Origin of the sequence: Pacificoceanicola niger (assembly GCF_048553275.1) — a bacterium.
Lineage (GTDB): Bacteria > Pseudomonadota > Alphaproteobacteria > Rhodobacterales > Rhodobacteraceae > Pacificoceanicola.
In genome coordinates this window covers 113,458-156,453 of record NZ_JBLZMW010000012.1, presented here as the reverse complement: position 1 = coordinate 156,453, position 42,996 = coordinate 113,458, and the positions used below count along the sequence as shown (strand labels likewise).

General features: G+C 61.4%; 43 protein-coding genes (1 of these 43 only partly in view). 25 read left to right on the top strand and 18 right to left on the bottom strand.

Going from position 1 to position 42,996, the window contains the following annotated elements; all coding sequences use genetic code 11:
* Positions 1-77: 77 nt before the first annotated feature.
* On the top strand, positions 78-203 hold the full coding sequence (locus tag ACN2XU_RS15800; RefSeq protein ID WP_419411412.1) for a hypothetical protein: 126 nt from the start codon (positions 78-80) through the stop codon (positions 201-203).
* Here the strand turns inward: ACN2XU_RS15800 and ACN2XU_RS15795 are convergent.
* Together ACN2XU_RS15795 and typA are read right to left on the bottom strand one after the other, a co-directional pair.
* Complete coding sequence (locus ACN2XU_RS15795) at positions 182-712, bottom strand: hypothetical protein (RefSeq protein WP_419411411.1); 531 nt, start codon at positions 710-712, stop codon at positions 182-184. The genes ACN2XU_RS15800 and ACN2XU_RS15795 overlap by 22 nt on opposite strands.
* 115 nt (positions 713-827) lie before the next feature.
* Complete coding sequence (gene typA / locus ACN2XU_RS15790; protein WP_419411410.1) at positions 828-2,648, bottom strand: translational GTPase TypA; 1,821 nt, start codon at positions 2,646-2,648, stop codon at positions 828-830.
* A gap of 310 nt (positions 2,649-2,958) precedes the next feature.
* Between typA and ACN2XU_RS15785 the strand changes: the two genes are divergently transcribed.
* On the top strand, positions 2,959-3,537 hold the full coding sequence (locus ACN2XU_RS15785; protein WP_419411409.1) for an outer membrane protein: 579 nt from the start codon (positions 2,959-2,961) through the stop codon (positions 3,535-3,537).
* Between the two features lie 75 nt (positions 3,538-3,612).
* Here ACN2XU_RS15785 and ACN2XU_RS15780 read toward each other — a convergent pair whose 3' ends face one another.
* Entirely contained in the window at positions 3,613-3,942 is a 330-nt protein-coding gene (locus ACN2XU_RS15780) for an SMR family transporter (RefSeq protein WP_419411408.1), read from the bottom strand.
* 145 nt (positions 3,943-4,087) lie between these two features.
* On the opposite strand from ACN2XU_RS15780, the gene ACN2XU_RS15775 reads away from it, so the two are divergent.
* Entirely contained in the window at positions 4,088-4,657 is a 570-nt protein-coding gene (locus ACN2XU_RS15775) for a hypothetical protein (RefSeq protein WP_419411407.1), read from the top strand.
* A gap of 43 nt (positions 4,658-4,700) precedes the next feature.
* Complete coding sequence (locus ACN2XU_RS15770) at positions 4,701-6,500, top strand: methyl-accepting chemotaxis protein (protein ID WP_419411406.1); 1,800 nt, start codon at positions 4,701-4,703, stop codon at positions 6,498-6,500.
* 48 nt (positions 6,501-6,548) lie between these two features.
* Here the strand turns inward: ACN2XU_RS15770 and gph are convergent, their stop codons facing one another.
* Entirely contained in the window at positions 6,549-7,205 is a 657-nt protein-coding gene (gph, locus tag ACN2XU_RS15765) for a phosphoglycolate phosphatase (RefSeq protein WP_419411418.1), read from the bottom strand.
* 386 nt (positions 7,206-7,591) lie between these two features.
* On the opposite strand from gph, the gene ACN2XU_RS15760 reads away from it, so the two are divergent.
* On the top strand, positions 7,592-8,551 hold the full coding sequence (locus tag ACN2XU_RS15760) for a sugar phosphate isomerase/epimerase family protein (protein ID WP_419411405.1): 960 nt from the start codon (positions 7,592-7,594) through the stop codon (positions 8,549-8,551).
* On the opposite strand, the gene ACN2XU_RS15755 is transcribed toward ACN2XU_RS15760, so the two are convergent.
* Both ACN2XU_RS15755 and ACN2XU_RS15750 read right to left on the bottom strand, forming a co-directional pair.
* Positions 8,552-9,373 carry a GNAT family N-acetyltransferase gene (locus ACN2XU_RS15755; protein WP_419411404.1) on the bottom strand — a complete coding sequence of 274 codons (822 nt, stop codon included), beginning with the start codon at positions 9,371-9,373 and terminating at the stop codon, positions 8,552-8,554. It abuts the gene before it with no gap.
* Complete coding sequence (locus ACN2XU_RS15750) at positions 9,370-10,044, bottom strand: GntR family transcriptional regulator (RefSeq protein ID WP_419411403.1); 675 nt, start codon at positions 10,042-10,044, stop codon at positions 9,370-9,372. Before ACN2XU_RS15750 ends, ACN2XU_RS15755 begins: the two co-directional genes overlap by 4 nt.
* 263 nt (positions 10,045-10,307) lie before the next feature.
* Here ACN2XU_RS15750 and ACN2XU_RS15745 point away from each other — a divergent pair, with 263 nt between their 5' ends.
* The 6 genes from ACN2XU_RS15745 (at position 10,308) to ACN2XU_RS15720 (ending at position 15,473) form a co-directional block, all read left to right on the top strand.
* A complete protein-coding gene (locus tag ACN2XU_RS15745) occupies positions 10,308-11,300 on the top strand; it encodes an ABC transporter ATP-binding protein (protein ID WP_419411402.1) in 993 nt (330 codons plus the stop codon).
* Positions 11,301-11,357: 57 nt separating this feature from the next.
* Positions 11,358-12,617 (top strand): ABC transporter substrate-binding protein, encoded by a 1,260-nt coding sequence (locus ACN2XU_RS15740; RefSeq protein ID WP_419411401.1) that lies wholly within the window; start codon positions 11,358-11,360, stop codon positions 12,615-12,617.
* A gap of 158 nt (positions 12,618-12,775) precedes the next feature.
* On the top strand, positions 12,776-13,597 hold the full coding sequence (locus tag ACN2XU_RS15735) for an ABC transporter permease (protein ID WP_419411417.1): 822 nt from the start codon (positions 12,776-12,778) through the stop codon (positions 13,595-13,597).
* 3 nt (positions 13,598-13,600) lie between these two features.
* The gene (locus ACN2XU_RS15730; RefSeq protein ID WP_419411400.1) at positions 13,601-14,440 is read left to right on the top strand and encodes an ABC transporter permease; all 840 of its coding nucleotides are present in this window, start codon (positions 13,601-13,603) and stop codon (positions 14,438-14,440) included.
* Positions 14,437-15,072 (top strand): aspartate/glutamate racemase family protein, encoded by a 636-nt coding sequence (locus tag ACN2XU_RS15725; RefSeq protein WP_419411399.1) that lies wholly within the window; start codon positions 14,437-14,439, stop codon positions 15,070-15,072. Before ACN2XU_RS15730 ends, ACN2XU_RS15725 begins: the two co-directional genes overlap by 4 nt.
* Before the next feature lie 41 nt (positions 15,073-15,113).
* Entirely contained in the window at positions 15,114-15,473 is a 360-nt protein-coding gene (locus tag ACN2XU_RS15720; protein WP_419411398.1) for a hypothetical protein, read from the top strand.
* Between the two features lie 61 nt (positions 15,474-15,534).
* Here ACN2XU_RS15720 and ACN2XU_RS15715 read toward each other — a convergent pair whose 3' ends face one another.
* Together ACN2XU_RS15715 and tkt are read right to left on the bottom strand one after the other, a co-directional pair.
* The gene (locus tag ACN2XU_RS15715; RefSeq protein ID WP_419411397.1) at positions 15,535-17,097 is read right to left on the bottom strand and encodes a Ppx/GppA family phosphatase; all 1,563 of its coding nucleotides are present in this window, start codon (positions 17,095-17,097) and stop codon (positions 15,535-15,537) included.
* 227 nt (positions 17,098-17,324) lie between these two features.
* A complete protein-coding gene (tkt, locus tag ACN2XU_RS15710; RefSeq protein ID WP_419411396.1) occupies positions 17,325-19,343 on the bottom strand; it encodes a transketolase in 2,019 nt (672 codons plus the stop codon).
* 249 nt (positions 19,344-19,592) lie between these two features.
* On the opposite strand from tkt, the gene ACN2XU_RS15705 reads away from it, so the two are divergent.
* Together ACN2XU_RS15705 and ACN2XU_RS15700 are read left to right on the top strand one after the other, a co-directional pair.
* Positions 19,593-20,246, top strand: coding sequence for a hypothetical protein (locus ACN2XU_RS15705; protein ID WP_419411395.1), 654 nt, complete (start codon positions 19,593-19,595; stop codon positions 20,244-20,246).
* Positions 20,246-20,653: a cell division protein ZapA gene (locus ACN2XU_RS15700; RefSeq protein ID WP_419411394.1), complete on the top strand. Its 408-nt coding sequence runs from the start codon at positions 20,246-20,248 to the stop codon at positions 20,651-20,653. The genes ACN2XU_RS15705 and ACN2XU_RS15700 overlap by 1 nt, the downstream gene beginning before the upstream one ends.
* A gap of 76 nt (positions 20,654-20,729) precedes the next feature.
* Here the strand turns inward: ACN2XU_RS15700 and grxD are convergent, their stop codons facing one another.
* The 4 genes from grxD to ACN2XU_RS15680 form a co-directional block, all read right to left on the bottom strand.
* Positions 20,730-21,092 (bottom strand): Grx4 family monothiol glutaredoxin, encoded by a 363-nt coding sequence (grxD, locus tag ACN2XU_RS15695; protein ID WP_419411393.1) that lies wholly within the window; start codon positions 21,090-21,092, stop codon positions 20,730-20,732.
* Positions 21,089-21,331, bottom strand: coding sequence for a hypothetical protein (locus tag ACN2XU_RS15690; RefSeq protein WP_419411392.1), 243 nt, complete (start codon positions 21,329-21,331; stop codon positions 21,089-21,091). Before ACN2XU_RS15690 ends, grxD begins: the two co-directional genes overlap by 4 nt.
* Before the next feature lies 1 nt (position 21,332).
* On the bottom strand, positions 21,333-21,569 hold the full coding sequence (locus ACN2XU_RS15685; protein ID WP_419411416.1) for a BolA/IbaG family iron-sulfur metabolism protein: 237 nt from the start codon (positions 21,567-21,569) through the stop codon (positions 21,333-21,335).
* Positions 21,570-21,698: 129 nt separating this feature from the next.
* A complete protein-coding gene (locus ACN2XU_RS15680; protein ID WP_419411391.1) occupies positions 21,699-22,202 on the bottom strand; it encodes a hypothetical protein in 504 nt (167 codons plus the stop codon).
* A 121-nt stretch (positions 22,203-22,323) separates the two neighbouring features.
* On the opposite strand from ACN2XU_RS15680, the gene ACN2XU_RS15675 reads away from it, so the two are divergent.
* On the top strand, positions 22,324-22,734 hold the full coding sequence (locus ACN2XU_RS15675) for a SufE family protein (protein ID WP_419411390.1): 411 nt from the start codon (positions 22,324-22,326) through the stop codon (positions 22,732-22,734).
* A gap of 125 nt (positions 22,735-22,859) precedes the next feature.
* Here the strand turns inward: ACN2XU_RS15675 and ACN2XU_RS15670 are convergent, their stop codons facing one another.
* A complete protein-coding gene (locus ACN2XU_RS15670) occupies positions 22,860-24,233 on the bottom strand; it encodes a M20/M25/M40 family metallo-hydrolase (RefSeq protein ID WP_419411389.1) in 1,374 nt (457 codons plus the stop codon).
* 73 nt (positions 24,234-24,306) lie between these two features.
* Positions 24,307-24,897, bottom strand: coding sequence for a DMT family transporter (locus tag ACN2XU_RS15665; RefSeq protein ID WP_419411388.1), 591 nt, complete (start codon positions 24,895-24,897; stop codon positions 24,307-24,309).
* Positions 24,898-25,084: 187 nt separating this feature from the next.
* On the opposite strand from ACN2XU_RS15665, the gene hemA reads away from it, so the two are divergent.
* The 4 genes from hemA (at position 25,085) to ACN2XU_RS15645 (ending at position 30,731) form a co-directional block, all read left to right on the top strand.
* On the top strand, positions 25,085-26,308 hold the full coding sequence (hemA, locus tag ACN2XU_RS15660) for a 5-aminolevulinate synthase (RefSeq protein WP_419411387.1): 1,224 nt from the start codon (positions 25,085-25,087) through the stop codon (positions 26,306-26,308).
* 156 nt (positions 26,309-26,464) lie between these two features.
* Entirely contained in the window at positions 26,465-28,087 is a 1,623-nt protein-coding gene (locus tag ACN2XU_RS15655; RefSeq protein WP_419411386.1) for a helix-turn-helix domain-containing protein, read from the top strand.
* Between the two features lie 120 nt (positions 28,088-28,207).
* A complete protein-coding gene (ispG, locus tag ACN2XU_RS15650; protein ID WP_419411385.1) occupies positions 28,208-29,341 on the top strand; it encodes a flavodoxin-dependent (E)-4-hydroxy-3-methylbut-2-enyl-diphosphate synthase in 1,134 nt (377 codons plus the stop codon).
* Between the two features lie 334 nt (positions 29,342-29,675).
* Positions 29,676-30,731 (top strand): sensor histidine kinase, encoded by a 1,056-nt coding sequence (locus tag ACN2XU_RS15645; protein ID WP_419411384.1) that lies wholly within the window; start codon positions 29,676-29,678, stop codon positions 30,729-30,731.
* A gap of 16 nt (positions 30,732-30,747) precedes the next feature.
* Here ACN2XU_RS15645 and ACN2XU_RS15640 read toward each other — a convergent pair whose 3' ends face one another.
* From ACN2XU_RS15640 to ACN2XU_RS15630, 3 genes are read right to left on the bottom strand one after another with little or no spacing between them, the layout of a single operon-like run.
* On the bottom strand, positions 30,748-31,230 hold the full coding sequence (locus ACN2XU_RS15640) for a hypothetical protein (protein WP_419411383.1): 483 nt from the start codon (positions 31,228-31,230) through the stop codon (positions 30,748-30,750).
* The gene (locus ACN2XU_RS15635) at positions 31,227-32,006 is read right to left on the bottom strand and encodes a DsbA family protein (protein ID WP_419411382.1); all 780 of its coding nucleotides are present in this window, start codon (positions 32,004-32,006) and stop codon (positions 31,227-31,229) included. Before ACN2XU_RS15635 ends, ACN2XU_RS15640 begins: the two co-directional genes overlap by 4 nt.
* Before the next feature lie 50 nt (positions 32,007-32,056).
* The gene (locus tag ACN2XU_RS15630) at positions 32,057-33,400 is read right to left on the bottom strand and encodes a M48 family metalloprotease (protein WP_419411381.1); all 1,344 of its coding nucleotides are present in this window, start codon (positions 33,398-33,400) and stop codon (positions 32,057-32,059) included.
* A gap of 57 nt (positions 33,401-33,457) precedes the next feature.
* Between ACN2XU_RS15630 and ACN2XU_RS15625 the strand changes: the two genes are divergently transcribed.
* The 5 genes from ACN2XU_RS15625 (at position 33,458) to prfB (ending at position 40,706) form a co-directional block, all read left to right on the top strand.
* Positions 33,458-34,612 carry a pyridoxal phosphate-dependent aminotransferase gene (locus ACN2XU_RS15625; protein WP_419411380.1) on the top strand — a complete coding sequence of 385 codons (1,155 nt, stop codon included), beginning with the start codon at positions 33,458-33,460 and terminating at the stop codon, positions 34,610-34,612.
* 138 nt (positions 34,613-34,750) lie between these two features.
* Positions 34,751-35,965: an N-acetylmuramoyl-L-alanine amidase gene (locus ACN2XU_RS15620; RefSeq protein WP_419411379.1), complete on the top strand. Its 1,215-nt coding sequence runs from the start codon at positions 34,751-34,753 to the stop codon at positions 35,963-35,965.
* Between the two features lie 105 nt (positions 35,966-36,070).
* Positions 36,071-38,608, top strand: a complete 2,538-nt coding sequence (locus tag ACN2XU_RS15615; RefSeq protein WP_419411378.1) for a penicillin-binding protein 1A — start codon at positions 36,071-36,073, stop codon at positions 38,606-38,608.
* A gap of 240 nt (positions 38,609-38,848) precedes the next feature.
* The gene (locus ACN2XU_RS15610) at positions 38,849-39,436 is read left to right on the top strand and encodes a VPLPA-CTERM sorting domain-containing protein (protein WP_419411377.1); all 588 of its coding nucleotides are present in this window, start codon (positions 38,849-38,851) and stop codon (positions 39,434-39,436) included.
* Between the two features lie 145 nt (positions 39,437-39,581).
* Complete coding sequence (gene prfB, locus ACN2XU_RS15605) at positions 39,582-40,706, top strand: peptide chain release factor 2 (protein WP_419411376.1); 1,125 nt, start codon at positions 39,582-39,584, stop codon at positions 40,704-40,706.
* A 145-nt stretch (positions 40,707-40,851) separates the two neighbouring features.
* Here prfB and ACN2XU_RS15600 read toward each other — a convergent pair whose 3' ends face one another.
* Entirely contained in the window at positions 40,852-41,166 is a 315-nt protein-coding gene (locus tag ACN2XU_RS15600; RefSeq protein WP_419411375.1) for a DUF1476 domain-containing protein, read from the bottom strand.
* 245 nt (positions 41,167-41,411) lie between these two features.
* Between ACN2XU_RS15600 and purC the strand changes: the two genes are divergently transcribed.
* Complete coding sequence (gene purC, locus ACN2XU_RS15595; RefSeq protein WP_419411374.1) at positions 41,412-42,173, top strand: phosphoribosylaminoimidazolesuccinocarboxamide synthase; 762 nt, start codon at positions 41,412-41,414, stop codon at positions 42,171-42,173.
* A 179-nt stretch (positions 42,174-42,352) separates the two neighbouring features.
* A protein-coding gene (locus ACN2XU_RS15590; RefSeq protein WP_419411373.1) for an XdhC family protein crosses the window boundary here: on the top strand, positions 42,353-42,996 show its 5' portion. 325 nt of this gene lie beyond the right edge of the window; only the first 644 of its 969 coding nucleotides appear in the window; the start codon lies at positions 42,353-42,355; its stop codon lies beyond the right edge, outside the window.

The following is a 42,996-nucleotide window of genomic DNA, read 5'->3' as shown; positions in this document are numbered from 1 at the left end:
CATCACACCCGCCATGAAACTGAAAATGGCCGCGTAAGTTCTACGGATGCACCCCGTTAAAAAGGGGGAGATTACCGATGGCCAAGATGGTCCAGATCTATCGTTTCTATCACAACTGGTGCGATCCAGGCGACGACAAGCAAACCCCTGCGATGCGCATCGGTCTGGCTCGTGGTCGGGTCTATGAGCGGGATTTCATGTAGTCTTGGTTTGCGGAAATGCTCAAAACCATGTGTCGCAGAACTTCATCTCCATAGTCGAGAAGAGCGTTGTTAACCCAAGTTAAAACAATACGAACATTGCCTCGTGTATAGCCTTTCTGGCTATCAATTCGATCTATCGAAATTCCATATGGGTTACATCTACCAGGGCTTCTTGATGACAGCTTGAAGGGAAGGTGTGAGATTGCGCATTTACCTGATTGTTGTCGCAGAAGGGATTTTAAGAAATCGAGATCAATATCTATCTCGCGATCCTTTTTCGCGGAACGCTCCCGAGCCTTCTTCAGTGCGCTCTTGAGCGCCTTGGTTTCATCTTCTGTAAACCGTAGGGCTTTGCCCTTTGATGCAGGGAACTTGTATTCTTCGAGAGCTTTTTCTGCTGCCTCTCGCGGGACCCGGCCCAATCGTCTTGACTTGGTGCCATCACGAATAACCCAACAACCATCATCTTTTCGGAAGTATAATCTTGGTCCAAGGCTTGGTCGCGCCATATTTCCCAGCTCCTCTTTCGGAGGAACTGGGAGTTTTCGAGGGAGGTCAAAAATCTAACATCACAATCAACATTTGCCGTAAGGGGCTGGCCACAGGGGCCGCCTTTTTATCGTGTCAGTTGCCGGAGCGCGACTGGCGCTTGCGCTCATGCGGGTCGAGGAAGCGTTTGCGCAGGCGGACGGCGTTCGGGGTCACTTCGACCAGCTCGTCATCGTTGATATAGGCAATCGCCTCTTCGAGGCTGAGCGACATCGGAGTGGTGAGGCGGACCGCTTCATCGGTGCCGGAGGCGCGGACGTTGGTCAACTTCTTGCCCTTCAGCGGGTTCACTTCGAGATCGTTGTCGCGGGAATGCTCGCCGATGATCATGCCGGTGTATACGGGTGTCTGGGCGCCGATCATCATCTTGCCGCGCTCTTCGAGGTTCCACAGCGCGTAGGCGACGGCCTCGCCGTTTTCCATGGAGATCAGAACGCCGACGCGGCGACCCGGGATCGGGCCCTTGTGTTCGGTCCAGCCGTGGAACACACGGTTGAGCACGCCTGTGCCACGGGTATCGGTGAGGAATTCGCCGTGATAGCCTATCAGGCCGCGCGACGGGACGTGCGCGATGATGCGGGTCTTGCCCGCACCGGCAGGTTTCATCTCGACCAGCTCGCCCTTGCGGGGACCGGTGAGCTTTTCGATCACGGCGCCGGTGTATTCGTCATCCACGTCGATCGTGGCTTCTTCGACGGGCTCCATCTTCTTGCCGTCCACATCCTTCATGATGACCTGCGGGCGGGAGATCGACAGTTCGAACCCTTCGCGGCGCATGTTCTCGATCAGGACGCCCATCTGCAGTTCGCCGCGACCGGAGACCTCGAAGGCCTCGCCACCGGGGGTGTCCGCGACCTTGATGGCGACGTTTGATTCCGCCTCCTTGTGCAGCCGCTCGCGGATGACGCGGGACTGCACCTTCTTGCCATCGCGGCCAGCCAGCGGGCTGTCGTTGATCCCGAACGTGACCGTGATGGTCGGCGGGTCGATCGGCTGAGCTTCGATCGGTTCATCCACGGCCAAGGCACAGATCGTATCGGCCACAGTGGCCTTCGACATACCCGCGAGCGAGACGATGTCCCCGGCAGCGGCCTCTTCGATGTCCTGCATGCCAAGGCCGCGGAAGGCCTGGATCTTGGTGACGCGGAACTGTTCGATCTTCTGGCCGATGCGGGAGAGGGCCTGGACGGTGGCGCCGACCTTGATCTTGCCGGATTCGACGCGGCCGGTGAGCAGACGACCGACAAACGCGTCGGCACCCAGCGTCGTGGCCAACATGCGGAAGTCTTCGTGCTGGTGCTTGATCTGCTTGGGGGCCGGGACATGGTTGACGATCAGCTTGAACAGCGCGTCGAGATCCTTGCGCGGACCATCGAGTTCGGCATCGGCCCAACCGTTGCGGCCCGACGCATACATGTGTGGGAAGTCAAGCTGATCTTCGTCCGCATCGAGGCTGGCGAAGAGGTCAAAGCATTCATCGAGCGCGCGGTCGGGCTCGGCGTCGGGCTTGTCGACCTTGTTGAGCACCACGATGGGGCGCAGGCCCAGGGCAAGCGCCTTGGAGGTCACGAATTTGGTCTGCGGCATCGGACCTTCGGCGGCATCGACCAGCAGCACGACGCCATCGACCATAGACAGGATCCGCTCGACTTCCCCGCCGAAATCGGCGTGGCCGGGGGTGTCGACGATGTTGATGCGCGTCGTCTTGTATTCGACCGAGGTCGGCTTGGCAAAAATCGTGATGCCGCGCTCGCGCTCCAGATCGTTGCTGTCCATGGCGCGTTCCGCCACGGCCTGGTTGGCGCGGAACGCGCCCGATTGTTTCAGAAGTTCGTCAACCAGGGTTGTTTTGCCGTGGTCAACGTGTGCGATGATCGCGATATTTCGCAGGTCCATGAATCAAGCCAGTCATATAAGGGTTGCGCGCGGCCTATAGCGCCTGAGCACAAAAGGCCAGAGGCGATGCGCCGCAGAGCAGAAAACGCCGCGTTGTGCCGCGCCGGTGTGTTCGGGGTGAAACATGGGGCGGCGGCGATTTGCTTATCGGTGGCAAGGGTTTGCCGATCACTGGCGGCTCTCGATGACTATCGCATCCGTGATTGGAACTTTTCACTCGCTTCGCTCATTTCCCCCTCAGACGGCGCGCAGTGTCAGCGAAAGCGGCCTGCGAGAATGCCGTAAACTGAAAGACCAGGAGCAGAAAATAATGAAACGCTTTATTGCACTCACCACCGGCGCGGCCCTTCTGAGCGGTGCGGCTTACGCCGGCACTCTGGAAGACCCGGTTGTCGAGAGCGCGCCGACACCCGTGACCGTGGCACCCGTCGTGCCCGTCAGCGACTGGACCGGGCCCTATGCCGGTCTGAGCTTTGGCAACCTGAGCATGGACAGCGGTGGCGTTGAAGAAGACGGCATGATCTATGGCCTGTTCGGTGGTTACGATTATGACTTCGGTCAGTTCGTCGCCGGTGCGGAACTGGAATACCAAGCTACGGACGATTTCTCGCTTGGCGGTGTGGACGTGGATGACGTCTGGCGCCTGAAAGCACGGGGCGGTTATGATGCCGGTCCGGCACTTCTCTATGCGACCGCCGGCTATGCCAAGGCAAACACGTCGATCGGCGATGCCGAAGGCGCGGTCTACGGTGTTGGCATGGATTACAAAGTGACCGAGCGATTCACCGTCGGTGCCGAGTACCTGCGCCACGATTTCAACGATATCGGCAGCACCAATATCGATGCCGAAGCCGATACGATCTCGCTGCGCGGCGCAATGCGCTTCTGATCGCCGCCGGTTTTCGGACCGGATTGTAAACGAAAGCCCGCCCGGAGCGATCCCGGCGGGCTTTTTCGTGGCGCCTCAATGTGTGGCGCTGGACGAAAACAGGTGGATCACGAGTATACCGCCGAGGATCATCGCCATGCCGAGGATCGCGGCAAGGTCGAGCTTCTGGCCGAAGACGACGAACCCGATTGCGGCGATCAAAACGATTCCAAGCCCGGACCAGATCGCATATGCGATGCCCACTGGCATGAACCGCAGGGCCTGTCCAAGCAGGTAAAACGCGGCGGCGTAGGCGATCACGACCAACAGCGAAGGCAACGGCCGGGTAAAGGCCTGGCTGGCCTGAAGGGCCGTGGTGCCGATGGTTTCCGCAAGGATTGCAAGGGCTAAGGTGAAATAGGGCATTGGGGCTCCATCGAGGTCCGGAAAGACTGGTTCAAATCTGCCCGATTTTTCTGGCGGCGACACTGACAAAAAAACATCCGCTTAACGTCCGCGCAGGAACTCCTTCCTAGAGTTGGGTGAAACTTCAACCCGTGAGGAGACAACCATGAAATCCGCTTATGCTCTAACCGCCATTCTGGCCCTGACTGCCGGAATGGCTCAAGCCGGCGAGCCGAACCCGGCGTTGCAGGGCTTCCTGAACAATGAGATCCGCGCATGGGCCGCTTCTCCGGTGCTGATTGACGCAGTCGTGGCGCAGAACAACGTTACCGCTGACTACGACGAGACGCATGTTCTCGAACTCGATCAGCAGTGGCGCGCGGAAGTCGGCGCGGCCGCTTCTCCGACGATCGATGCGGTCTTGAACAACGCGGCCTCGACCTTCCTGCGTGAGCAGGTCATCGCATCCGGAGGCGCGATTACAGAAGTCTTCCTGATGGACGCACATGGCCTGAACGTCGCCTCCTCGGGCGTGACATCCGACTACTGGCAGGGCGATGAGGCGAAATTTCAGGAAACCTATTCCGTCGGTCCGGAAGCCGTGCATTTCAGCGAGATCGAATTCGACGAATCCAGCCAAAGCTTTCAGGCGCAGATCTCCATGACGCTCACAGATTCCTCCGGTGCCGTGATCGGCGCGATGACCGTCGGGGTCAACGCAGACATGTTGATGTAATCCAACTGTCTCCGAGACGCGCGAAAAAGAAGCAGGAGGGCAAATGACCAACGAACAGCATGACGCCAAAGCTGAAGCGAAAACCGGTGACGCGGTTTCGGCCTTCAGATCCGTCTTTGTCCGAAGCGCGGCAATCATGGCCGTAACCACAATTGTGGTTGCGGGCGTGATGGCGGTGCAGTCGACCCGTCTGGCAGAGAACCTCGCGCGTCGAAACGTCATCCAGAATGCCGAAGCGTCTGCGATCAACGAGTCGGAGGCATTGGTCAATCCAATGCGCTTCAAGGCGGTCGCGAAGATCGACGAGGTTGTGACCAACGCGCGGGGCGCTGCAGGAGAGTACGGTCTTGGCGTTGTCGTCATCGATGCTGAGGGCGCAATCCTCGCAGAGGATACAGTCGACGCATCGTTGCAAACGACTTTGGCGGGGCTGGCAATGCAGGCGCTCGACTCCGATGGGGTCGTGACTGCAGGCGACAATCTTTATACCGCCCGGGCCGTGCGCGCAGAGCCTGGTCAGCCGCCTCTGGGCGCGATTGCAGTCGCGTTTACCGATGGCCCCGCCATGGCGCATGTCATGGGGGAAAAGATCTCCATAGCACTTTGGGCCCTAGGCATCTTTGCCGGCATGATGGTGCTGACAATGGTGCTGTTGCGCCGGTTTCTCGGGATCCCGCTTAACAATCTCGGGCAAGCCATCGCTCGAGTATCCGAGGGGGATTATGACAGCGAGATCTCCATGGTGTCCCGTGACGACGAACTTGGCCGCATCGCACGCCACCTGCACAGCCTGACGACGCGACTTCGGATCGCACGGCAGGCTGAGGAAGAGCGCATAGAGAAACAGGAAGCACAGGTCGCCGTCGTCCGTCACCTTGCTAATGGTTTGGACAAATTGGCGGATGGTGCGCTCAACCATGAAATCTCCGAGCGGTTTCCCGGCGAGTACGAGGCACTGCGCGAGAATTTCAACCGCGCCGTCGGAACATTGCGCAGCGCCATTTCGAATGTGTCGGACAACGCCGGGAATATCCTGAGCAGCGCCAATGAAATCGCGCGCGCTTCGGACGATCTTTCGCAGCGCACTGAAACCCAGGCTGCGACGCTCGAAGAAACTGCGGCCGCGCTGGAGGAAATGCTGACCACGGTTCAGCAGGCTGCGAACCGGGCCAAGGATGCGAATTTGTCGGTTCGAACAGTTCGTGAAACTGCGCTCAACAATGGCGAGGTCATGCAGGAGGCGGTCGGCGCCATGGGCGCGATCGAAAAAAGCTCGGAAAAGATTGGTGAGATCATCACCGTCATCGACGACATCGCTTTTCAGACCAATCTTCTGGCTCTGAACGCCGGGGTCGAGGCGGCCCGAGCCGGCGAATCAGGCAAGGGGTTTGCTGTGGTGGCCTCTGAAGTGCGCAACCTGGCTCAACGCAGCGCCGAGGCCGCACAGCAGATCAAGGAACTGATCGACGACTCCACCGGTCAGGTCAAGGACGGTGTCCATCTGGTGCAGCGCGCCGGTGTGGCATTGCAGGACGTGGTCGGTCAGGTCGCAACGATTTCCGACCTGATGGCTGAGATCGCCGCTGGCGCCGGTGAGCAGGCGGAAGGTCTCAACGAGATCAACAGCGGCGTCAGTAATCTTGACCGCGTTACTCAGCAGAACGCGGCCATGGTCGAACAGACAACTGCCGCGGCCCATATGCTGCGCGAGGATGCCAACGAGTTGAGCGGCGTGGTTGGAAAATTTGTCTTCGTCGATGAAACGCCATCTTCTGCCGCAATTTTAGCCGAGACGTTAGACCCTGACAAGACCAAAGCAGGCAGGATCGAAGACGCGGCATGACCTACATGTGGGCCCCGTCGTATAACGCGGCGGGGCTTGCGGGCTTGTTCACATTTCTTTCAAGAGAGCATCAACCAAACCGGGCAGGTCGGAAAAGACCGAAAAACTCCGACGATGCGGCAATTCAACGACCGGCGTCTTGCGGTAGCCTTCGGTAAAAAGAAAGAATGGAACAGCGGCGCGATACGCGGTTTCCGCATCGACTTCGCTGTCGCCGACATAAATCATCTGCCCTTCTCCGAGCGCTTCAAAGGCTGCGTGCAGCGGTGCGGGATCGGGTTTGCGTTGGCTCAGTGTATCGCCGCCGATGATACTATCAAATCCTGTCATGCCCACTCGCTCAAGAATGGTGCGTGCGGGCGCTTCTGGCTTGTTGGTACAAATCGCCAGCCTATGTCCTGATGTTTTCAAAGCTTTCAAAGCGTCCAGAGTGCCTGAATATGGACTCGTCAACCGTCCGTTGACAGCATCGTAATGCTGCATCAACCGCGCCGTGATCTTGGGGTGGTGAGCGGGTGCAATCCCGCTTTGCTCCATCACGAGTTTGGCAAGATGGGGCAGGCCGTTTCCTATGAAAGAAGTGACGGTTGCAATGTCGAGGGGCGCAAGCCCTTGTTCTTGGAGCAAAAGAGAAACGGCGAGATGGATGTCCGGAACAGAATCGATCAAGGTTCCATCGAGGTCAAAGACGATGCGGGCACTCATGCGTTGTCCTTTGGGTCGAGCCGTCGATAGACGGGAGTGGGTATTATTTGGTACCGGGATCCGGCCATTCCTGTCTTGGCGCGCTTGGCTGAAGGCGGTTTTGGTTGTCTTGTCTGAGATATCGACAAAGACCGGGTCCTTCAATTCGAGGTCTAAAGCAAGAAAGATGTTCAACCTCCGTCGAGACCGTTGACGAGACTTATCCTGCTCACGGTACTCTTTGAGGTTCATTGTGTGTTTGAACTGACGTGTTCTCTCGCAGATCCGGAGAGCCTCTTGGTTTTGTCCAGAGGTTCTGTTGTTTGACTTGGTTGCGAAATGAACACCTTGCGTTAAAGCTTTGCCGCTAATCCTTTCTGCGACGCGATGCGCAAAAAGGAATGGCCATGAAATTGGGATTCGTCTCTGACAGTCTCGGGGCGCTGTGTTTCGATGATATGCTTGATCATGCTGTGCGCCTTGGTATGTCGGGAGTGGAGATGAACGCAGGGGGCTGGTCCACGGCGCCCCATCTAAATCTGGCTGAGCTGCTTGGTAGCGCCCAGGCGCGCGCGAGATTTCTAGACGCTTTCACATCCCGCGGTCTCGAAATCGCGAGCTTGAATGCGAATGGCAATCCACTTCATCCCATGGATCGGAGCCAGGCGGATTGCCTTGTGGATACGATCCGGCTTGCGGGCGCGCTCGGCGTCAAAACGGTCTGTACGATGTCTGGACTTCCTGCGGGCAGTCCGACGGATGAGCAACCCAACTGGATCGTCAGCAGTTGGCCGCCTGAAACGCGCGCCATGTTGCAATATCAGTGGGAAGATGTGCTGTTTCCATTCTGGACCGGAATTGCGGCGTTGGCCCGTGAGAACGGGGTGGACCGTATCGCATTGGAATTGCACGGAAATCAATGCGTTTATAACGTTCCATCAATGCTGCAACTGCGCGACGCCGTTGGCCCGGTCGTGGGAGCAAACCTCGATCCGTCGCACCTGTTCTGGATGGGCGCAGATCCTTTGGCGGCGGCGGAGGTCTTGGGAGAGGCTGTCTATCACGTGCACGCGAAAGACACGCTGATCAACGCCCCGGTGCAAGCGTTGACCTCTCTTTTGGACAGTGGATCGCTGGAGGATCTTCCTGCGCGGTCGTGGAGTTATGTTACTCTCGGGATCGGCCACGGCGCGGAATGGTGGCGACAATTCTGTTACCGTCTTCGGATGGTCGGATACGAGGGTTGGCTCTGCATCGAGCATGAGGACATGATGCTGAATTCCATCGAAGGACTGGAAAAATCCGTTGCCATTTTGAAGGATGTCATGCCGGTGCTGCCACCGGATTTCGAGCCGCAGGATATTTGATCAGCCAAGCTCCAGCGTCGCGGTCGCGTAGAACGCCGGGCGTGGGAGTTGCGGCAGCAGTGGGCGATACATTCGGGCGGTCTCAAAGACTGGCGTAAAGCCACGTTCGATGAGCAGGGCGCTCAGCGGCGCGGCGGTGTCCGGAATGTCGATATAGACGCTTTCCGTTGCCATATTTTGCGGAACCGCTGCGAGGAGGGCGGCTGCTTCAGGGGCAGAGGAGGCGTAGAACGGGCCGATCTTTATGCCTTCATGGCAGGTTCGATAGGTTGCAAACCCACGGTCTTCCGGAAGAGACAGGGTCATGCGAGTCTGGGTGTTTGAGAACCAACGCGTCGCAAATCGGTTGCGCGACACGCCGCAGGCCCGAGTGTCGAGGTGGCAAAGCCGGTCGAGGTCTTGCGCCGCTGCGAGACGAACTGACGAGGCGGCCGAGCGGTCCAACCGTCCATGATATCGCACGGTCTTGCCCGCGAGTTTGAACCCGGACCGGGCGTAGTTGGCCTGCTGCGCGGGCACACCGTCGAGGCCGATGGTTCGACGTCCGGCGTGCGCGATGCCAGCGGCCCAGACGTCCAGCCCATGCCCTTTCCCGCGCGCTTGGGGTGTGGCGATGTAGAGGCCAAGGAAGGCAAAATCGGCTGTGTGGTTGATAACGGAGATCGCCGCGACGGGCGTGCCGTCGACTTCCTTGAGGAAAAATCCGTCTGGATCTGACTCGTAAAACGCCTCTGCGTCGTCCAATCCCGGGTTCCAGCCTTCAACTGCGGCCCAATCGAGCAGGCGCCTTACATCAGGCAGGCTCATGCGACGGACGGTCATTGGCTCAGCGCTTCTTTCAACGACAGGGGTGTTTCGGTCTGCGCTCGAAGGTCCAGCGCCGTGTGCAGATCGACCAGGTGAGAATGCATCAGTTCTTCGGCAGCCTGTCCATCGTGTTCGGCGATGGCGCTGATCAGGGCGTGATGCGCGTGGCTCTCGCAAAGGGCGCTTTCGCGGCGCCAATACAGCGCAATGATCAATGACGAGCGTGCGATCAGAGTTTCGATGAAACCGGCGATGGTGGCCTGATCGGCGATGCGGGAAATCTCGATATGAAAAAGGCCAGACAAATGCAGCGCGCGGCCGTGATCGCCGGCGCGGATTGCCTCGTGCTCCTGCTCGATGTGTTTATGAAGGCGCGCTACATCGTCCTCTGTCGCATGTGCGGCAGCACTGCGCGCGGTCCGCGGTTCCAACAGTTCGCGAGCTTCGAAGACCTCATGCGCCTCCGTCGGGGAAGGCTGCGCGACAAAGGCGCCCCGATTGCGGCGAATGTCGACCAATTGGATATGAGACAGACTTTGCAGCGCAGTGCGCACAATGGTGCGTGAGACCCCGTAAATCTCGGCCAGCTCGTCCTCCCCGAGTTTTGTACCCGGTGCGATACGGCGTTCGTGAATGGCCAGAGACAGGGCCCGGGCAACGATTTCGCTGGAGGCAGAAGGTTTCATACCGGTCACTTCATACTAACGTTGGCGGCGTCTTGCCGGGAATCAGATGTGGCAGAGCGCGCGCATCCGGACAAGTATGGCCTCGAATGTCGGCAATGCTTTGCACTATTGTATACAATCTACTGATTATTTTTCAGACAATATACGTTTATGTTGCATAAATTATGACCAATCTGATGCACGACGCACACCGGTAGCGCTGCTTTTGATAGCGGCGAGCCGGTTTTCGCTGCTCCGATGTTTGAAACGCAGCGGAGTGGACCATGACAGCGAACGCAACCAAGCAGGATCTTGAACTGGTTTCGGTAACGAAGCGCTATGGCGATGCACTGGCGGTCGACGCCATCAACCATCACTTCAAACACGCGTCCTACACGTGCCTTCTGGGCCCGTCCGGATGTGGAAAGTCGTCCACTCTGCGCATGATCGCCGGACACGAGAGTGTCAGTGATGGCTCTATCCTGTTGGCAGGACGTGATATTTCCCATTTGCCACCGGCGCGGCGCGGCACGGCGATGATGTTCCAGAGCTATGCTTTGTTTCCGCATCTGACAGTGCTCGACAATGTGGCCTTCAGCCAGAAGATGGCCGGGATCGACGCGCCGACGCGGCGGAAAAAGGCTGCGGAAATGCTCGAACTCGTGGATCTTGGTGCGTTGTCTGACCGGCTGCCAGATCAGTTGTCCGGGGGACAGCAACAGCGGGTCGCGCTGGCGCGCGCGCTGATCACACGGCCGCAGGTCCTGTTGCTGGACGAGCCGCTTTCGGCTCTGGACCCGTTCCTGCGCATCCGGATGCGGGCGGAGCTGAAAAAACTGCAGCGTGAACTGGGGATCAGTTTCATTCACGTCACACACGGGCAGGACGAAGCGCTGGCGCTGGCTGACGAGGTGGTGGTGATGAACAACGCCTTGATCGAACAGGCTGGTCCGGCGCGAGAGGTGTTTAATGCACCGAAAACGGCGTTTGTTGCACGATTCATGGGGGGACATAACGTCCTGGCGTTGCCCGATGGACATTTTGCGATCCGCGCCGATGCGCTGGATCTGGGCGCTGCGGGGCAGGGGCGGCAGGACGCCACCGTCACCGGTATCGAGTATCAGGGCACCCATGTGAGCATCGCCGCAAAGATCGCGGGCGATCAGGAGGTCATCGTGATGATGCCCGACGCACGCTTTTTCGACAATCCGACAAACCCGGGCGAGACGGTCGGCCTGATCTGGGAAGACACGCATCTACACAGGCTGACAGCATAATCAACCCTCTGCACTGCAAAGATAAAACCAGGTGGAGACCAACATGGAGACACAGCAATGACCACGATTTCCAGACGCAATGTTCTCAAGGGCGGCGCCGCCTTTGCTGCGGGCAGCACCCTTGGCGCGCCGATGATCTGGGCGCAGAACATCAAGGACGTCACACTGCGCCAGTTCGGCACGGGCGTGTCGAACCTCAACGAAGTGGCGCAGAAGGTTAAGGAAGACCTTGGCTTCACGCTGGAGATGACCGCGCTCGATTCCGACAGCGTCACGCAGCGCGCCGCGACCCAGCCCGACAGCTTTGACATCGCCGATATCGAGTACTGGATCTGCAAAAAGGTCTGGCCGACCGGCAACCTACAGGCGATGGACACCTCGAAGATCAAGAATTACGACAAGATCGTCGGCATCTTCCGAGACGGCAAGCTCACGCCAGACAGCGAGATCGCCCAAGGCACCGCGCCGCACACCGTCGGCTTTACGTCCGGTCCGGATGGGACCGATTTCGTGCAGGAAGAGTCCGGTTGGATGACGCTCATCCCGACGATCTACAACGCCGACACTTTGGGCATTCGTCCCGACCTGATCGGCCGCCCGATCAAGAACTGGTCCGAGCTGCTGAACCCGGAGTTCAAGGGCAAGGCGTCGATCCTGGACATTTCGTCGATCGGTATCATGGACATGGCGATGGTCGTGGAGTCGATGGGCGAGTATACCTATGCCGACAAGGGCAACATGACCCGTGAAGAGATTGATCTGACGATGAAAATCTTCACCGAAGCCAAACAGAACGGCCAGTTCCGCGCCTTCTGGAAATCGTTCGACGAAAGCGTCAACCTGATGGCCTCGGGCGAGGTGGTGATCCAGTCGATGTGGTCGCCGGCGATTACGGCTGTGAAATCCAAGGGCATTCCATGCGTGTACCAGCCGCTCGAAGAGGGGTATCGCTCCTGGGGTGGCGGCATCGGCTTGTCGAAATCGCTGACCGGGCTGGAGCGCGATGCGGCCTATGAATACATCAACTGGTATCTCGACGGTTGGGTCGGCGGGTTCCTGATGCGCCAAGGATATTACTCTGCCGTGCCGGAAACCTCCAAGGCGTATATGTCCGAAAACGAATGGGGCTATTGGTTCGAGGGTAAGGAAGCCACCGATACCATCACCAACCCGTTCGGCGACGCGCTGGCGCAGTCGGGTGACATCCGCGACGGCGGGTCGTTTGAAGAGCGCATGGGATCGGTCGCCTGCTGGAACTCTGTCATGGACGAGAACCAGTATATGGTTCGCAAGTGGAACGAGTTCATCGCGTCGTGATGACCTAAGGCGGGGGGCTGTCTGCCCCCCGTGCAGCCCTCGAAGGCTCTTGCCGAGCCTTCGCCGCGTCGCGGACCGGGCTGCTCCCCCCGAGGATATTTTGACAGAGAAGAAGGGAAGGCGGCGTGCAACTGAACCGTCAAGTGACCGGTTGGCTTATGGTCTCGCCGCTGATGGCGGTCCTGCTGGCGTTCCTCGTTTTGCCGATCATCATGATCGTCATCGTCAGCTTCTGGCAGGCGACCGAGTTTTCCATCATCCCGGCCTTCGATTTCGAGAATTACGAATTTCTCTTCGGCTCGCCAGTGACTTACAAGGTGTTTTTCAATACCTTCAAATATGCCGCGATCACCTGGGTCTTTACCCTCGCGATCGGCTTTACGGTTGCCTATTTCCTCGCATTCCACGTGCGGAGCCTGACATGGCAGATCGCGCTCTTTCTGCTGTGTACGATCCCGTTCTGGACTTCGAATATCATTCGGATGATCTCCTGGATCCCGTTCCTGGGCCGCAATGGCATCGCAAATTCGGCCCTGCTTTCGTGGGGGGTGATCGACGAGCCGGTGGAATGGCTTTTGTTCAGCGATTTCGCGGTGATCCTTGCCTTTGTTCATCTTTATACGCTGTTCATGGTCGTGCCGATCTTCAACACCATGATGCGCATCGACAAGAGCCTGATCGAGGCCGCACGCGATGCCGGGGCGAATGGCGCGCAGATCCTGTGGAATGTCATCATCCCGCTCACGAAGCCCGGTATCATGATCGGTACGATTTTCGTGGTGACGCTTGTGATGGGCGATTTCATCACCGTGCGCTTCATGTCCGGCAGCCAGTCCGCAAACGTCGGGCGGCTGATATCCAATGACATTGCCTTGCTCGCCTATCCCTCGGCCTCGGCCACGGCGGTTGTGCTGCTGTGCACCGTGCTGATCGTGATCGGCATCCTGCTGCGCTTTGTCGATATTCGTAAGGAGCTTTGAGCCATGGAACCGCGTCCGAGATCTTTCTATGTCCTGTCGGCCTTCTTTGCGCTGTTCTTGCTGTTTCTTTATGGCCCGACGTTGACCATTGGTATTCTGTCGTTTCAAGGCCCGCAGGGCGGGCTGACCTTTCCGATGAACGGCGTGTCGTTGCACTGGTTCCGCGATCTGTTCGAGCAGCAGGCCGTGGGGGACATCTGGGGCAGTTTCCGACGCTCGCTTGCGCTTGGCCTCATGGTCATGGTGACGACCGTCGTTGTCTCCGTCATGGGCGGCCTTGCCTTTCGCAAGCGGTTCAGGGGCTCGGGCGTCGTGTTTTATCTGATCATTACGAGCCTCGTGATCCCGTCGATCCTGATCTCGCTTGGCGTTGGCCTGATCTTTTCCCAGGGTGGCCTGCCGGTGCATTGGGCGACCTCCGGTTTCGGCGCGCAGCTGACCTGGACGCTGCCCTTTGGTCTGCTGATCATGTTTGCCGTCTTCAACCGTTTTGACAAAAGCTATGAGGAGGCGGCGCGCGATCTGGGCGCGACGCCGTGGCAGACGCTGCGCCATGTGGTGATCCCGATCATCGCGCCGTCGCTGATCGGGGTGGCGCTGTTTGGCTTTACCCTCAGCTATGACGAATTCGCCCGGACGCTGTTGACCGCCGGAAGCTATAATACGCTGCCGTTGGAGATTTTCGGTATGACGACGAATGTGACCTCGCCGGTGCTTTATGCGCTGGGGACGTTGACCACGCTGTTCTCGCTCGTGCTGATCGGGGTTTTCCTTGGCATTGCCTTCTTCAGCGGGCGGCGCAAGGCAAAGGCCGGATCGGACAAGGGCAAGGGCTTGGTATGATCACGCTCATCAATCCCAACAGTACCGTTGCGATGACGGAGAGCATGCTGCGGGTCGCGCGGCAGGTGGCGCCGGGTGTCTTGATCCAGGGGCTCACCAATCATGGCGGTCCGGCGGCGATCCAGGGGGCGGACGACGGCGCAGCGGCGGTGCCGCCGATGCTGGAGGTGGTGGAACAGGCGGCGCAAACCGGCACGCAGGCGATCATCATCGGCTGCTTCGACGATACCGGCCTTGATGAGGCGCGGGCGCTGGTGGGCTGTCCGGTGCTGGGCATCGGCCAGGCGGCCTATCTCACTGCGCTGGCCGTTGGCGCGCGGTTCTCCGTGGTGACGACGCTTTCGGTGTCGGTGCCGGTGCTGCAGGAGAATATCCAGCGCTATGGCCTCGGGGCGCATCTGGGGCGGGTGCGGGCCAGCGACGTGCCGGTTCTGGCTCTCGAACACGATCCCGAAGGCGCGACGCAAAAGGTGCTGGACGAGGTACGCCGGGCCGAGGCAGAGGACGGTGTGCAAAGCGTCGTGCTCGGCTGTGGCGGCATGGTCGATATCGCGGCGCGGGCCGGGCAGGGCAGCTCGGTTCGGATGATCGACGGGGTGCGCGCCGCCGTTGCGATGGCGGCCGCGCTCTGAGGCCCCTTACATGGGCGGGCAGGTTGGCCTATAATCAAGGCATGACCCATGTCCTTGCCCCTTTCTTCGTTCTTGCCATGCTTGCCGCGCCGGTTATGGCGCAGGAGCCGGAGGAGAACGGTCCGAGCCTGATGGAAGAGGGGATGAAGCTCTTCATGCGCGGGCTGATGACAGAGATGGAGCCGGCGCTCAAGGAACTCGAAGGCATGGCCGAAGAGGCCCGGCCGTTTCTGGATGATTTTGCCAGGGAAATGGGTCCGGCGCTGCGCGATCTGATGGGCCAGGTGCAGGACTGGTCCGCCTATCACCCGCCGGAAATGCTGCCGAACGGTGATATCATACTGCGCAAGAAAACGCCGGACGCGGTGGAAACCCCCGAGGGTGAAGAGATCGAGCTTTGAGGCGGGGTGGCGCGTCTGGCGCAGCACGGCCCCTTTGATGCGCTGAAAGCCTGCGCAGGCGTTACTCCTGCTCCGTCTCCGTGATCAGCATATCGACGGTTTCAGCGCCAAGAGAGCTTGCCAGGGAGGTGAAGCGCGATTGCGTGACCTCGCCATAGAGCGGCGCCGCATCTTCGGAGAGGTGGAGGCAGAGGCGTTTGGTCCAGGTGTCCCAGCTCAGGCGCGCCTTGTCCTGGCCAGCGTCGGTCATCCAGAGCATCGCGCCAAGGCGCATGGCCTTTCCGAGCACTTCGGCCTCCGTCACGTCCGACTCTTTGAGAAGGCTGTACATGTCCTCGAAATGCGTGCCTTCGCGTTTGTTGCGATAGCGGTGCAGCAGGGCGAGGCCAAGGTAGATGCGTTCCGAATGCGTCAGCCCGCCAAGGTTCGCGCGGGTCGAATTATCAAAACAGAACTCCGCCCGGTAATCGGGATGCGCCCGCCAGCTGACGTCATGCAAGAGGCAGGCGGCGCGCACGATGCGCAGACGCGAGGCATCGGCGTCGGCAAAGAGCGGCAGTACGAATTTGTAGAGCTTGCGCCCGAACCCGGGAAGCCGGGCGTCCTTGCTTTCGGCAAATCGGCAGGCCTCGATCAGCGGATCGCGTTCGCGCACTTCCTGCGGCATTTGTTCGTAAAGCAGGCCCTCGCGGATACCATAGCTTGAAATCGCGATGTCATGCGGTTTGAAGGTCTTGATCAGCCGCGCCAGGACTTCGGCTGCATAGGGTACAAGCTCCATCCGTGCCGAGGAAATCGAGCAGGCCTTGCGCAATTCTTCGAGATCCGACCCTTCGATGAACGTCAGCGTATCGGTCACTGCTTGCACATCCATGCGATATTCATGCAGCACGTGCAGCGGGTAGCCGCGGCGTTCCATGTCGATCCGGGCAATCGCGCGCCAGCTGCCGCCGACAAGGAACAGGCGGTCGCGTTGCGCGCCAAGGGCGTTGCCGAGATCCTTGATGATCGTCTTGATGTGCGCCTTGCGCGCCTCCGCGCCACCCTCCATATCCTTGAATTTCAGGGGGCCAAGCGGCGAGGTGACGCATTTTCCGACGACGCCTTCGTGAATCTCGGCCAGCTCCATCGACGAGCCGCCAATGTCACAGATCAGGCCGTAGGCGCCGGGCCATCCCAGCAAAACCCCCTGCGCCGACAGCCGCGCTTCCTCTTCGCCGTCGATGACGTGGATCTTGAGGCCCGTGGCCGCTTCAAGCTCTTCGCGGAAAGCCGGGCCGTCCTTGGCGTCGCGCATTGCGGCGGTGGCCACAACCGTGAGCGTGGGCAGTTCCATGCCATCGGCGAGCAGCTTGAAGCGTTTCATGGCCGACAGCGCGCGCGCCTTTCCTTCGGGGTTGAGAACGCCGCTTTCCGACATGCCCGCGCCGAGGCCGCACATGACCTTTTCGTTGTAGAAATAGGCGGGACTGCGGGCTGCACCGTCAAAGACCACGAGCCGGACAGAGTTCGATCCGATATCCACGACGCCGACCCGTTTCAGGTGCCGCGCCTTGGGATCGTCGAAAATCGGGCGCCCAAATGGCCCCCAGTCGTGATGGTCCGGATCTGTCATTGCATCCATGGTCATCCCCAAAGTCACCCTGTGCCGGAATGGCCCATTCGGTCAAGCAGGAGCAAGGGGGGAGTGGCGGAGAATTGCTTGACCTAACGTCAATTTTGCAAATCAACCCTACCCGGTCGGGGCTGGCTTCCCATCGTGCGGGCCGCGCAGGGGCGCAGAAAACAGGTGGGAATCGAAAAAGGGCCAGCGCGCATGCCGGCCCTTTCCAATGATGTTAATGGTGCGGTTTACCCGAGCAGGGCGCGCACTTTACCCGCGACATTCTCGGCGGTGATACCGAACTTTTCGTACAGTGTCTCGGCCGGGGCCGAAGCGCCAAATCCTGTCATGCCGACGAAATCGGCCTTCTGCTCGCGGCCACGCTCTCCCAGAAGCCAGCGATCCCAGCCCTGACGCACGGCCGCTTCGACACCGACGCGCACGGGACCGGCGGGCAGCACCCGGCGGCGATAGCTCTCGTCCTGCTGTGCAAACAGCTCCATGCAGGGCATGGATACAACGCGGGTGCCGATGCCCTCGGCCTGCAGGGCCTCGCGCGCGGCCATCGCAATTTCCACCTCGGAGCCGGTGGCAATCAGGATCGCCTGACGCTTGCCTGTCGCTTCGGCCAGCACATATGCGCCCTTTTCCGACAGGTTGGAGGTCTTGTGCTCAAGGCGCAGCGTCGGCAGGTTCTGGCGCGTCAGCGACAGCACCGAGGGGGTGCCGGTCTGGTTCAGGGCGATTTCCCAGGCTTCGGCAGTCTCGACCGCATCGGCGGGGCGGAACACCAGCGTGTTCGGCGTCGCGCGGCTGATTGCCAGATGCTCGACCGGCTGGTGCGTCGGACCGTCCTCGCCTAGGCCGATGCTGTCATGCGTCATGACAAAGACGGTGGGCGTCTTCATCAGGGCCGCAAGGCGCATGGCAGGGCGGGCATAATCGGTGAACGCCATGAAGGTGCCGCCGTAGGGGCGCAGACCGCCATGCAGGCCGATGCCGTTCATCGCCGAGGCCATGCCGTGTTCACGGATGCCCCAGTAGACATAGCGGCCCTTGCGGTTGTCCGTGTCGAACTTGCCCATATCGCCGGTCAGCGTATTGTTAGAACCGGTCAGGTCAGCAGAGCCGCCGATGGTTTCGGGCATGATCGGGTTGATCACTTCGAGCGCCATTTCCGACGCCTTGCGGGTCGCAACCTTGGGGGCGGTTTCCGAAATCTGCTTTTTCAGCGCCTTGATCGTGGCCGAGAGCTTTTTCGGGGCCTGGCCGGTCATCACGCGCTCGAATTCCTTCTGGCGCTGCTCGCTGCAGTCTGCCAGACGGTTTTCCCACTCACCGCGCTCTGTGGCCCCGCGCGCGCCGGTGGCGCGCCACCAGTCGAGCACCTCTGCGGGCACCTCGAACGGACCGGAAGTCCAGCCCCAGTTTTCCTTGGCCGCGATGTTCTGGTCGGGGTTGGTCAGGGCGCCGTGGCCCTTGGAGGTGTCCTGCGCCGCATGGCCAAGCGCGATATGCGTCTTGCAGGCGATCATCGACGGGGATTTGGATTTCTTGGCGGCGACGATGGCGGCGTCGATCGCTTCGGGATCGTGACCGTCGATTTCCTGCACATGCCAGCCCGACGCCTTGAAGCGCTTCACCTGGTCGGTCTTGTCCGAGAGCGAGACCTTGCCGTCGATTGTGATGTCGTTGTTGTCCCAGAACACGATCAGCTTGCCGAGGCCATAGCGCCCGGCAAGGCCGATGGCCTCCTGGCTGATGCCTTCCATCAGGCAGCCATCGCCGGCGATGACATAGGTGTGATGATCCACAAGCTTCTTGCCAAAGCGGGCGCGGAGCATTTCTTCGGCCATGGCAAAGCCGACCGAGTTTGCGATGCCCTGACCCAGCGGGCCAGTGGTTGTCTCCACGGCCTTCAGAAGGAAGTTCTCCGGGTGGCCTGCGGTCTTGGCACCCCACTGGCGGAAATTCTTGATCTGGTCGAGCGTCACTTCGGGGTCGCCGGAGAGATACAGCAGCGAATAGATCAGCATCGAGCCGTGACCGGCCGACAGGATAAAGCGGTCACGATCGTGCCACTCGGGGTTCCGGGCGTCGTATTTCAGATGATTGCCAAAGAGCACGGTGGCGACATCGGCCATGCCGATGGGCATGCCGGTGTGGCCGGAATTTGCCTCCGCGACGGCGTCGAGGGCGAGAGCTCTGATGGCTGTGGCGCGCATCCAGTGATCGGGATTGCTGCTGCGAAGCTGTTGAATGTCCACGTGTGTTGTCCTTACGGGCTGCGGTAAAGGAATTTTAGCGGCTGGTAGGCTCAATAACAGCGTCGCCACGAAGATCAAGCTATGCGGGCATCTGGACGCGCGGTTCGGATGAAGACCGCCGCCCAAGCACTTGAAACGCAAGGGGGCGCAATTTTTCCGAGCTCTTGCTAAACTCAGCGCCAAAGGTCCGCCGGCGATTCGTTTCTCGTCGGCCAAGGGCCGTCGAAGAAGTTCACTGAGGGGAGCGGAATGGCTCAGATAGACGAGTTGCAGGCGCGGATCACCCGTGCGCTGGATCGCATCGGTACTGGCCTTGATCAATGGGAGCCGGGGGCGATCAACGCCGAGCTGGCCGCGATGCGGGCCCAGACGGAAAAAGCGATGGCCGAGGCCGAGGAGGCGCAGGCCGCCCTGCGTGCCATGCAGGCCATGCCGGAACCCGAGCCGGTTGCCGCGCCCGAAGGGCCGCTGGCCGATCCCGAAGAACTGGCACAGCTGCGCGAGGCTCTGGAGGACGAGAAGCTGACCAATGCCCAGCTTGAAGAACGGCTGCGCACCTTAAGCGAACGGCAGGGCAACGAGACTGCCAGCCTGCGCGAACAGCTGGCCTCCGGGCGCGAGGCGCTGAGCCAGCTCGATGGCGAGTTGCAGAGCCTGCGCGCCTCGCAGGAGGCCCTGCAGGAGACGGTCGGAGCGCTGCGTGCGGCCAATGCCAAGGGGCTGTCCGATCCGTCTCTGATCAATGCCGCCATGGCCGCCGAGCTGGATGCCCTGCGCGCCGCGCGTGCCGCCGAAGCTGCCGAGGCCAAGGCGGTGCTGGACGCGCTGACCCCGCTGCTGAGCGGGGCAGAGGCACCCGCCGGAGCCGAGACCGAAGACCAAGACCAGCAGGAGAGCGTATGATGTCCGTACAGATCGAAGTGCCGATCCATATCGGCGGGCGCACGTTTGAAGTCGCCTGCCAGAAGGGCGAGGAACAGTTCCTGATCTCCGCTGCCGGCTTGCTCGACACCGAGGCGCAGGTTCTTGTGCAGCAAATCGGCAGGATGCCCGAAGGGCGGATGCTGCTGATGGCGGGTCTGATGCTGGCGGACAAGACCGCAGGCCTCGAAGAGCGCCTGCGCGAGGCGGAGGACCGTCTGTCAGGTCTGAAAAGCGAGTTGGAACAGCTCAGAAACGCACCGCCGCCCGAGCCGGAAAAGGTCGAAGTCGCGGTTATCCCGGAGGATGTGACCGACGGGCTGGCCGAGGTCGCGGCGCGGGTTGAAAGTCTTGCCGATACGCTCGACGAAAAGCTGAAGAAACGCTGACAAGCCTATGGCAAGTAAATAAAAGCGCCCCTCGATGGGGGGGCGCTTTTTACGTCTCGGGCTTGTGAGGCCGGGATCAGGCGTTGGCTTCGCGGATCTTTTCTGCCGCGCTCTTGTCGTAGGACACGCCATTGGTCTCGAACAGCTCGTCAAGCTCTCCGGAGAGGGTCATCTCCGTGATGATGTCACAGCCGCCAACAAACTCGCCCTTGACGTAGAGCTGCGGAATGGTGGGCCACTCCGAGTATTCCTTGATCCCTTGGCGGATCTGGTCGTTTTCGAGAACGTTCACATCCGTGTAATCCACGGCCATGTAATTCAAAACTCCGGCCACACGGCTGGAGAACCCGCATTGCGGCATGGATTTGGTGCCCTTCATGTACAACACCACGTCGTTGGATTTGACGGTCTCGTCGATCTGCGTCTTTGCGTCGCTCATTGGCTTGCGTCCTTCGGTATGAAGAGTTTGGCGTAGTCCTGTGGATCGCGGGGGATTTTCCATGACTGGTTTTCTCCGCCGCCGACCCCGGATTGATAATCGGAATGCAGTTCGTGAAAGCCTGTGCCCGGCTCGCTGCCCCGGCTGCCCGGATTTCGGCGCTGATTGACCACCGCGAGCGCCGCCGCCGCGACGGCGATCAGAACCAGCAGGATCAGGATCAGCGCAACCGGGTCCATGTCAGTCCGGCGCCCGGGTGGTCAGGGCAAGGGCGTGAAGCTCGCCGGAGGGGCCGTCCATTCTGCCCTTGAGGGCGGCATAAACGGCGCGCTGCTGCTGGACGCGATTCTTGCCGCGAAAGCTTTCGTCGATGACCATGGCCGACATGTGCACGCCATCATCGCCACCGATCTGAATCTGAGCATCCGGGAAGGTCTCGCGCAGGAGTTGTTCGATTTCGTGGCGCTCCATCGGCATGCCGTGTGTCTCCATGGTGTTTCACTGATTGCTGGCACAAGAGGTAGTGCGCCAGGAGCGCGGGTGCAAGCCAATCTGCCCGAGCGGCCGCGCAGGATGCGGCAGGCTGTGCAACCGACGGGCGCCGGATCAGCGGCGCGAGGTGCGAACGGTGCGGCGGCTTTTGACGCGAATTTCGCGGATGCCAAAAAGATCCTGATCGGTCAGCCAAAGCGCTGCCGTATAGGTCCGGGACAAGTCCGAGCCGCGCGGGCCGGGGATCTGCAGGGCGCGGAAATCATAGGTCAGCGTGTCCGCATCGCTTTCAGCGTCCACCTTCACGAGGCGCAGCTCGAATGGCCCCTGACGATCGGTGATCGCGGTCGCACGGATGATGGCGCCACCGGGTCGGCGCTCGATCAGCAATTCGGTGACCTCACCAACAAGAGAGCCATTGTAGGCTTCGGGCTGGTTGTCCCGAAAGATGGAAACGCGGCGGCGTGGGATCAGCGGATTGACCTCGCCCTCGGTAACCACGGGCTGTGCCGTGCTGCGGCCAAACCAGTTGAAGGGATTGAGTCGCGACTCGCGCATGCTGCCACAGCTGGTCAGCACAAGGGCCGAAAGAACCAGAACCGAAATTGATTTCTTCATGCGAAAGCCGCCCGTTGCCTGCCGTTGACCTGAGTTAACCCAAATGCGGGCGCTTGAAAAGTCGCAAGCACTGGACCTTTGCGCCTGCGTTGCCTAACTCCCTCGCAAAGGAGTTCGGCAAATGGCACAGGCAGCATTCGAAGAGGTGGTCGAGGATTTCGAGTTCCTCGATGACTGGGAGGATCGCTATCGCATGGTGATCGAAATGGGCAAGGCCATGGATCCGCTGCCCGACGCGCTCAAGGTGCCGGCAACCAAGGTCGATGGCTGCGCCAGCCAGGTCTGGTTGCATCCACAGATCGACGACGGCGTCTATCATTTTCAAGGCGAAAGTGATGCGATGATCGTGCGCGGGCTGATCGCGTTGTTGCACCGGCTCTATGACGGTGTGCCTGTCGCCGAGGTTGCCCAGATCGACGCCCGCGGCGAGCTTGGTCGGCTCGGGCTGCATGACCACCTGTCGGCGCAGCGCTCCAACGGTCTGCGCGCCATGATCGAGCGTATAAGGGAGCAGGCCACATCGGCGCTCTGACGCATCATTAGGCAGTGCCGGTGGCTGATGGTGGAGCCTCCGGCGGGGATATTCGAAACAGAGAAGAAGCCGGGGCAGCGGTTCCAGTTTCTTCTCTGTTCAAATATCCAAAAACACGAGGCCGATTACTTTGAGATTACGTCGAGGATTCGCGCCCAGCTGCGGATACCCTTGTGGAAGCTCTCGACGTCATATTTCTCGTTCGGGGAGTGAATCTGATCGTCGTCCTTGGCCCAGCCGACCAGCATCGTGTCCATGCCCAGTATAGATTTGAAATAGCCCGCCACGGGGATTGAGCCGCCGCAGCCGGTAAAGGCTGCCTCGTGGCCCCATTCCGCGCCCAGCACACCGCGCGCCGCCTCGAATGCGGGGTGCGTTGTGGCCATTTGGCTGGCCGGGGAGGCGCCGTGCGCGTGGAATTCTGCGGTGACATCGGCGGGCAGTTGCGCCTGAACCCAGGTCCGGAAGTTTTCGCGAATCGCATGCGGGTCCTGCTGGCCGACGAGGCGGAAGCTGACTTTGGCGCGGGCTTTTGACGGCAGAACGGTCTTGAAGCCCTCGCCTGTGTAGCCGCCAATCATGCCATTGATCTCTGCGGTGGGGCGGGACCAGATCATTTCGAGCGCGCTGCGCTCCTGCTCACCGGCGGGCTCCGACAGGCCGACATCGCCCAGGAATGCGCTGTGATCAAAGCCGAGCGCCTGCCATTGTTTGGCAATCTCCGGTTCCAGTTCCGGTACGCCGTCATAGAAATGCGGCACCTGAATGCGGCCTTGATCGTTATGCAGATTGCCGAGGATTCTGGTCAGGACGCGGAGCGGATTCATCGACGGGCCGCCGTACATCCCCGAGTGCAGGTCCTTGGACGGTCCGGTGAGCGTGATTTCCTCGCCGCACAGGCCGCGCAGCTGGGTCATGATCGAAGGCACCTTCGATTCGAAGAGGCCGGTGTCGCAGATCAGCGCGACGTCGGCTTTCAGCTCTTCCGCGTTTTCCTTCAGGAAAGGGATCAGCGAGGGGGAGCCGGATTCCTCTTCGCCCTCGAAGAAGAAGGTGATGGAGCAGGGCAGGGCGCCATTTTCCGCCGACCAGGCGCGGCAGGCCTCGACGAAGGTCATCAGCTGGCCTTTGTCGTCGGACGCGCCGCGGGCGCGGATCACCTTGCCCTTGGCGGTCTCTTCGATCGCGGGGTCAAAAGGATCGCGGTCCCAGAGGTCGAGCGGATCGACGGGCTGTACATCGTAATGGCCGTAGAACAGCACATGCGGGCCGTCGCCCGCGACATGGCCGACGACCATCGGGTGACCGGGGGTCTGGCGTTTGCTGGCCTTGATGCCAAAGCTGGCAAGATCGGCGACAAGCCAGTCGGCCGCACGGTCGCACTCGGCCTTGTACGCCGGGTCGGTCGAGATCGACGGGATGCGCAGCAGGTCGAACAACCGGTCCATTGCGGCGGGCAGATCGGCGTCGATTCGGGAAAGAACGGGGTCGAGGGACATCGGTTTTGGGCTCCTGTGGTCTTTGCGCGCGGAGCCTACCATCGGAGTGGGCACTGTCCAGAGCGACCGGGGCTCAATGCGTGACGAGCGCAATTCCCCCGATGACCAGGAGCGCGCCGGCCATTTGCCGCAGGCCCAACCCTTCACCGATGTGGTGAGCATAGGCGAGGACAAGCACGGTTTCGGCGGCGATGATCGAGACATAGACGATCGAGACGTCGAACCGACGCATCAGGAGAATTTCCGCGATCAAGGCGATGGCAAAACCGCAGATTGCGACGCTCAAACCAAACTGGGCGTTGCCCTCTGCTGCTGATTTCATCCCGACCGTAGCGAGCGCGTAGCCGGCGGCTGTTGCGATGACGATGGGGATGGCAAGCGATGGCGACAGGGATACGAAATTCATCGGATATCCAGACAAGAATTGATGGTGGTGAAAAGTCATCGCTGAAAAATACTTTAATTCCCCCATGGTGACGGGCCGAATGCGATCGGTACAGTCCGGTATACCCGCCTTGTGGGGCTGCCATGGGATGGCACCAAGGTCCCGGGCCAAAACCGGTTCAAACCATGCGACACTGTGGATGGAAGGGACGAGGGCAGGATGGGCAGGGATGCGGAAACCTGTTTCCGATATGCGCCATTTTGATCCCACGGCGGTCAATAGACCCTCGTGTATTTGATCTCTGTCAAAGCTGCGACGCTTAGTCCGGTTCTAAACGGTGGACATATTGGAAAGTGGGCTTTAGGTATTCACGAACTTGAATGCGGAGAATATCGCAGAGAACCGAAGCCCGCAGAAACGGCCATGGCCCTGATCATCAAGGCCCGGAAGAAGAAGGAGGAGTTCGGTGGACTACACCGCGAAACTCGACACTGCCCTGAACCGTCTGCACGAGGAAGGCCGTTATCGCACGTTTATCGACATCGAACGGCAGAACGGCCAGTTCCCGCATGCCACCTGGCGCAAGGAAGATGGCAGCGAGCAGCCGATTACCGTCTGGTGCGGCAACGACTATCTTGGCATGGGACAGCATCCCGTTGTTCTGGCCGCGATGCATGAGGCCATCGACGCAACGGGCGCCGGCTCCGGCGGCACGCGGAACATTTCCGGCACCACTGTGTATCACAAGCGCCTGGAAGCCGAGCTGGCCGATCTGCACGGCAAGGAAGCGGCGCTGCTGTTCACTTCTGCCTATATTGCCAACGATGCGACGCTGAGCACGCTGCCCAAGCTTTTTCCGGGGCTGATCATCTATTCCGACGAACTCAATCACGCCTCGATGATCGAGGGCATTCGCCGCAACGGCGGGGCCAAGCGCATCTTCAAGCACAACGACCTGGCCGACCTGAGGGCCAAGCTTGAGGCCGATGATCCCGCCGCGCCGAAGCTTATTGCCTTCGAATCGGTCTATTCCATGGATGGCGATTTCGGCCCGATCGAGGCGATTTGCGATCTCGCGGACGAATTCGGCGCCCTGACTTACATCGACGAAGTGCACGCCGTCGGCATGTACGGCCCGCGCGGTGCTGGTGTTGCCGAGCGCGACGGGCTGATGCAGCGCATCGACATCATTAACGGGACACTGGCCAAGGCCTTTGGCGTGATGGGCGGGTATATCGCCGCTTCCGCAAAGATGTGCGATGCCATCCGTTCCTATGCGCCGGGGTTCATCTTTACCACCTCCTTGCCGCCAGCGGTTGCTGCCGGTGCTGCCGCATCCGTGGCGCATCTCAAGACCGATCAGGCGCTGCGCGAGCGGCACATGACCCAGGCCAAGATCCTGAAATTGCGCCTTAAAGGGATGGGTTTGCCGATCATCGACCACGGCAGTCACATCGTGCCGGTGATCGTTGGCGATCCGGTGCACACCAAGAAGTTGTCCGACATGCTGCTGGATGGCTACGGCATCTATGTTCAGCCGATCAACTTCCCGACCGTGCCGCGCGGAACCGAGCGTCTGCGCTTTACCCCTTCGCCGGTCCATGGTCCGAAAGAGATGGATCACCTGGTCAAGGCGATGGATGACCTTTGGAGCCATTGTGCGCTGAATCGTGCCGAAATGGCCGGTTAACCAAGGGAAATCCTGTCAAATTGCTTGCGCTGTGTTAACCTGCCAACAATAACGGCCGCACACGAATCGTGACGGCCGGGGACGGGCAGACACGGGGCAAGCAATGGACAGCACGGGGCAGGCCGTATGATCGGGCGCAAATCCCAGAAAAAACCTATGGCCGATGCGTCCGAGGCACCGCAGAGTTTTGACGACTTTGCCCTGCGCCTCGGGGATGTCATGCGCGGTGAGCGCGCGACCATGGGCAAATCGCTTCTGGACGTCCAGCGGGAACTGCGCATCAAGGCCAGTTACATCGCCGCAATCGAGAATTGCGATCCTTCCGCTTTTGATACCCCCGGTTTCATTGCCGGATACGTGCGCTCTTATGCGCGCTACCTTGGTATGGACCCGGACGAGGCCTTCGCCGGTTTTTGCGCCGAGAGCGGTTTTTCCGTCGCGCATGGCATGTCCAAGGATGCCTCCATCATCCGCAAACCGCTGGATGGTGCGGCGGCAAAGCCCAAGGCGCGCGATCCGCTGGCCGAGCCGAACATGCCGTTTGCGCCCTCCAGTGACAGCTTTTTGTCGCAGATCGAACCCGGTGCCGTTGGCTCGTCTTTGGTCCTGTTGGCGCTCATTGCCGGGATCGGCTACGGCGGTTGGGCGGTCTTGCAAGAGGTTCAGCGTGTGCAGCTGTCGCCGGTTGAACAAACGCCCGTCGTCCTGAGCGAGCTTGATCCGCTGGATGCGGCGCGTGCGCCCTCGGCGCCCGACCCGCTTGGCCAGTCCGCGATGGAAAATGCTGGAGTTGCCGGTGTCTTCACCCCGCCAAGCAACGAAGCCTTCGACCGGCTCTACCGGCCGCAGGCGCTTGATGTGCCGGTGCTGGTTGCGCGTGACGCGCCGATTTCCACGCTTGATCCCGACAGCGGTGGCCTCTTTGCCGGTGCCGGAGGATCCGCAGGTCTGCCACAGGTTCAGGACAGTGCTCTGGCCGCCGCCGCGCTTGCGCCCGGCTTCGGCGCCCCGCAGCAGGTGGGTGCGACCGGAAATGGCGTGACCGTCGTCGCCGCACGCCCGGCCTGGGTGCAGGTCAAGGAAGAGGCTGGCGCGGTTCTGTTCTCCGGCATTTTGAACGCGGGCGAAACTTTCCCGGTGCCGTCAGGCGCCACCGATCCGGTGATCAAGGTTGGTGAATCGAGCGCGATCTATTTCGCCGTCAACGGCGCGCTGCACGGCCCGGCAGGCCCGCGCGGCGCCGTGACCGACGATCTCGCCCTCGATGGCGCGTTGATTGTCGCCGGTTATGGCACCGTGACCGCGCAGGACGATGCCGACCTTGCGCCGATCATGGCCAAGCTGAATGGCGCATCCTCCGGCCAGACCCAGCTTGCCGGCGCGCAGGCCACGGGCGCCGCCGCCGTGCCGCAGCCGCAGGTTCTGGCCGCTGCGACCCCGGGTGTGACCATTGTCGCGTCGCGCGATGCCTGGGTGCGGGTCAAGGCCCCCTCCGGCGCCACGATTTTCGAGGCCATCATGCAGCGCGGCGACACTTATAATGTACCGCAGACCGAGACGCCGCCGACCATCCGAACCGGCGACGCCGGCGCGGTCTTTTTTGCGGTCAATGGGCAAACCTACGGGCCTTACGGACAAAACGGCGCGATTGCAGACAATCTTGCTTTGTCGGTTTCCAACGTGACGCAGAAGATGGCCGCCACCGATCTGTCCCGTCATACCGAATTGGCGAAGGTGGTTGCCGAGTTGAACGCCGGTCAGGCCGGTGTGCAGGATTGATCCGGATCAGCGTGGCTGATAGGGGTCCGATGACCGGAATTGTGATCATTGCAGCGTCATAAGCGTTGAGCCGGGCATGTTCCGGCGGGGCTGGCGCCATAGACGGATGGACTGGAACGAATGTCTCATAATCCTGTGCGCCCGTGGCGCAACATAGACCGGCGCAAATCGCGTCAAATCATGGTCGGGTCCGTTCCGGTGGGCGGCGATGCGCCGATTTCGGTGCAGACCATGACCAATACGGTCACGACGGATATCAAAGGCACGATCGCACAGGTTCAGGCCGCTGCCGAGGCGGGCGCAGATATCGTGCGCGTCTCCGTGCCGGATCAGGACAGCAGCCGTGCCCTTAAAGAGATCGTTCGGGAGAGCCCCGTGCCGATCGTCGCGGACATCCATTTTCATTACAAACGCGGCATCGAAGCCGCAGAGGCCGGTGCCGCCTGTCTGCGCATCAATCCGGGCAACATCGGCAGCGAAGACCGCGTACGCGAAGTCATCAAAGCGGCCCGCGATCACAACTGTTCGATGCGCATCGGCGTGAATGCCGGGAGCCTTGAGCGGCACCTGCTGGAAAAATACGGAGAGCCGTGTCCCGAGGCCATGGTCGAGAGCGGTCTGGATCATATCAAGATCCTGCAGGACAACGACTTTCACGAATTCAAGATTAGCGTGAAAGCGTCTGACGTCTTCCTTTCGGCGGCGGCCTACCAGGCCCTTTCGGAGGCGACGGACGCGCCGCTGCACCTTGGCATCACCGAAGCGGGCGGGCTGATGTCCGGTACGATCAAGAGCGCCATCGGCCTTGGGAACCTGCTCTGGATGGGCCTTGGCGATACGATCCGCGTGAGCCTGTCGGCCGATCCGGTCGAGGAGGTCAAGGTGGGCTATGATATCCTCAAGAGCCTCGGTCTGCGCCATCGCGGCGTGAACATCATTTCCTGCCCGTCCTGTGCGCGGCAGGGGTTTGACGTGATCAGGACGGTCGAGACACTCGAAAAGCGTCTCGAACACATCAAAACTCCCATGAGCCTGTCGATCATTGGCTGTGTCGTAAATGGCCCCGGAGAGGCGTTGATGACCGATGTTGGCTTTACCGGCGGCGGCGCTGGCAGCGGCATGGTCTATCTGGCGGGCAAGGCAAGCCACAAGATGTCGAACGACCAGATGGTCGATCACATCGTCGAAGAGGTCGAGAAGAAGGCAGCGGAGATCGAAGCCGCAGAGGCGCAAAGCGCGCAGGCCGCGGAATAGCGCGTTGGGGTTCGACCATGTGAGAGCCGAACCTCTGGCGGCCCGGCTGCCAAAGATTGGTTTGCTTTCCTATCGCGATTTGTTCAGGGCTATGCGGCGGCGCGACCCCGCTATCGACGTAAGGGATCTCAAACGGATACTGTCTCTGCGGGCACCAGAGCTGTATTTGCGTGTCTTTGTTCTGACCGTCGGCGCAATCGTGATTCTGCTTTTTTTGCAGGATCCGATCCCGGCGTGGATCGGTTTCTGTCACATTGTTGTGGCGCTAATGACCCGTGGGTATCTGATTGCACAGCCCGACAGGGTGTCGTCCCGGGATGTTGCGATAATCGTCTTGGGAGACTTGGTCTCTGTGGCGGTGTTCGGCGCGACGATCCTCTATTTCGGCACCAGCCATGATCCGGTCTTCGTGATCCTCGCCTTTCTGCTCTTCGCCGGGTTCTATATGCATTCGCTCGGCGAGCGATCCCAGATCATGATGCTTTTGTCGAACGACATCTTGCTGCAAGCGGTCGTGCTCGCGCTTCAGGTCGTCTGGATCTGGCGCAGCTACCTCGCGGGCGAACACCCGGCTGTGTTTACGCTGGGCAATACGTTGATCATGATGTTTGGCATTCTGGGGCTGCATGTGTATTTTCTCATGCTCTGCCGCAGCATTCGCAGAACCCGGCGTCAGGTGATGGAAGCGCAGGAGCGGCGCATTGCCGATGAGCGGCTGCTGGCCATTGGCCAGCTCAGTGGCGGCATCGCGCATGACTTCAACAACATGCTGACGGCGGTTCTGGGCAATATTGAGCTGATGCGGCTGACCGAGAATCACGAGGAACGGCAGTCATTGATGGACGAAGCAGAGGTCGCGGCGCGCAGTGGCGCAAATCTGACCGCACAGCTTCTGGCCTATGCGGGCCGCGCCCATCTACGCCCGCGTAAAGTCGACCTTGTGGCTATGGTCAACGAGAGCGTGGAGGCGATCAAGCCCGTACTCAAGCCAAAGCAAACCTTGCGTGTCTTGGTCAGGAACGAGGCCGATCTGCCGCCGGTGCTCATTGATGCAGGGCAATTCACCAGTGTTCTTGAACAACTTCTGGACAATGCCGCCGATGCGACACCGGACGATGGGGTCATCACGGTAACGGTGCGCGGGCTTGGACCGAAAGGGGCCAGTGTCGAGGTGCGGGATACCGGCACGGGCATTTCCGCAGAAATTCTGCCGCTTGTGTTCGAGCCCTATTTCACGACCAAGCCGAAGGGGCACGGCACGGGGCTTGGGCTGGCCATGGCGCGGGGCATCATCGAGCAGTCCGGCGGACAATTGAAGATCAGCTCGGAAAGTGGTGTCGGCACGGATGCGCTCATCACGCTGCCAGCGGCCAATACCCCGTGGCCCTGACCGGGGCGACAGGCGCTCACTCGGTGCTCAGGTAGCGCTCCAGAACCAGCGCCGGCATCAGGCCCCGGATCATACGATCCCGCATCACGTAAGACGGCGTCACGTCGAGCCCAAGCCGGTCCATCACGGCCCCCGCATCCGGATGCGCGCTGATATCGTGAACCGTGGCGCGCACCGCGATTTGAGCCGTCAGCGCCGCAAGGGCACGGCGGGCTTCGACGCAGTCGGCACAGTTCTCCGAAACGAACAATGCGATGAGGATGTCGCCTTGGGGCGGGCCGAGTGTCGTGCCCTGCGCGGTGAAGAGCGTCTCGCTCTCGGCGGTGATCCGCTCCAGATCGACGGACTTCTCGTCGGCGTAGGGATCGGCCAAGGTAACTTGTGCGGCATGGCGTGCCGCCAACGCGCGCAGCCGCTCCCCGAGATCCGACGCGGCGTCCTGTGCCGCCACGGGCGCGGCGGCACAAAGAAAGGCAAAGGACGCCAGCGCGCGGATCAATTCGCGGCGCGCGCCTCGGCCACGATGCTGCGCATGCCATCGAGCGGCACATAGCCGCGCACCATCTCACCGGCCATCACGAAGCTGGGCGTGCCGTTGATTTTCATTGCTTGTGCCAGCGCGCGGGTTTCGGCGATCCGGCGCATGACCTCGTCGCTGTTCATCTCCGCCTTGATCGCGTCGGCGTCGAGCCCAAGCGAGGTTGCGATGCGGGTCAGCGCCGGCTCTGTCGGAGCGCCGCCAAGGGTGATCAGCGCGTCGTGCACTTGCTTGTAGGCGTCATCGCCCGCCACGATCTTGGTGGCGATGGCAAATTTCGAGGAATCGAGCGAGGCCTCGCCGAGGATAGGGAATTCCTTGAGGATGAAGCGGATGTTGCCATCGCTTTCGATCAGCTCGGAGACCTCGGGATGCGCCTTGCGGCAATACCCGCAGCGGTAATCGGAAAACTCCACAATGGTTATGTCGCCATCGGGATTGCCGCCAACCCAGCTGTATCCGTCATTGAAGAGGGCCTCGCTGTTGTCAGAGACCAGCGAGACATCGGCGGCGGCCTGCTGATTGGCTTCGCGCTCTTCGAGCACGGCCACGGCCTCCATGATGACCTGCGGGTTTTCCAGAAGGTACTCGCGGATCTTGATGCCGAAGGCGGCTTCCTGTTCGGGAGACATGTTGCCGAAGTCGATCTCTTCAGCAGAGGCTGCACCGGCAAGGCCGAGGGCGGCAATCAACGCCAGCGGGCGCAGGGGGCGAAAAGAGGTCTGGAACTTGGTCATGGGAACTCCCGCGATATCAAAGGGATCAGCGCCACTTGGCGCGCAAGGGATCAGCGCCGTTCGGCGCGCTTGGCTGCACTTAACACGTCCTGTGCTCTTTGCCACGGGCCAGAGCCACGCGGCAAGAGGCCGCCGGCACGCGTGGCATGCACGGCGGCATCCTCCAGGCGGCCGCCAAGGGCATAGCGCTCGGCTGTCACCAGCGAGGCCATGCCGTTTTGCTTGGTCCGGGCATAGGCCACGGCAAGATCGCGCAGGATGCGCGGATCGGAGAAATCCCGCGATCTGGCGCGTTCGAGAATGCCAAGCGCCTTGCCCGGCTGCCCATTGGCCAACAGCGCCCGGCCAAGGCCGCCGAGGATCAGCGCATCGTTCGGGGCCATGTTCGCAGCGGCGGAATAGACCTGAACCGCAGGGCCGAATTGTCTTGATTCCAACAGGATTTGCCCCTTGAGCTCGCGCAGGTATGGATCCTTGGGCCGCAGGCCGATGGCGCCGTCGATGGCCTTCAGCGCTTTGCCGAGGTTCGATTGCCGGTGCCACGCGGCGGCCTCGCGCATCAAGGCGATGTCCTGGCTGGCGCTGTCCTTGGCGCGGCGCAGGGTCCAGCTCGGGGCGCGTTTGAACGCGGTCAGCTTGCCCTTGATCCGGCTGAACCAATATTCCGCCCCGGCGTCGCGTGTGCCGGTTTGATGTCCGGCGGCGAGACCCTTGAGCGCTCGGTAACGATCGCGTGAGAGTGGGTGCGTGCGCATGTACGGGTCCTGACGGCTGACCGAGAGGGCCTCCTGACCGCGAAACAGATCCTGCACCTCGACGGCGCCGCTTGGGTCGATTCCGGCGCGGATCAGGTAGCGCACAGAGGCAATATCGGCAGAACTTTCCTCGGCGCGGGTATGCGACAGGAACTGCCGCATGGCCGAGCTTTGCGCGCCAAGGGCGACACCGAAGCCTGCCTGTGGGTTGCCGGAGGCTGCGGCGGCCGCGGCCCCGAGGATCAGGCCAAGGCCGGCTGCGGTGCGCGCGGTTCTGAAGTTGCCGAGGCGGCGGGTGATGTGGCCATTGGCGATATGCGCGGCCTCATGGGCAATGACGGCCTGAAGCTGCGCTGCACTGTCGAGCTTCATCAGGAGGCCGGAGTGGATGAAAATATGCGAGGTGTCGGCGACAAACGCGTTGAGCGAGCTGTCGTCGATCAGGATCATCTGCACCTGACCGGGGTTGAGGCCTGCGGCGCTGAGCACCGGCGCGGCCAGCTTCTTAAGACCATATTCGATATCGGCATCCCGCAGCAGGGTCAGACCCGCCGCCCGCGCGGGCGCGGTCAGAACCAGGGTCATGATCAGACCGAGCGCAATCAGCCGGGACAGGCGTAGGAATTGGGGAAGGATCATTGACGTGTTGCCTTGTGCTCTTCTAAGCCTCGGTGCGGGCAGAGTAGAGAGGACAGCATGAAAAATTCAAGCCGGGGCGGTGTCGATCCCTTTATCGTGATGGATGTCATGGAAGCGGCGCGGCAGGCAGAGGACGCCGGGCGCCACATCATCCACATGGAAGTGGGGCAGCCGGGAACGCCCGCGCCCGCCGCCGCGCGTGATGCGCTGGCCAAAGCCATGGCGGACGAGTCCCTTGGTTACACCGTGGCTCTGGGCCTGCCCGCGCTGCGTAAGCGGATCGCGAAACTTTATGCTGAGTGGTACGGGGTGGACCTTGATCCGGCGCGCGTGGTGGTTACGCCGGGCTCGTCCGGGGGCTTCATTCTTGCCTTTTCGGCGCTATTCGATGCCGGCGACCGTGTGGCACTCGGGGCGCCGGGCTATCCATCGTACCGGCAGATCATGAAGGCGATGAACCTTGTCCCGGTGGAGGTGCAGACAAAGGCGGAAAACCGCCTGCAGCTTGTGCCCGACGACCTCGCGAGCCTCGATTATCAGGGCGTCATGGTGGCCAGCCCGGCGAATCCCAGTGGCACGATGCTGGACAAGGACGCGCTGGCCGCGCTGATCGGCGCGGCGCAGGGGCAGGGTGCGTCTTTCCTTTCAGATGAAATCTACCACGGGATCGAATACGAGCGGCCTGCCGTCACCGCGCTGCAGATCAGCGACGATGTCTGCGTGATCAATTCCTTCTCCAAGTATTTTTCCATGACTGGCTGGCGGGCCGGGTGGCTCGTGCTGCCGGAGGATAACCTGCGTCAGGTGGAGCGGCTGGCGCAGAACATGTTCATTTGCGCGCCGCATGCCTCGCAGGTCGCGGCGCTGGCCGCGATGGATGCGGGCGAGGAGCTGGAGGCCAATATGGCCGTCTACCGCAAGAACCGCGCGCTGATGCTGGAGGGGTTGCCGCAGGCCGGATTTGATCGTATCGCGCCGCCCGATGGCGCGTTTTATGTCTATGCGGATGTGAGCCACCTGACCGACGACAGCCGCGCCTTCGCGCGCCAGATCCTCGATGAGGCCGGGGTTGCCGTGACGCCGGGGCTCGATTTCGACCTGGAACGGGGTGGCGGTACGCTGCGCTTTTCCTATGCCCGCTCGACCGAAGACATTGCCGAAGGGCTGGAGCGGCTGCGCCGGTTCATGCAGGCAAGGGGGCTTGTCTCCTGACCGGGGGTTGGTGCTTGGCTGTGGCGGCGTACCGGGTATTTCCGGCACGACGCAGCGGCGGTGCAGCGCACGTTTCCAAGCGTCGCATTCGCTGCTAATGTGGAGCACAACAGCAGTCCATAAAGAGGCGGCAGAGCGGTGAAATTTCAAATTCTTGCAGGGTTTCTGGCCCTATGTCTGCCGTTTGGCGGTGCGTCGGGGCAGGATGCATCGGGTCTGGCGCGTTTCGAGGGCGGGCGCGTCACGGACGGGATGTTCGGGGGCAGCACCCTTGAGCTGACCCTGAGTCAGGGCGTGCCGTGGCGGCTGTTTACATTGACGGATCCCATGCGGCTGGTGATCGATTTTCGTGAGGTCGACTGGCAGGGGGCCGACGGGGCGGCGCTCGACCAGTCGGAGGCCATTGCGGCGCTGCGGGTGGGTGGTTTTCGGCCCGGTTGGTCGCGGCTGGTCGCCGATCTGGCCGAGCCTTTGACCGTGAGCGAAGCGGGGCTTCGCATTGATCCCGACACCGGGCGGGCGCGTCTGAGCGTCTCTCTGGACGGCACGTCGGCCGAGGCCTTTGCAACGGTCGCGGGCCTGCCGCGCGATCGTGGCTGGGACCTGCCGGAGCCGACGGCGGTTCGGGCGGCGGTGCCTGCGGCGGATGCCAAGATGGTGGTGGTGCTTGATCCCGGTCACGGCGGGATTGACCCCGGCGCACAGCGCGGCGGCGTCGATGAGGCCGACCTGATGCTGCAATTTGCCCGCGAGCTGTCGGACGTGCTTGTGCGGACGGGGCGCTACGCGGTGTTCCTGACACGTGACGATGACGTCTTTGTTTCGCTCGAAGCGCGCGTGGCGATGGCGCATGCGGTGGATGCGGATCTCTTCGTATCGCTGCATGCGGATGCGATTCAGGAAGGCATTGCCCATGGTGCCAGTGTCTATACGCTCTCGGAGGAGGCCTCGGATGCGGCCTCTGCGGCGCTGGCGGAGCGGCATGACCGCGATGATATTCTGGCAGGGCTGGACCTGTCCGGCTCGGATGACAGGGTGGCGCAGGTGTTGTTGCAGATGGCCCGGCTCGACAATGCGCCGCGCTCGCGGGCGCTGGCGCGGCATCTTGTCGACGGGATCCGCAATGCGCTTGGCCATGTGCACAAACGACCGTTAAGGCAGGCCGGGTTTTCGGTCTTGAAGGCGGCGGATGTGCCGTCTGTGCTGATCGAGGTTGGCTTTTTGTCGACGGAGCAAGACCTTGAAAACCTTCAGGATCCGATCTGGCGGGCGGGTATGGCGGCGGGCGTGCGCGATGGCATCGAGGCCTGGGCGCTGGAGGATGCAGCGCTGTTCCGGCTGCGCCGCAAATGAACCTGCGGGCGCGGCCGTGAGGTGGCGAAAACCCGCGCGGATGTGTTTTGACCCATCCGCGCTTTGGGTATACTGAGCGCACAGACAAAACAGGGGCTTTCCTGCGTGACTCGCTTTATCTTTTCGTTCTTTGGCGCCATTTTCAGTGTGATCACGCTGGGCGCGACGATGGTCGCGTTGACCATCGGCGCGGTATTCTGGATGTACGGCAACGATCTGCCGAGCCATGAGAGCCTCGCGCAGTATACACCTCCGACGATTTCGCGGATCTATTCGACCGAGGGTCAGGTGATCGACGAGTTCGCGCAGGAGCGCCGGCTTTATACGCCTGCGAATGAAATTCCCGACCTCGTCAAGAACGCCTTTATCAGCGCGGAAGACAAGAATTTCTACAGCCACCAAGGCTATGACGTGCGCGGCATCGCGGCGGCGGCGATTGATGCGGTCAAATCGCGGGGCCGCGACGTGCGCGGTGCGTCGACCATCACGCAGCAGGTGATGAAGAACTTCCTGCTGTCCGGCGACCGCAAGGCGGAGCGCAAGATCAAGGAGATCATCCTCGCCTCCCGCGTCGAAGAAGCGCTGAGCAAGGACAAGATCCTTGAGCTTTACCTGAACGAGATTTTCCTCGGACAGAACGCCTATGGTGTCGCTGCGGCGGCGCAGGTGTATTTCAACAAATCGCTCTCCGAGCTGGCCCCGCATGAGGCCGCGATGCTCGCCTCGATGCCCAAGGCCCCGTCCTCCTTCCATCCGGTGCGCCGCAAGGATCGGCTGATGCAGCGCCGCAACTTCGTGCTCAAGGAGATGATGGAGAACGGGTATCTCAGCCAGGAAACCTACGAGAGCGAGGTCGCCCTGCCGCTGAAGACGGTGCAGAACGGCGATTACGCCCCCTATTACGAGGCGCTTCCGCCACGCGATTATTTCACTGATGAAATCCGCCGTCAGCTGTCGAAGGATTTTGGTGAAGAACAGTTCTTCTCAGGCGGCTACTCCGTGCGCGCCACGCTTGATCCCGAAATGCAGGTGGAGGCGGCCAACTCGCTGCGCATCGCGCTGGAGCAGTATGACCGTGGTCTGGGCCGCTGGAACGGCACCGGCAAGAGTCTCCCCGAAGAGACGCTGGCCAGCGAAGAAACCTGGCGCGCGGCGCTGTCCGACATTCGGGTCGCACGAGACATTGATCTGGTGCGGCCGTGGCTGCCGGCGGTGGTGCTTGAGGTCCGCGATCAGGAGCTGGTAATCGGGATCGAGGGCGTCAGTCAGGACGATCCGCGCGGCCGGACGGTGCCGCGGGCGGACACCTCCTGGTTCTCCGGCAACCTCTTTGAAAACTTCGAAAAAGGCGATGTCATCCATGTCCGCGAAATGGTCGAGGATGGCAGCGGCGCGTTCATCCGGTGGACCCTGCGGCAGGTGCCGAAGGTGCAGGGCGGGTTCATGGCCATGGATGTCAACACCGGCCGCGTGATCGCGATGCAGGGTGGTTTCAGCTATCAGAATTCGGTCTTCAACCGAGCGACGCAGGCGATGCGGCAGCCGGGGTCGAGCTTCAAACCCTTTGTCTATGCTTCGGCGCTCGACAGTGGCTATACCCCGGCGACGATCGTGGTGGATGCACCGATCGAGATCAACACGCCGCAGGGCATCTGGCGGCCGCAGAACGCGTCGCGGCAGTATTACGGCCCGACGCCGCTGCGCACCGGGATCGAGCGGTCGCGGAACCTGATGACCATCCGTCTCGCACAGGAAGTCGGGATGGAGACCGTCGCACGCTACGCCGAGAAATTCGGGGTCTATGAGAACATGGGCCGGGTTCTAGCCAATGCGCTTGGCTCTGACGAGACGACGCTGTTCCGCATGGTTGCCGCCTATGCGATGTTCGCCAACGGCGGCGAGCGGGTGGAGCCGACGCTGGTCGACCGGGTGCAGGACCGCTATGGCAACACGATCTACAGCCATGATGCGGCAGAGGGAAACAAGCGGGTCTGTGTCGATTGCGACAACCCGTCCATTCCCGCAGGCCGCAGCCCGCGCATCGAGAACGACCGCGAGCGGGTGATGGATCCGGTGACGGCCTATCAGCTGACCTCGATGATGCGCGGCGTGGTGGAGCGCGGCACAGCGTCCCGGACCGTCAGCCTGTCGGTGCCGACGGCGGGCAAGACCGGCACGACAAACGATGCAAAAGACGTTTGGTTTGTCGGGTTTACCTCCAACATCGTGGCCGGTTGCTATATCGGCTATGACACGCCCACGCCGATGGGGCGCGGGGCGTCCGGTGGCGGCATGTGCGGTCCGGTGTTCAACCGGTTCATGCAAAAAGCCGTGGCGAAATACGGCGGCGGCGAGTTCACCGTTCCGCCGGGGTGCGAATTCATCAACATCGATCGCTTCTCCGGCGCGCGTCTGTCGGACGGGGCCTCGGGTGACAATGTGGTGGCCGAGTGTTTCCGGGAGGGCGAGGAGCCGCTCTTTGGCATCCAGTTCGACGGGGGCTTTGCGGTCTCGGGCAGCTTTGACCTGATCCGCCCCGATGAGAGCGGGACGGCGCGGGAAGTCACCACCTCGACCGGGAAAAAGGCGGTCGTGGGACCCAAGGCGGGCTTTGGCACCTTGTCCTCTGGCGGGCTTTACTGATCGGGAGAAGGCCGGTTCGGCCCGCGCTCAAAACGCGACAATCCGTGTGTCGTCCCGCCGCAATCTGCGGTTGCGGGCGCGGCCTGTCAGGCGGGCAGGGGACATTAAACCATCCCGTCGTGGTCGTTTATCTGGAAACATCTTGACGTTACGGCAGATTGCAGATCTACGTTGCCGACCTCAGTCGTTTCAGCCGCGATGGCTGGACTCCGCATTTTAACAAGCGGTTGAGGAATAATCATGAAATTTCTACCAAAGTTTTCGATCGCCGCTGCTGCGCTTGCAACGGTTTCTACCGGCGCGGTTGCGGCCGGCACCATGGACCTGCACCTTTACGAGTCCGGCTCTGACGTGGTTTTCACTTTCAGCGGTTCGGTCGACCTGACGGGGTTGTTTGCCTACTCCGGGTCTAACCTTGACTATGTGGGGCTCTTTCCGGAAGTCGCTTTTATCGCCTCGTATAACGGAAGCTACTACAACTATGGCTTGCGAACGAACACGTTCCCTGGGTTTGGTGACTTCGTTTACAGAGAATTTGACGATCCCGCGGCCAGTTCGACAGCGGGATCGACCTTCGGATTCAATCAGAGTTACCTGCAGATATCGACTGATTACGTCTCTAACTCCCTGCTCGCCGGACAGGCCGTGGTGTTTGGGACGGACCTCGCCGGCATGGGCGTCTACGAGGGTTTTTACACCGGGACGTACGGTGCAAACGTTCTGAACATGACGGTCGGAGAGATCACCAGCGAGGTGCCCTTGCCCGCCAGTGCGCTCTTGCTGCTGACTGGTTTGGGTGCTCTCTCTCTGCGGCGACGCAAGGTCTGAACCGGGCCGGACCGACAGGATGCCGCCGGGGCCGTTGCCCGGCGGTTTTCCGTTTCCTGACCGCACGGAAGCCTGTGCGACTTCGGCGCTTGCCCGTCCGCTGGCCGCTTGGTATCACGCGGGCCTGAGAACAAGAGGTCCCTCCATGCGCGCGGAAGTTCAGAACAATGTCGACAAGGTCGAAAAGTCGCTTGAGCTGTTGAAACAACGGCTTGGCTGGGACACGGCGCAGCACCGTCTGGAGGAGTTCAACGCCCGGGTCGAGGACCCGAACCTCTGGGACGATCCCGCGGCGGCGCAGAAGCTGATGCGCGAACGCCAGGGCCTCGTGGATGCGATGGAGACCTATACCTCGATCAAGCAGGAGCTTGAGGATCAGGTCGAGCTGATCGAGCTTGGCGAGATGGAAGAGGATGCCGAGGTGGTCGCCGACGCGGAGAAGGCGCTCGCAGCGTTGGTCGAGAAGGCGGCGAAGAAGGAGCTTGAAGCGCTGCTGAACGGCGAGACCGACGGCAATGACGCCTTCCTTGAGATCAAGTCCGGCGCGGGCGGCACGGAGGCCTGCGATTGGGCCAGCATGCTGGCGCGGATGTATGTCCGCTGGGCCGAGAAGCGCGGCTTTGAGGTGGACCTGCAGGAAGAGACGCCGGGCACCGAGGCCGGTATCAAATCCGTGACCTATCAGATCAAGGGCAAGAACGCCTATGGCTGGCTTAAGTCCGAGAGCGGCACGCATCGGCTGGTGCGGATTTCACCGTTTGGCAAGGGCACGCGCGAGACATCCTTTGCCGCGGTCGGGGCCTATCCGGTGATCGACGACAACATCGAAATTGAGGTCAATCCGGCGGATATCCGGATTGATACCTATCGCTCCTCCGGCGCGGGCGGCCAGCACGTGAACACGACCGACTCGGCGGTGCGCATCACGCACCACCCGTCCGGTATCGTGGTGACCTCTTCGGAGAAGTCGCAGCACCAGAACCGCGACATCGCCATGAAGGCGTTGAAATCGCGGCTCTACCAGATGGAGCTGGACAAGCGAAACGCCGAGGTGAACGCCCTGCACGAAGCCAAGGGGGATGCGGGCTGGGGCGCGCAGATCCGGTCTTATGTCTTGCAGCCCTATCAGATGGTGAAGGACCTGCGGACGAGCCATGAGACGGCGGACACCCAAGGTGTGCTTGACGGCGATCTCGATGGCTTCATGGAGGCGACGCTGGCCATGCAGGTGGCGGGCAAGAGCCGGGCGGATGCCAACGCCGAGGACTGATGGCGGTTTGTGTTTGATGGAATGAAAAAAGGCGCCCGGTCGGGGCGCCTTTTTTGTCGTGGGCCCATTCCGGCGCGCCCCGGGGCGCAGTCGCGAACAGGGCGCGGCCCTCGGCCAGGACGGTCGGTCCTGGCCGGGCGCGATGTCAAAGCTCTTTGACGATCTGGCCCTTGGCTTCGAGCATCAGCGCGGCCCGCTTGGCGCGGATCTCGTCGGGGGAGGATTTGTCACCGAGGTCGGCGGCAACTTTGCGCACCACGTCCTCATGGCCGGCCTCTTCGAAATCGGCGCGGATGACTTCCTTGGCGTAGGCCTGTGCGTCATCGCCGGATTTGCCCAGCATCTCCGCAGCCCAAAGGCCAAGCAGCTTGTTGCAGCGCGCTTCGGCTTTGAACTTTGCCTCTTCGTCATGGGCGAACTTGTTCTCAAAAGCGCTTTCGCGATCGTCAAAGGTGGACATGGGCCAGAGCTCCCTGCGGTCTGATTGAAACGGTCCACCCGGATATGCCGATGCGAACCCCTCAGTGCAAGAGGCGAGTGCAAGTCTGCGGCAACGCGCGCGGTTTCGGGGGCGGCCGTAGGCCTTTCGGCGCGGCGCGCGGCGCTGGCGCGCGAGTATGCTTGCGGCGGCAGGGGGCTTGGAGTATCAGGACGATAAACGCGCCCGACTCCGGGCGCTCTTTTGCATTTCCGGAAAGGCCCGAAATGGCACGTCGCAAGAAAATCTATGAAGGCAAGGCAAAGACGATGTACGAAGGCCCCGAGCCGGGCACCATCGTACAATACTTCAAGGATGACGCCACCGCCTTCAACGCCGAGAAAAAGGCGACGATCGAGGGCAAGGGCGTGCTCAACAACCTGCTGTCCGAGTTCTTCATGACCGGGCTGAATACGGTTGGTGTGCCGACGCACTTCCTCAAGCGGCTGAACATGCGTGAGCAATTGGTGCGCGCCTGCGAGATCGTGCCGCTGGAGATCATCGTGCGCAATTATGCCGCCGGGTCGATGTCCAAGCGCCTTGGCATCGAAGAGGGCACGCAGCTGCCGCGCCCGATCGTGGAATACTGCTACAAGGACGACAAGCTGGGCGATCCGCTGGTCACCGAAGAGCACATCGCGGCCTTTGGCTGGGCCTCGCAGCATGACATGGACGATATCGTGGCGCTGGCGCTGCGGGTGAATGATTTCATGTCCGGGTTGATGTACGGGGTCGGGATCAAGCTGGTCGATTTCAAGATCGAGATCGGCCGCGTGTACGATGGCGATTTCCAGCGGCTTATCGTGGCCGATGAGATTTCTCCGGACAGCTGCCGCCTGTGGGATATCGAGACCGGGCAGAAGCTGGACAAGGACGTGTTCCGCCGCGATCTCGGCTCACTCACGGATGCCTATACCGAGGTGGCCAAACGCCTTGGCGTGATGCCGAAGCAGGCGACCCATCCGACGAAGCCGACCCTGATCAATTGAAAGCCCCGCGTGGTTTGACGTGACAGGCGGTCCCTGCGGGGGCCGCCTTTTGCGTGTCCCGGCGGCGAGGTGGATTGCAACTCCGACGCCGCCGGGACTAGGGTCCGGCATACGGCACTTTCGCAGGGGGAGACGCCGCGCGCCGTGCGGCGTAGAACGGCCTCAGGAGGATTTTCGACATGGATCGTTTCGACCAGATTCCCGAAACCGCGCTGGCCTGGCATGAGGCAGGCAAAGGCGCCGTGCTGGCCACGGTGATCGAGACATGGGGCAGCGCGCCGCGGCGCGTGGGCAGCCAGCTTGCGATCAGCGGCGAGGGCGAGATCGAAGGCTCGGTCTCCGGCGGCTGTGTCGAGGGCGCGGTGATTGTCGAGGCGCTGGAGGCGCTGGAGGCAGGCGCGGCGCGCGAACTGGAATTCGGCGTTTCGGATCAGGATGCCTTTGCCGTGGGACTGGCCTGTGGCGGTACGATCCGGGTGCTGGTGGAGCCGATTGGCCAGGTCATGCCGGAGGCCATGCTGCGCGATCTGTGCGCGGCGCGGCAGGCGCGCAGGCCGGTGGCCTACGTGGCCGATCTGGAGAGCGGGGCCCGGTCGCTGACCTCTGAGGGGTTTGAAACGCGCTTCCGCATGGACCGCTCCGGGTTCGAGGAGGAGACGCGCACGTTCGTCGCCATTCACAACCCGCCGCTGCGGTTGATCGTGGTGGGGGCGGTGCATATCGCGCAGGCGCTGCTGCCGATGGCGCGGATCGCGGGTTATGATCCGGCGATCGTCGATCCGCGCGAGGCCTTTGCCAGCCCGGAGCGCTTCCCCGGCGAGAC

Excerpts from the sequence above, each read along its gene's own strand:
- ACN2XU_RS15800 (WP_419411412.1), top strand. The coding sequence starts at position 78 with ATGGCCAAGATGGTCCAGATCTATCGTTTCTATCACAACTGGTGCGAT.
- ACN2XU_RS15795 (WP_419411411.1), bottom strand. The coding sequence starts at position 712 with ATGGCGCGACCAAGCCTTGGACCAAGATTATACTTCCGAAAAGATGAT.
- typA (WP_419411410.1), bottom strand. The coding sequence starts at position 2,648 with ATGGACCTGCGAAATATCGCGATCATCGCACACGTTGACCACGGCAAA.
- ACN2XU_RS15785 (WP_419411409.1), top strand. The coding sequence starts at position 2,959 with ATGAAACGCTTTATTGCACTCACCACCGGCGCGGCCCTTCTGAGCGGT.
- ACN2XU_RS15780 (WP_419411408.1), bottom strand. The coding sequence starts at position 3,942 with ATGCCCTATTTCACCTTAGCCCTTGCAATCCTTGCGGAAACCATCGGC.
- ACN2XU_RS15775 (WP_419411407.1), top strand. The coding sequence starts at position 4,088 with ATGAAATCCGCTTATGCTCTAACCGCCATTCTGGCCCTGACTGCCGGA.
- ACN2XU_RS15770 (WP_419411406.1), top strand. The coding sequence starts at position 4,701 with ATGACCAACGAACAGCATGACGCCAAAGCTGAAGCGAAAACCGGTGAC.
- gph (WP_419411418.1), bottom strand. The coding sequence starts at position 7,205 with ATGAGTGCCCGCATCGTCTTTGACCTCGATGGAACCTTGATCGATTCT.
- ACN2XU_RS15760 (WP_419411405.1), top strand. The coding sequence starts at position 7,592 with ATGAAATTGGGATTCGTCTCTGACAGTCTCGGGGCGCTGTGTTTCGAT.
- ACN2XU_RS15755 (WP_419411404.1), bottom strand. The coding sequence starts at position 9,373 with ATGACCGTCCGTCGCATGAGCCTGCCTGATGTAAGGCGCCTGCTCGAT.
- ACN2XU_RS15750 (WP_419411403.1), bottom strand. The coding sequence starts at position 10,044 with ATGAAACCTTCTGCCTCCAGCGAAATCGTTGCCCGGGCCCTGTCTCTG.
- ACN2XU_RS15745 (WP_419411402.1), top strand. The coding sequence starts at position 10,308 with ATGACAGCGAACGCAACCAAGCAGGATCTTGAACTGGTTTCGGTAACG.
- ACN2XU_RS15740 (WP_419411401.1), top strand. The coding sequence starts at position 11,358 with ATGACCACGATTTCCAGACGCAATGTTCTCAAGGGCGGCGCCGCCTTT.
- ACN2XU_RS15735 (WP_419411417.1), top strand. The coding sequence starts at position 12,776 with ATGGTCTCGCCGCTGATGGCGGTCCTGCTGGCGTTCCTCGTTTTGCCG.
- ACN2XU_RS15730 (WP_419411400.1), top strand. The coding sequence starts at position 13,601 with ATGGAACCGCGTCCGAGATCTTTCTATGTCCTGTCGGCCTTCTTTGCG.
- ACN2XU_RS15725 (WP_419411399.1), top strand. The coding sequence starts at position 14,437 with ATGATCACGCTCATCAATCCCAACAGTACCGTTGCGATGACGGAGAGC.
- ACN2XU_RS15720 (WP_419411398.1), top strand. The coding sequence starts at position 15,114 with ATGACCCATGTCCTTGCCCCTTTCTTCGTTCTTGCCATGCTTGCCGCG.
- ACN2XU_RS15715 (WP_419411397.1), bottom strand. The coding sequence starts at position 17,097 with ATGGATGCAATGACAGATCCGGACCATCACGACTGGGGGCCATTTGGG.
- ACN2XU_RS15705 (WP_419411395.1), top strand. The coding sequence starts at position 19,593 with ATGGCTCAGATAGACGAGTTGCAGGCGCGGATCACCCGTGCGCTGGAT.
- ACN2XU_RS15700 (WP_419411394.1), top strand. The coding sequence starts at position 20,246 with ATGTCCGTACAGATCGAAGTGCCGATCCATATCGGCGGGCGCACGTTT.
- grxD (WP_419411393.1), bottom strand. The coding sequence starts at position 21,092 with ATGAGCGACGCAAAGACGCAGATCGACGAGACCGTCAAATCCAACGAC.
- ACN2XU_RS15690 (WP_419411392.1), bottom strand. The coding sequence starts at position 21,331 with ATGGACCCGGTTGCGCTGATCCTGATCCTGCTGGTTCTGATCGCCGTC.
- ACN2XU_RS15685 (WP_419411416.1), bottom strand. The coding sequence starts at position 21,569 with ATGCCGATGGAGCGCCACGAAATCGAACAACTCCTGCGCGAGACCTTC.
- ACN2XU_RS15680 (WP_419411391.1), bottom strand. The coding sequence starts at position 22,202 with ATGAAGAAATCAATTTCGGTTCTGGTTCTTTCGGCCCTTGTGCTGACC.
- ACN2XU_RS15675 (WP_419411390.1), top strand. The coding sequence starts at position 22,324 with ATGGCACAGGCAGCATTCGAAGAGGTGGTCGAGGATTTCGAGTTCCTC.
- ACN2XU_RS15670 (WP_419411389.1), bottom strand. The coding sequence starts at position 24,233 with ATGTCCCTCGACCCCGTTCTTTCCCGAATCGACGCCGATCTGCCCGCC.
- ACN2XU_RS15655 (WP_419411386.1), top strand. The coding sequence starts at position 26,465 with ATGGCCGATGCGTCCGAGGCACCGCAGAGTTTTGACGACTTTGCCCTG.
- ispG (WP_419411385.1), top strand. The coding sequence starts at position 28,208 with ATGTCTCATAATCCTGTGCGCCCGTGGCGCAACATAGACCGGCGCAAA.
- ACN2XU_RS15635 (WP_419411382.1), bottom strand. The coding sequence starts at position 32,006 with ATGACCAAGTTCCAGACCTCTTTTCGCCCCCTGCGCCCGCTGGCGTTG.
- ACN2XU_RS15630 (WP_419411381.1), bottom strand. The coding sequence starts at position 33,400 with ATGATCCTTCCCCAATTCCTACGCCTGTCCCGGCTGATTGCGCTCGGT.
- ACN2XU_RS15625 (WP_419411380.1), top strand. The coding sequence starts at position 33,458 with ATGAAAAATTCAAGCCGGGGCGGTGTCGATCCCTTTATCGTGATGGAT.
- ACN2XU_RS15610 (WP_419411377.1), top strand. The coding sequence starts at position 38,849 with ATGAAATTTCTACCAAAGTTTTCGATCGCCGCTGCTGCGCTTGCAACG.
- prfB (WP_419411376.1), top strand. The coding sequence starts at position 39,582 with ATGCGCGCGGAAGTTCAGAACAATGTCGACAAGGTCGAAAAGTCGCTT.
- ACN2XU_RS15600 (WP_419411375.1), bottom strand. The coding sequence starts at position 41,166 with ATGTCCACCTTTGACGATCGCGAAAGCGCTTTTGAGAACAAGTTCGCC.
- purC (WP_419411374.1), top strand. The coding sequence starts at position 41,412 with ATGGCACGTCGCAAGAAAATCTATGAAGGCAAGGCAAAGACGATGTAC.